Origin of the sequence: Mycobacterium sp. (assembly GCF_025933915.1) — a bacterium.
Lineage (GTDB): Bacteria > Actinomycetota > Actinomycetes > Mycobacteriales > Mycobacteriaceae > Mycobacterium.
On sequence record NZ_JAICZA010000006.1, the window covers coordinates 1 to 57,671 of the forward strand.

The following is a 57,671-nucleotide window of genomic DNA, read 5'->3' on the forward strand; positions in this document are numbered from 1 at the left end:
ACCGCGATGCTGGACGCGGTCGGCTCCGATCTGCGGGAGTTGGCGTCCGCCTGCTCTCAATTGGTCGCTGATACCGGCGGGGTGATCGACGCCGCCGCGGTGCGCCGTTATCACAGCGGCAAGGCTGAGGTGAAGGGCTTTGACATCGCCGACAAGGCGGTGGTCGGCGACATCGAAGGAGCCGCCGAGGCGCTGCGGTGGGCGATGATGCGGGGGGAGCCCCTGGTGGTGCTGGCGGACGCGCTGGCCGAGGCGATTCACACCATCGGCCGCGTCGGCCCGCTGTCGGGGGATCCCTACCGGCTGGCGTCCCAGCTGGGAATGCCACCCTGGCGGGTGCAGAAGGCCCAGAAACAGGCCCGGCATTGGTCGCGCGACACGGTCGCGACGGCGATGAAGGTTGTGGCCGCGCTCAACGCGAACGTCAAGGGGGCGGTGGCGGACGCCGACTATGCCCTGGAATCCGCGGTCAGAAAGGTTGCCGAGCTAGCCGCCCAGCGCAGCCGATGACGTCGGCGGTAGGCCTCAGAGCTTGTTGAGGGCCTGCGCCAGCGACGACTTCTTGTTGGCCGCCTGATTCTTGTGGATCACGCCCTTACTGGCGGCCTTGTCCAGCTTGCGGTTGGTCGACACCAGCAACTCGGCGGCCTTGTCTTTGTCCCCGGCGCCGGCGGCCTCGCGGAACGCGCGGACAGCGGTGCGCAGCGACGACTTCACCGACTTGTTGCGCAGGCGAGCGCGCTCGTTCGTCTTGTTGCGCTTCTGCTGCGACTTGATGTTGGCCACGCTCGAGTTCCTTCTTCGATCAGACGTTTGGTTGGGCGCCGGAAACCACCACAGCGATTGCCCAGGTTATCAGTGAGTTACGTTTTCTCCCAAAACGGGAACACGTGGGCTGCCAGAACGTCAATTTGAGGCAGCATCTGCACAGTGAGTCTGACGAACCAGCTTGAGGAGACCACGCGGGGTTTTCGTGCTGCGCGCTCTGAGCGCATTTTCGGCGGATACAACACGTCCTCGGACGCCTACGAGATGGCCTTCGATGAGATGTTCGACGCCCAGGGCGCGGTTCGCGGCCCCTACAAGGGCATCTATGCCGAGCTCGCGCCGTCGGACGCCTCGGAGCTGAAAGCCCGCGCCGAAGCGCTCTCCCGCGCATTCCTCGATCAGGGCATCACCTTCTCGCTGTCGGGCCAGGAGCGGCCGTTTCCGCTGGACTTGGTGCCGAGGGTCATCTCCGCGGCCGAGTGGACCAAGCTGGAGCGCGGTATCACCCAGCGGGTCAAGGCGCTCGAGATGTACCTCGATGACATCTACGGCGATCAGGAAATCCTCAACGACGGGGTGATCCCGCGCCGCTTGATCACCTCCTGCGAGCATTTTCACCGCCAGGCGATGGGCATCGTGCCGCCCAACGGCGTGCGGATCCACGTCGCCGGCATCGACTTGATTCGCGACGAAAAGGGCAATTTCCGGGTCCTCGAGGACAACCTGCGCTCGCCGTCGGGCGTCTCCTACGTGATGGAGAACCGGCGCACCATGGCGCGCGTCTTCCCGAACCTGTTCGCCACCCATCGCGTGCGCTCGGTGGACGATTACGCCGCCCACCTGCTGCGGGCGCTGCGCAGCTCCGCGGCCACCAACGAGGCCGACCCCACGGTGGTGGTGCTGACCCCGGGCGTCTACAACTCGGCGTATTTCGAGCATTCCCTGCTGGCCCGTCAGATGGGGGTCGAGCTGGTCGAAGGACGCGACCTGTTTTGCCGCGACAACCAGGTGTATATGCGCACCACCGAGGGGGAGCGCCAGGTCGACGTGATCTATCGGCGCATCGACGACGCCTTCCTGGACCCGCTGCAGTTCCGTGCCGACTCCGTGTTGGGGGTGGCGGGCTTGGTCAACGCCGCTCGCGCCGGGAACGTCGTCATCTCCAGCGCGATCGGCAACGGCGTCGGCGACGACAAACTCGTCTACACCTACGTGCCCACCATGATCGAGTACTACCTGGGCGAAAAGCCGCTGCTGGCCAACGTGGAGACGCTGCGCTGCTGGCTCGACGACGAACGCGAAGAGGTGCTCGACCGGATCGACGAGCTGGTCCTCAAGCCGGTCGAGGGATCCGGCGGCTACGGGATCGTGTTCGGTCCGGAGGCCTCCCAGAAGGAGTTGGCGGTCGCCGCCAAGAAGATTCGCGACGATCCGCGGAGCTGGATCGCCCAGCCGATGATGGAACTGTCGACCGTGCCGACGCAGGTCGGCAGCGCGCTGGCGCCCCGCTACGTCGACCTGCGCCCGTTCGCGGTCAACGACGGCAACGACGTGTGGGTGTTGCCCGGCGGGCTGACGCGGGTGGCGCTGGTCGAGGGGTCACGGGTGGTCAACTCCAGCCAGGGCGGTGGCTCGAAGGACACCTGGGTGTTGGCATCGCGGGCGTCGGCCGGCGACCATGAGCTCGAGGCGGCGGAGGTGGTGCGCTCGTTGCCGTCCTCCATGCCCGACCCCATGTTGGACGACTCGCCGCCGCTGACGCCGCAACAGCCGCAACCCACCGAACAGCCTCTCCGCGAGCAGCTCGAGCAACAGCAGCAGCGCAGGGTGGTGCGCTGATGCTGGCGCGTAACGCCGAGGCGCTCTACTGGATCGGCCGCTACGTCGAGCGCGCCGACGACACCGCGCGAATTCTGGACGTGGCGCTGCACCAATTGCTCGAGGATTCCAGCGTCGACCCGGATCAGGCTTCGCGGCTGCTGCTGCGGGTGCTCGGCATCGACCCGCCGGACCATGACCTGGACGTGTGGTCGTTGACCGATTTGGTGGCCTATAGCACCAACGCCCAGGGTGGGTGCTCGATCGTCGACGCCATCACCGCGGCACGGGAAAACGCGAAGTCGGCGCGGGAGGTGACGTCCAGCGAGATATGGGAGTGCCTCAACACCACCTACCACGCCCTGCCCGAACGCGAACGCGCCGCCAAACGACTTGGGCCACACGACTTCCTGTCGTTCGTCGAGCGGCGGGCGGCGATGTTCGCCGGCTTGGCCGACTCGACGCTGTCGCGCGACGACGGATATCGCTTCATGGTGTTGGGCCGGGCGATCGAGCGGGTCGACATGACCGTGCGGCTGTTGCTGTCGCGGGTCGGGGACAGCGCCTCGTCCCCGGCGTGGGTGACGCTGCTGCGCTCGGCGGGTGCGCACGATACCTACCTGCGCACCTACCGCGGTGTGCTCGATGCGGGCCGAGTGGTCGAGTTCATGCTGCTCGACCGGCTGTTTCCGCGTTCGGTGTTCTATTCGCTGCGGCTGGCCGAACACAACCTCGACGAACTGGTCCACACTCGGCAGAGCCGGATCGGGGCCACCGCGGAGGCCCAGCGGTTGCTCGGGCAGGCCCGCAGCGAATTGGAGTTCGTCCAGCCCGGCGTGCTGCTGGAGACGTTGGAAAGCCGATTGGCGGGCCTGCAGCGCACCTGCCGCGATGTCGCAGAGGCCTTGGCGCTGCAGTACTTTCACGTCACGCCGTGGGTGGCGTGGTCGGATGCCGGCCGGCGCGCCCGACTGGTCAGCAGGAAAGAGAACGGCTGATGTGGCGGCTGCGGGTGGTGCACACCACGGGGTACGCCTACCAGTCGCCGGTGACCGCCTCCTACAACGAAGCCCGGCTGACCCCGCGGTCGAACAACCGCCAGAACGTCATCCTCAACCGCGTCGAAACCATCCCGGCGACCCGGTCCTACCGCTACATCGACTATTGGGGCACCGCGGTGACGGCGTTCGACCTGCACGCGCCGCACACCGATCTCACGGTGATGTCCTCCTCGGTCGTCGAGACCGAGCGCGCCGAGCCGGTGGCCACCGAGGTGGGCTGGAGCGATCTGCGCTCGGATGCGGTGATCGACCGCTTCGACGACCTGCTCCGCCCCACGGAGCACACCCCGGCCAGCAAGCGGGTGGCGTCGGTGGGCAAGAAGCTCAGCAAAACCCACGGGCCGGCCGAAGCCGTTGTCGCCGCGTCCAATTGGGTGCGCGACGAGCTGGACTACCTTCCGGGAACCACCAGCGTGCACTCGTCCGGTCTGGACGCGCTCAAAGAGGGCAAGGGCGTCTGCCAGGACTTCGTGCACCTGTCGTTGATGTTGTTGCGCGGCATGGGGATTCCCGCGCACTACGTGTCGGGCTACGTGCATCCCAAACCTGACGCCGCCGTCGGGGACACCGTGGACGGGCGAAGTCACGCCTGGATCGAGGCATGGACGGGCGCGTGGTGGAGCTATGACCCCACGAACGACGCCGAGATCACCGAGCAGTACGTCGGCGTGGGGGCGGGCCGCGACTACGCCGACGTTTCCCCGTTGAAAGGCATCTACTCCGGAGAGGGCGCCACCGACCTGGACGTGACCGTGGAGGTCACCCGGCTCGCCTAGCGGGTAATACCGTTGCGTGATGAACGATGCACCCGAGGGCGCGACTCGGCTCGACGCGAGCCACCCCGGCCGCGGCGGGCCGCCCCTGACGTCGCTTTCCCTGCTCTGCATCGGCCTGCTGTTCGGCGGGATCGCGATCGGAGTCGGGATGGGTGGCGTCATGCCGTTGCCGTACGGCCCGGCGAGTGCGGTGGCGGCGTACGTGCGTGCCCAGCCGGCGGCGGTGCGCGTCATCGCCGTCGCGACGTTCGCGTCGTCGGTCCCGTTGGCGATCTACGCGGCGACGGCCGGCGCGCGGTTGAGGCAACTCGGAGCCAGCGCCGCGGCCGCCACGATCGCGCTCACCGGCGGCATTTTGGCCGCCGGGGCGCTCGCTCTCGCCGGATTGCTGGGTTGGACGATGTCGTGGCCGGAAGTCAATGCCGACACTGCGTTGGTCAGAGCGCTCTACCTGCTGGCCTTTCTCACCGGCGGCGCGGGCCACATCGTGGCGTTGGGCCTGCTGGTGGCCGCGATGGCGGCGCCCGGGGCCACCCGGGGAGTGCTACCCCGGCCGGTCGCCCGGATCGGCCTGGCGACGGCCGTCCTCGCCGAATCGGCGGTGGCGGTGCTGATCCGGCCCGCGCTGGGTGTCATATTGCCGATCGCGCGGGTCTCGGTGTTGACCTGGTTGGTAGCGGCCGCTGTCTCTATAACCCGTGCGGCACAACGGGATTCGTCGGTCCGGTGAGCGTCGGCAGTGTCAGGATTGTGCGTCCACCTGAATCCGGTGCAGGTCGTCGCCGAGCTCGATGCGTCCACCGAATTCTCCGGCCGCGAGCGCGCGCCACTGTTCTTCCTGGCCGGGCACGAGCGCCGGCACATAGTGCGTCATGACCAGGGTGTCCACGCCCGCGCGGGCCGCGGTGGCGGCCGCCTCTTCCACCGACGAGTGGTAATCGCAGATGTCGACGAGCCGCTGCTGCGGGATGGTGGCGACGATGTCCTTGCGGATCACGGTGTGCACCAGTGCGCCGGCACCGGCCGCCAGCTCGTCCAGGCTCGCGCACGGCACGGTGTCGCCGGCGAGCACCACCGACGCCGCCTCGTATTCGATGCGGAATCCGATGGTCGGGGCCACCGGCCGGTGATCGGTGGGGGCCACCCGGATCGCGACGCCGTCGCGGTCCCATACGGGACCCTCGGTGTATTCGCGGACCTCGACGGCCGGCGGCGCATTCAGGTCGGCGTGATGGGCGATCCGGTAGCCGATGTCGTGGTGGAATGCCTTCAGCGTCGCCTCCACCAGCTCGCCCGTGCCGGGCGGCCCGATGATGGCCAGCGGCGCGGGATCGGGGATGAAGGTGCTGATCCACCGCGTGATGAGGACGTCGCCGAGGTCGCCGACGTGATCGCTGTGCAGGTGGGTGAGCAGTAACGCCGACAATCCGGCCGCGCCCACCCCGACGGCCGCCGCGCGCTGGAGTACTCCACGCCCGCAGTCCACCAAAAACACCTGCCCGCCGGCCCGCACCAGGGTCGACGGCCCGGCGCGGTTCGGGTCGGGGATCGGACTTCCGGTGCCCAGCAGAGTGACCTCGATCATGGCCCCATCTTGCAGGCCCACTCGTGAACAGTGGCCCAATCGAGCGATTCGGCCGGTCTTCGGCGCTTGGACACGATCTGTTCGCAGGTTCTGTTGGTGGCTTTGCCGCCGCGCGACTTAGCCGTAGCCTGGTGTGAAGCGGATCACAAACTCGGCTGGAGGCCTTGATGCGGATAGCGGACGTTTTGCGGAACAAGGGCGCGGCGGTGGTGACCATCAACCCGGACGCGACGGTTCGTGAGTTGCTTGCGGGTCTGACCGAGCAGAACATCGGCGCCATGGTGGTGGTCGGCGCCGAGGGCGTCGTCGGCATCGTGTCGGAGCGCGACGTCGTACGCCAGCTGCACACCCATGGGGCCAGCGTGCTGTCCCGCCCGGTGGCCAAGATCATGACCAGCATGCTGGCCACGTGCACGAAGACCGACGAGGTCGACGCCATCAGTGTCCTGATGACCAAGAACCGGGTGCGCCACGTGCCGGTGCTGGACGGGAAAAAGCTGATCGGCATCGTCAGCATCGGTGACGTGGTGAAGACCCGGATGGAAGAACTCGAAGCCGAGCAACAGCAGCTGCAGTCCTACATCACTCAGGGCTGACGGGCCCGGCGGAAATCAGCGCCAGGAGTAGTCGGCGCGCAGCCGGGCCGCCACCACATCGAAGATCTCGCGATCCAGGATGGCGCCCTCGCGGCGAATGCCCTCTTCGGGCACGTCGAGCACGCGGTCCAGCCGGACCCAGCTGGATCTTCCCTCGTAATCCCAACTGCCAGAACCGATTCCAATCCACTCGGGATCGGCGGCGTGGCGTTCCTGGCTGGAGACCATCAACCCCAGCAGGACGCCGCGGTCACGCCCGACGACCAGCACGGGGCGGTCCTTGCCCCGGCTGGGATCGTCCTCGTAGACCACCCACGTCCAGACGATCTCGCCGGGATCGGCGCGGCCGTCCAAGCTCGGCGCGTACACCAGCCTGCGGGCCCGCTGCGCGGTGGGCAGGCTGCTGCTGGTCACCGGCCGTCCGGTGACCGTCGCGTCGGACGGTGGCGGCGCCGCGGCGGCGATGACGTTCGCGGTGATCCGCACGGCCTGCTGCAGCTCGCGCAGGACGGTCTGGGAATTCTGTACGTGCCGCGCCAGCCGCGGGGCCCCGTTGAACACCAGATTCTCGGCAAACCGCTGGAACGTCTTCCACTGCGATTTCCGGGCAGAGGCCATGTTCGCAGCATAGACGCGAGCAACCGGGCGTGACTGTGTCCAAGTAGGTCTCCACGACCCTGCATAGATACGCTGGACATGCCCGCGAACCGCCAGTAAAACGGCCGCGCGGCGCCCCCCACGTTTGAAGTAGACCAGGAGATCCCCATCAGCAGTTTCGCCGACAAGACCTTCACCGCGCCGGCGCAGATTCGGAACTTCTGCATCATCGCCCACATCGATCACGGCAAGTCGACGCTGGCCGACCGGATGCTGCAGCTCACCGGTGTCGTCGATGAGCGCTCGATGCGTGCCCAATACCTGGACCGGATGGACATCGAGCGCGAGCGCGGGATCACCATCAAGGCGCAGAACGTGCGGCTGCCGTGGAAAGTATCGGGGGACCAAGCCGCCGAAATGGACTATGTCCTGCATCTGATCGACACCCCGGGCCACGTCGACTTCACCTATGAGGTGTCGCGCGCGCTCGAGGCCTGCGAGGGCGCGGTGCTGCTGGTCGACGCCGCGCAGGGCATCGAGGCCCAGACCCTGGCCAACCTCTACCTGGCGCTGGACCGCGATCTGACGATCATCCCGGTGCTCAACAAGATCGACCTGCCGGCCGCCGACCCGGACCGCTACGCCGGTGAGCTCGCCCACATCATCGGCTGCGACCCGGACGATGTGCTGCGGGTGTCCGGCAAAACCGGTGCGGGAGTGGCGGAGCTGCTCGACGAGGTGGTGCGCCAGGTACCGCCCCCGCAGGGCAAGTCCGACGCGCCGCTGCGGGCGATGATCTTCGACTCGGTCTATGACATCTACCGCGGCGTGGTGACCTACGTCCGGGTCGTGGACGGAAAGATCACCCCGCGCGAGCGCATCGCGATGATGTCCACCGGCGCCACGCACGAACTGCTCGAGGTCGGCATCGTCTCGCCCGAACCGAAGGCCAGCGACGGCCTGGGTGTGGGCGAGGTCGGCTACCTGATCACCGGGGTCAAGGACGTCCGCCAGTCCAAGGTGGGTGACACCGTGACGACGGCCCGGCGCGGCGCCGCCGAAGCGCTGACCGGATACCGCGAACCCAAGCCGATGGTCTACTCGGGTCTGTACCCCGTGGACGGTTCGGACTACCCGGACCTGCGCGACGCTTTGGACAGGCTGCAACTCAACGACGCGGCCCTGACTTACGAGCCGGAGACCTCGGTGGCGCTGGGCTTCGGATTCCGTTGTGGCTTCCTGGGTTTGCTGCACATGGAGATCACCCGTGAGCGCCTGGAGCGCGAATTCGACCTGGATCTGATTTCGACCTCACCCAACGTGGTCTATCGCGTGATCAAAGAGGACGACACCGAAATCGTCGTGACCAACCCATCGGACTGGCCGGAGGGCAAGGTCCGCGCGGTGTACGAGCCGGTGGTGAAGACCACGATCATCGCGCCCAGCGAATTCATCGGCACCATCATGGAACTGTGCCAGTCGCGCCGCGGCGAGCTCGGGGGGATGGACTACCTGTCGCCCGAACGCGTCGAGCTGCGCTACACGATGCCGTTGGGCGAGATCATCTTCGACTTCTTCGACTCCCTGAAGTCACGCACCCGCGGCTACGCCAGCCTCGACTACGAGGAGGCCGGCGAGCAAGAGGCCCAGCTGGTCAAGGTCGACATCCTGTTGCAGGGCGAGGCGGTCGACGCGTTCAGCGCCATCGTGCACAAGGACGGTGCCTCCGCCTACGGCAACAAGATGACCACCAAGCTCAAAGAGCTGATCCCGCGCCAGCAGTTCGAGGTGCCGATCCAGGCGGCGATCGGATCGAAAATCATTGCGCGCGAGAACATCCGCGCCATCCGCAAGGACGTGCTGTCCAAGTGTTACGGGGGTGACATCACCCGCAAGCGCAAACTTCTGGAAAAGCAGAAGGAAGGCAAGAAGCGGATGAAGACCATCGGGCGGGTCGACGTGCCGCAGGAAGCGTTCGTCGCGGCGCTGTCCGCGGACGCGGCGGGGGACAAGGGCAAGAAGTAACGATGCGGATATTCAGAGCGGCGGCGATGCTCGCGGCGGCCGCCGCGGTGTTGACGGGCTGCGGCACGGTGGTGGGTGGCACGGCGAAACCGGCACCGAACCTGAAGCCACGGCCGCTCAGTGGTGCGACGGTCAGCAAGGTGCTTCTCGACGGCGTGACGCTCTCGCGGATGCTCGACCAGACCTTGGTCTCCCGCGATCCGGCCCAGGTCGGCGGTCCCGAGAAGCTCTTCCAGGTCAGGCGGTCGACGTCGCAGGCCGGTTGCCTGGGCGTGACGGCGATGCTGCAGAAGAGCGTGTACCGGTCTGCCCAAGTCAAAGACGTCGCGTCGGAGTCGTGGTGGAACAACGGCGAACCGGCCCAGGTGATCACCGTGATGGAGGGCATCGTCACGCTGCCGTCGGCCTCGGAAGCACAGGCACTGTTCGCGCAATTCTCCCAGCAGTGGCAACAGTGCAACGGCATGACGACGTCGGAACAGACCGGCCCGATCAGCACCACGAACGTCATCAGCGATGTGCGCGGCACCGCCACCACCGTCGCGGCGACCAAAACCGCGACCTCGGTGTTGCCCAACATGCCGCCCCTGCGGCCAACCCCGCAGGGGCGTGCCATCGGTATCCGGTCGAACTGCCTGGTCGAGGTCGAGGTGGTCTTCTTCGGCGGCCGGCGATCCACCGACCCGGGATCAGCCGACATCAACACCAGCGCACTCGACATCGCGCACGCCATGATGGACAGGGTCAACGCCCTGAGCTGACCGCGACGGCCTGATGGCGGCGACCCGCTTCGCCCGGCTGCGCCGCACTTGCGATCGCCGCTGCAGGCTACATCGGCGCGTTGGCGGGCTGGAACATCCCGGAGCCGTCGGCTTCCTCCTCGGCCCGGATCACGTGTACCACCGCGTTGATCAGCGCCAGATGGGTGAATGCCTGCGGAAAGTTGCCCAGCTGCCGCCCGGTGCGCGGCTCGATCTCCTCGGCGTAAAGGTGCAGCGGGCTGGCGAAGGACAGCAACCGCTCGCACAGGCGCTTGGCGCGCCGCACCTCCCCGATCTCGACCAGCGCCGACACCAGCCAGAACGAGCAAATCGTGAAGGTGCCCTCCTCACCGGACAGCCCGTCGTCGGTCTCCTCGACCCGGTAGCGCAGCACCAGGCCTTCCTGGGTGAGTTCGTCGGCGATCGCCAGCACGGTGTTGCGCACCCGCGGGTCGTCCGGTGGCAGGAAACGCGTCAGCACCACCAACAGCAGCGAGGCGTCCAACGCGTCGCTGCCGTAGCGCTGGGTGAACACCCCGCGCGAATCCACGCCGTGTTGCAGGATGTCGGTCTTGATCTCCTCGGCGATCGCCCGCCACTGCTGGGCATAGCTCTTCTCGCCCTGCCGCTCGGCCAGCTTCGCCCCACGGTCGAGCGCCACCCAGCACATCACCTTCGACGACGTGAAGTGCTGCGGTTCCCCACGCACCTCCCAGATTCCGCGGTCTGGCTCACGCCAGTGCTTGATCGCCTCCTCAACCTGCTTCTTCAGCACCGGCCACAACGTCTCCGGGACTTGCTCACGCGACTTGGCGTGCAGGTAGAAGGAGTCGAGGATGGAGCCCCAGATGTCGTGCTGGACCTGGTCGAAGGCGCCGTTGCCGACTCGCACCGGCCGCGCCCGGTCATAGCCGGACAGGTGATGCAGCTCTTCTTCGACGAGACTGCGCTCGCCGCCCACGCCGTACATCACCTGCAGCGGGTGCCGCTCGTCGTGGTTGGCCCCCGAGACGTCGGCGATGAAGGCGAAGAAGTCGTCGGCCTCGCGATCCAGCCCGAGCGTGTAGAGACCCCACAACGCGAACGTGGAGTCGCGCACCCACGCGTAGCGGTAATCCCAGTTGCGTTCGCCCTGGGGGGTCTCCGGCAGCGACGTGGTGCTGGCGGCGAGCAGCGCGCCGGTGGGCGAGTAGGTCAAGCCCTTCAGCGTGAGGGCACTGCGCTGCAGGTACGCCCGCCACGGGTGGTCCGGGAAGTTACCGATGTTGATCCACTGCCGCCAGCATTCGGTGGTCTGCCACATCTTGTGGGCAGCTTCTTCGTAAGTCTGCGGCGCCGGGTGTTTGGTCCAGCTCAGGGCGACGAACACGTCGTCGCCCTCTTTCATCCGGGTACGTGCGCGCGCTTCCCGGCCTTCCAGCCCGATCCGCAAGTTGGTGGTGAGTCGCATCGTCGGGTGGGCGTCGGGTTGCTTGGCGGCGCGCGCGATGGCCTCACCGTAGGCGGTGGCGGAGTATTCCCAGGTGGCCCCGACCCGGTGGTAGTCGAACGCCGGCTCGCAGCTCATCATCAGTTCGACGGTGCCGCTGACGCAGCGCACGGTGCGCAGCAGGATGTGCTCGGCATCCCAGTCCATCGGGGTGCGGCGATGCGTCCGCGACCGGCGGTCGAGGTCGTGCCAGGGGCCCATCACCAGGGCGTCACGCACGATCAGCCACCCGGTGTGGGTCTGCCAGGTGGTCTCCATGATGAGGCTGCCCGGCAGATACCGGCGGGCCGACGGCACCGAGACGCCGTAGGGGCCCAACCGGAAATGGCCGGCGCTGCGGTCCAGGATCGCCCCGAACACGCTTGGCGAGTCCGGCCGCGGCACACACAGCCACTCCACCGACCCGGCCGGGGAGATCAGGCAGGTGTTTTCCCAGTCCGACAGGAACGCGTAATCGGCGATCGGCGGAAAGGGATTCCGCAGGGCCGCACTGGGGGCAAGGGGACCGGGTGTGCGCAGGTCGATGGATGACGACATCGATGTCGCGGCCGCCGCTTGAAACGCTTCCTCGGGCATGGTCTCGACCGGTTGGGCCGGTTGATCGTCGGACTGAACATGCAGAACCATCTGGACATCATCGACCGCGCGGCGGCCCTTCGTCCAACGTTTCGCCGAGGCGGCGTGCCGCGCACGCACCCGCGAGGCGCGCGCCGATCCTCACGCATTGGTTTTCGGCGGCGGGGCCGAATAGGGTGAGCTCCGTGAACGCGTTCCTCAATTGGTGGGACGGCAACGAGCTGTGGCTTTCGGGGCTCCCATTCGTGCTGCAGGCCATGGTGGTGATGCCCATCGTGCTGGCGGTGGCCTACGGGACGGCGGCCCTGCTCGACAGCCTGCTCGGCAAGGGCATCGAGTTGATGCGTCGTACCCGCCGAGCCGCTGGGACACCCGGGTAACGCCTATGCCTCGGTCGCACGTGACGCTCGTTCTTCTCATCTTGCTGGCGCTGGTGATCGGCACGTGGTTGGTCACCCATTTGATGCACCGGTAAGGCGCCGGGCGCGTCTGCCCCGCCCCCGGCTGCGGTGGCGGCACCATCGATTCCTGTTAGGCTTCCCGCCATGCGTGTGGCATATGGCATTCCGGGGCGCTATGCCTTCGTGCACTGTTGTCGCTGACTCCCCAACCCGTGTGCGGTCTGGTTCTGGAGTTCTCGAATTCTCCTGAAGTTCTAGTTGCCTTTCCGCAGAGACGGGACCGAGATCCGATAAGTTCCGCACCGGAAGGCCATCAATGGACATCAGGACCGCGTTGCACTGGCGGCCTGTTCTCGCCCTGGTTTCGATAGCCGGCATCCTCGCCGGGTGCGACGGCGGTGCCAGCGATGCGGTCGGTGGCGGTGGGCTGGCCAATGCGCATACCAGCATCACGCTCGTTGCCTACTCGGTCCCAGAACCCGGATGGAGCAAGGTAATTCCGGCGTTCAATGCCTCCGATGAAGGCAAGGACGTGCAGGTGGTGACTTCCTATGGGGCGTCCGGTGACCAATCCCGCGGTGTCGTCGACGGCAAGCCGGCCGACGTCGTGAACTTCTCCGTCGAACCCGACATCGCTCGATTGGTCAAGGCCGGCAAGGTTTCCAAGGACTGGAACACCGACGCCACCAAGGGGATCCCGTTCGGCTCGGTGGTCACGCTGATGGTGCGCAAGGGAAATCCGAAAAACATCAGGGATTGGGATGACCTGCTACGCCCCGGCATTGAGGTCGTCACGCCGAGCCCGTTGAGTTCGGGGTCGGCCAAGTGGAATCTGCTCGCGCCGTACGCCGCCAAGAGCGACGGGGGCGCCAACAGCGCGGCCGGTGTGGATTTCATCAAGAAGCTGGTGACCGAGCACGTCAAACTCCGTCCCGGATCGGGGCGCGAAGCCACCGACGTCTTCGTCCAGGGCAGCGGTGACGTGCTCATCAGCTACGAGAACGAGGCCATCGCCATCGAGCGGGCGGGCAAGGCGGTCGAACACGTCAACTTGGCGCAGACCTTCAAAATCGATAATCCGGTCGCGGTCGTCAACACCAGTCCCCACCTGGAGGCCGCCGTCGCCTTCAAGAACTTCCAGTACACGGCCGCGGCCCAAAAAGTCTGGGCGCAAGCCGGTTTCCGGCCGGTCGACCCGTCGGTCGCCGCGGATTTCCGAACCCAGTATCCGGTGCCGACGAAACTGTGGACCATCGCCGACCTCGGCGGCTGGAGCACCGCGGATCCGCAGCTGTTCGACAAGAACACCGGCAGCATCACCAAGATCTACACGCAGGCCACCGGATGACGGCCATCACGCCGGACCCGCTGGCAATCCGGCCCGAGCTCAGCGGTGACACCGGGCACGGGCCGCTGCCCGGGCACGGCCGTGGCCACGCCGCCCTGCGGGTCGGTGTGGCCACCGTGTGGCTGTCGGTGATCGTGTTGCTGCCGCTGACGGCGATCGCCTGGCAGTCCGCGGGCGGTGGCTGGCACGCGTTCTGGCTCGCGGTCACGTCGAACGCCGCGGTGGAGTCGTTCCGGGTGACCCTGACGATCTCAGCCGGTGTGACTGTGCTCAACCTGATTCTTGGCCTGGTGATCGCGTGGGTCCTGGTGCGCGACGACTTCGTCGGGAAGCGACTCGTCGACGCGATCATCGATCTACCGTTCGCGCTGCCGACCATCGTCGCCAGCCTGGTCATGCTGGCTCTGTACGGCAACAACAGCCCGGTGGGTCTTCACCTGCAGCACACCGCTTGGGGTGTCGCGGTGGCGTTGGCCTTCGTCACGTTGCCTTTCGTGGTCCGCGCGGTCCAGCCGGTGCTGCTGGAATTGGACCGCGACGTCGAGGAGGCGGCAGCGTCGCTGGGTGCCAGCGGTCCGAAGGTCTTCACCTCCGTGGTGCTGCCCGCGCTGCTGCCCGCGTTGTTGTCCGGTGCGGGACTGGCGTTTTCACGCGCGATCGGCGAGTTCGGGTCGGTGGTGCTGATCGGTGGCGCCGTGCCCGGCAAGACCGAAGTGTCGTCGCAGTGGATACGGACCTTGATCGAGAACGACGACCGCACCGGCGCCGCCGCAATTTCCATTGTGCTGTTGGCGATTTCGTTCGTGGTCCTGCTCATCTTGCGGATCGTGGGTGGGCGGGCGGCCAAACGTCAGGAGCTGGCCGCATGACGTCGTCGGTGGGAGTCCGCTATTCGCTGCGATTCATCGCGCTCGGATACATCTTCGTGTTGTTGGTCGTGCCGGTGACGTTGATCCTGTGGCGGACGTTTCGGCCCGGGTTCGGCCAGTTCTACGCCTGGGTGAGCACCCCCGCGGCGATATCGGCGCTGAACTTGACGCTGCTGGTGGTGGCCATCGTGGTCCCCCTCAACGTGGTGTTCGGTATTCCCACGGCACTGGTGCTCGCGCGCAACAGGTTTCGCGGTAAGGGGCTGCTCCAAGCGATCATCGATCTGCCGTTCGCGGTCTCGCCCGTCATCGTGGGCGTGGCGTTGGTCGTGTTGTGGGGCTCGGGCGGTGCGCTGGGGTTCGTCGAAAAAGACCTCGGGCTCAAGGTCATCTTCGGCCTGCCGGGCATCGTACTCGCCAGCATCTTCGTCACCCTGCCGTTCGTCGTGCGTGAAGTGGAGCCGGTGCTGCATGAGCTGGGAACCGACCAGGAGGAGGCGGCGGCAACGCTGGGTTCGGGTTGGTGGCAGACGTTTTGGCGGATCACGCTGCCGTCCATCCGGTGGGGCCTGACCTACGGCATCGTGTTGACCATCGCACGTACGCTGGGGGAATACGGTGCGGTGCTCGTGGTGTCGTCGAACCTGCCGGGGAAGTCGCAAACACTGACATTGCTTGTTTCAGACCGATACAACCGCGGTGTCGAGTACGGCGCCTACGCGCTGTCGACCTTGCTGATGGGGGTTGCGGTGCTGGTGCTGATTTTCCAGGTGGTTCTCGACGCCCGCCGCGCACGAGCGGCGAGACAGACCTGACGAGGAGGATGACGTGACGGACGCCGGTACCGGCCGGGGCGACCTCGCCATCATCGTGCGCGACGCGTACAAGCACTACGGTGATTTCGTCGCACTGGACCACGTGGACTTCGTCGTGCCCACCGGGTCGCTGACGGCGTTGTTGGGTCCCAGCGGTTCGGGCAAATCGACCCTGCTGCGTGCCATCGCCGGCCTCGACCAACCCGACAGCGGAACCGTCACGATCTACGGTCGCGACGTGACGCGGGTGCCCCCGCAGCGCCGCGGCATCGGGTTCGTCTTTCAGCACTACGCGGCGTTCAAGCACTTGACCGTCCGCGACAATGTCGCCTACGGGCTCAAGGTCCGCAAGCGGCCCAAAGCCGAGATCAAAGCCAAGGTCGACAACCTGCTTGAAGTGGTGGGACTGAGCGGTTTTCAGGGTCGCTATCCCAATCAGCTGTCCGGTGGTCAACGACAGCGGATGGCGCTGGCGCGAGCGCTGGCGGTCGACCCGCAGGTGCTACTGCTCGATGAGCCGTTCGGTGCGCTGGACGCCAAGGTGCGTGAGGATCTGCGGGCATGGTTGCGGCGCCTGCACGACGAGGTGCACGTGACCACGGTGCTGGTCACCCACGATCAGGCCGAGGCGTTGGATGTGGCCGACCGGATCGCGGTGCTGAACCACGGGCGTATCGAGCAGATCGGATCCCCGACCGACGTCTATGACGCCCCGGCGAACGCGTTCGTGATGTCGTTCCTCGGCGCGGTATCGACGCTGAACGGCGCCCTGGTGCGACCGCACGACATCCGGGTGGGTCGCAACCCCGACATGGCGATCGCCGGCGGTGACGGCACCGCGGAGTCCGTCGGGGTGGTCAGGGCCACGGTCGACCGGGTGGTAGCGCTGGGTTTCGAGGTGCGGGTCGAGTTGACCAGCGCCGCCACCGGCGGCTTCTTCACCGCGCAGATCACCCGGGGCGACGCCGAGGCACTGGCATTACGCGACGGTGACACCGTCTACGTGCGTGCCACCAGGGTTCCACCGATCGCCCCCGATGCGACGGATCCCGGTCGCGGCGGCGAGGCAGACCAGGATGAGAGCGCGCTGACGTCGGCGTGACGGTCGGTTCTCTATCGCGCGCCGGGTGTCACGAGGCGTGCAGCCCGCACTCCGTCTTGGAAAGCCCCTGCCAGCGTCCACTGCGCGGGTCGGCGCCCGCCAGGGGCTTGGCCGTGCACGGGGCGCAACCGATCGACGAATAGCCTTCGTAGATAAGCGGATTGACCAGCACACTGTGCTCTTCGATGTAGTTCTGCACATCCTCGTCGGTCCACGCCACCATCGGGTTGACCTTGACCAGCTTGAACCCCTCGTCGAAGCCGACCACCGGGGCGTTGGCGCGCGCGGCGGTTTCACCCCGGCGCAGCCCGGTCACCCACGCCGAGTATCCGCGCAGCGCCCTGCCCAGCGGTGCGACCTTACGCAGCCGGCAGCATTCACCGGGATCACGCGCGAAGAGGTCTTTGCCCAGCAGTTTGTCCTGCTCGGCGACGGTCTGCTCGGGAGTGACGTTGAGCACCCGGATGTCGTAAACGGACTCGATCGCATCCCGCGTACCGAGGGTCTCCGCGAAGTGGTAGCCGGTGTCCAAGAACACCACCGGGACGCCCGGGCGCACCTTGGCGGCCATATCGATCAACACGGCCTCCTGCATGCTGGAGGCCACCACGTAGTTGCAGGTGGCCCAACCGCGCGGCCCGTTGATCCCGCCGAACGTCTCGTCGGTCCAACGCAATACGTCGCTGGCGCTGGCGCCGCCGAGCTCGGCCGCGCCACGAGCGGCAAGCTCACGCAGTTCGGCTTCTGAAAATTTAGTTGTTGCTTCGCTCATCGCAAATCGTCCTCGTCCGCCCTCATGGCCCACTGTGCGAAACGTTCACCCTCGCCGCGATATTTCAGGAAGTTGCGGGCGAGCCGCTCGATGTAGTCGGTGAGTTCGTCGCTGGTGACCTTGTGCTGACGCAGTTTCCGGCCGAAGCCGCTGTCTTGGCCCAAGCTGCCGCCCAGGTGTACCTGGAAACCCTCGACCGAGCCGCCTGCTCCGTCGTCGACCATCTGGCCTTTCAAGCCGATATCGGCGACCTGGATACGTGCACACGAATTGGGGCAACCGTTGATGTTGACGGTGATCGGAACATCGAGCTGCAGGTTGATATCCGCGAGCCGACTTTCCAGCTCGGGCACCAAACTCTGCGCCTTGACCCGTGTTTCGGCGAATGACAACTTGCAGAACTCGATCCCCGTGCACGCCATCACATTCCGGCGCCAGTGCGACGGCTTTGACTGCAGGCCGAGCGCCTCCAGACCGGCGATCAGCTCGTCGAGCTTGTCGTCGGGTACGTCGAGAATCACCAGCTTCTGGTAGGGGGTCAACCGGATCCGGTCCGAGCCGACTCGCTCGGCGAGGTCGGCCACCGCGGTGAGGATGGTGCCCGACACCCGACCCGCGATCGAGGCGACGCCCACCGCGTTGAGCCCGTTCTTGAGCCGCTGCACACCGACGTGGTCGATCGGATGCGTGGCCGGCTCGGGCGCCGGGCCGTCGATCAGCGGCCGCTTGAGGTACTCGGTTTCGAGAACTTCGCGGAACTTGGCTACGCCCCAGTCCTTGATCAGGAACTTCAGCCGCGCCTTGGAGCGCAGCCGTCGGTAACCGTAGTCGCGGAAGATCGAGGTCGCCGCGTGCCACACCTCGGGCACCTCCTCGAGCGGCACCCAGGCGCCGAGCCGTTGGGCCAGCATCGGGTTGGTCGAAAGTCCGCCACCCACCCACAGGTCCAGCCCGGGACCATGCTCGGGGTGGTTGACGCCGATGAACGCGATGTCGTTGACCTCGTGCACCACATCTTGCAGACCCGAGATGGCCGTCTTGTACTTACGCGGCAGGTCGGCGAAGTCGGGCTGGCCGATGTAGCGGCGGGCGATCTCGTCGATCGCCCAGCTCGGGTCGAGCACCTCGTCGAGCGACTCACCGGCCAGCGGTGAGCCCAGGATCACGCGGGGGCAGTCGCCGCACGCCTCGGCTGTCTGCAGTCCGACCTCGGCCAGCCGCCGCCAGATTTCGGGGACGTTCTCCACCTCGACCCAGTGGTACTGCACGTTTTCTCGGTCGGTGATGTCGGCCGTGTCGCGGGCGAATTCGGTGGAAATCTGGCCTACGGTGCGCAGCGCGGCCGCCGAGAGCGCACCGCCGTCGCAACGCACCCGCATCATGAAATATCTGGCTTCGAGCAACTCGGCATTGTCGTCGCCGGTGAAGCTGCCGTCGTAGCCCTGCTCACGTTGGGTGTACAGGCCCCACCAGCGGAAGCGGCCGCGCAGATCACTCTTGTCGATGCTGTCGAAGCCGTTCTTGGCGTAGACGGTCTCGATGCGCTCGCGTACGTCCAGGGGGGCGCCGGCCTGCTTCATCTCTTCGTTCGGGTTCAGCGGCTCACGATTCCCCAGTGCCCATTGGCCCTCATTACGGGCCTTCGCGGGTCGGGCGGTGGTCATCGGAAGTTCTCCTTAAAAAGATCGCCAGCGCGGCCAGCACAGTTCACCGGTACTTTTGGGCGGCACGGAACCGTCAGCCAGCTGGAGACACAGTGGGGCTGGGTCTACCAAGTCAAGGCAGACAGATACAGCTGCAAACGCGCTTGAGATCGATGTGCCGTCGCGCCACGAGCACAACGTGCGGGCCGGGCCGGTCGACAGTCACGTCACCATTGTGCCACGGATGCTGACCGGCCACGCGAGCAGGTCAAATCTGGGCTCACGATGATTAAAAGTCCCGGACAAACGGGGGTGGGCGGCTCCTGCACATGCGGGTGGGACCATTCCCGGACACCGACCGCGTGGCAACGACGAGCCGCATGGCAACGACGAGCGTGTACTCAGCGCGAAAAAATGGCCCCGGAATTTCGCAGCGAATGCACGCTCGGCGCACAGGTACCTGGCGCCAGGGCTCGTCGGCGCGGGCCGGATCGGCGGCCTCGGGGCCCCTGTCGGCCGTGGGATCATTTGGCATGGCCATTCGCGAGGAGACGGTCGATCTGCCCGACATGCGGGTGATCGCCGGGCAGCCGTTTGGCATCTATGTGCACGTGCCGTTTTGCGTAACACGTTGCGGGTATTGCGATTTCAACACCTACACCCCGGCTGAGCTGGGGGGCGTCAATCCCGACGCCTGGCTGAGCGCGCTGGGGACGGAGCTGAAACTCGCGTCCACGCGGCTGCAAGCGCCGCCGGTGAACACCATGTTCGTCGGCGGTGGGACGCCCTCGCTGCTCGGCGGCGCCCGCCTGGTGAGGCTGCTGGACATGGTGCGCGAGCACTTTCCGCTGGCAGCAGATGCCGAGATCACCACCGAGGCCAACCCCGAGTCGGCCTGGCCCGACCTCTTCGACGCCATCCGAGCGGCCGGCTACACCCGGGTGTCACTGGGGATGCAATCGGTGGCACCACGGGTGTTGGGTGTCCTCGACCGCATTCACACACCGAACCGATCGGCTGCCGCCGCCCGCGAGGCGCTGGCCGCGGGATTCGAGCACGTCAGCCTGGATCTGATCTATGGAACGCCAGGGGAGTCCGACGACGATCTGCTGCGGTCGGTCGACACGGCCATCGCCACCGGCGTCGATCACGTCTCCGCCTATGCGCTGGTGGTCGAGGAAGGCACCGCCCTGGCGCGGCGAGTGCGGCGCGGTGAACTGGCCGCTCCCGACGACGACGTGCTGGCGCACCGCTATGAATTGGTCGACGCGCGACTCTCCGAGGCCGGCATGTCCTGGTACGAGGTTTCCAACTGGTCGCGCCCGGGTGGTGAATGCCGGCACAACCTCGGCTATTGGGACGGCGGACAGTGGTGGGGCGCGGGACCGGGTGCGCACGGGTACGTCGGCACCACCCGTTGGTGGAATGTCAAGCACCCCAACGCATATGCCGAGCGGCTGTCCGCGGCCGCGCTGCCGGTGGCGGGATTCGAGCGGCTCGGCGCCGAGACGTCACACACCGAAGACGTGCTGTTGAAAGTCCGTCTGCGCCAAGGGCTTCCGGTTGCCCTGTTGAGTTCCGAAGAGCGTGACCGCGCCGAGGGCGTCGTCGCCGACGGGTTGTTGGTAGCGGCCGGTGACAGGCTCGTCCTCACCCCGCGCGGACGGCTGCTGGCCGATGCCGTCGTGCGGACGCTCTTGGGGTAGCGGCCCGGTCCGCGCGATCAGAGCCCGAACAGATGCCGGACGATACGGGCGATCTCGATATAGAGCGGGATTCCGACGGTGACGTTGTAGGAGAACGTCAGACCCAGTGAGGCGGCCAGCGGCAACGTCGGGCTCGCCTCGGGAATCGCCAGGCGTTGGACCGCTGGGACGGCGATGTAGGACGCCGCGCCGCACAGGACCGCGAAGAGAACGTAGGTCCCCGGCTTGAAGTCGGCGTGGGTCAAGGCGGCGTAGCAGCAGGCGACGAAAATACCTAGTGTCGCAAAGACATTCGGCGCCACCAGGCCGAAGACGATGAATCCGGGGCCCGCCGAGCGGAGATCCTTCAACTTGCGTGACGCCGTCATCCCCATTTCGAGCAGGAACAAACACAGCACACCCTGGAACGCCATCACGAAGAACTTGTCGTCGTCCGCGACGACCTTCTGACCCTGCAGCCCACTGACGAGTCCGATGATGATCCCGCCCATCAGCAAGACAAGCCCGGGGTTGAGGAAGACTTCCTGCAACAGCTCGCGGGAGAAAATCGGCATCCGCTTGGCCTTCGGACCAGGCGGGCTCTCGTCGGGCTGCCAATGTTGCAGCTTTTCCATCGACAATTCGAGCTCTTGCTCGATGGCCCGCTCTTCTTGGCTCTCGAGGCTCTGGCCGCGCGGGGGGCGTGCGGCGGTGCCGGGACCGACACCGACCCTGACCGGTGGGGTGTAGCCGGACTCGTCGGGCATGTAGCCCGCGGAGTCCAGCCCTCGATGGCGCAGTCGGGCAACGAAATACAGCGCCACCAAGCAGCCCGGAATCTCCATCACCGCCAGCATCACCGGCATATACGCGTCGAACGCGATATTCACAGCGGCCAGAACGGCAACGCAGGTGGCGAAAGTCCCCGCCGAGTCCGACCCGTAGTAGCCGGCGACGGTCGCCATGTCGACCTTGCGCAGCGATTTCAGCCGGCTGAGCCCCAGGTAGGCCAGGCTTCCGATGAAGAAGTTCAGCACGAAGCCCAGCACCATGAATCCGACGATCGTCCCGACGCTGTTGGCGCTGACCTGGGCGAGCTCTTCTCCGCCGTGCCAGCCGATGGCCAGCAGCAGGTACATGGTCAACCCCTGATAGATCACGTAGGGGAATTCGAACCTCACCTTCAGGATGGGGATCAGAAACCCGAAGTAGAAGAACAGCAGAAGCGGCTTGAAGAGGTTGTGGGTGAAGTTGTGCCAGAACTCTTGCAGCATCGATGCCTCCGTTGTTTGGGCCCGTGATCTACGGGGAGCACCGTCCGCAAAGCGGAGCAACCACGAAACATCCCGACGATCGTCAAGAACGTAACGCCGCGCCTGTCGCCCTGCCACTCGGAAGCCAAGTCGCAACACCCGGCGTACCGGACTGTCCCACGGCGGGGAAAGGGCAGGTCAAAGCGATTTCGGTGGAACGGAATCCGTCCTTTGAAGGCCACGCGGATGGGGTGGGTTCGATGTGAATGTGCTGTACGTTTACTGTGCAGTCAATAGCGGATCGACGCGTACCAGCTAAGCGGGCCCGACCCCGGCTCCCTTTTTCCGGTGGGTCACCGACCCGCCAGGTAATCCAGCGGCTCCAGGGGCGGGCGGCGGTGCTAGGACGAAGTGTCGCGGCAAGAGGCCGTTTGTTGTGCAACCACGACGTAAACGGTTGGGAAACGTTTCGAGTGGCGAGCCTCACAGACGCCGGGGTGCCGCTCGCCCGCGGAAGCCGGCGGCGCACGGCCTAGCTGCGCGAACGGGACGGCCGGGCCGATGGTGTCGATGTGTTCCGACGAGTGGCCCCAGATCGGATCGGGCATTAACTCCGAGGGAGTTTTGGCTGAATGCACGAATCGGGGACAACTCGATGGGATCGGTTGCGCACAGCTACATAGGTTAGGCTACATTTACTAACCGTGACCGAGGTCAGCGTCGAGACAAGTCCCGCCGGCTCTGCGTCGCCGTCGATCCCCCTCCCCGTCCATATCGACCCGGCGGACCTGGCGGCCGAGCTGGCCGTGGTGCTGTCCGAGCGCGTCGGGGAGGAGTATCTGCTCTACGAGCGCGGCGGTGAATGGGTCCTGGCCACCGGTGTGCGCGCCATGATCGAGCTGGACAGCGACGAGCTGCGGGTGATCCGCGACGGCGTGATTCAACGTCAACAGTGGTCGGGGAGACCCGGGCCGGCGCTCGGTGAAGCCATCGACCGGCTGTTGTTGGAAACAGACCAACTCTTCGGCTGGATCGCCTTCGAATTCGGGGTCTACCGCTACGGGCTGCAGCAGCGCCTGGCACCGGGGACCCCGTTAGCCCGGGTGTTTTGGCCGCACGGTCGCATTGTGGTGTCCCGGGAGGCGGTCCGTCTGTTCGATACGTCGGCCGACCACCGTGACGTGGTGCTGGGCGTGCTCGGCGACGGTGTACCCGCTCTGCGCGACGCCTCGGCGGTCGACGTCGTCGCCGACCCCTCGGACTACCGCGATCGGGTGGCGTCGGCCGTGGGAGAGATCGCGGCGGGCCGCTACCACAAGGTGATCCTTTCCCGTTCTCTCGAGGTGCCGTTCGCGCTCGACTTCCCGTCCACCTACCGGCTGGCCCGTCGGCACAACACCCCCGTGCGGTCGTTTCTGCTGCGGCTGGGCGGAACTCGCGCGGTGGGCTACAGCCCCGAACTGGTCGCTGCGGTGTATCGCGACGGCGTCGTGGTGACCGAGCCGCTGGCGGGTACCCGCGCGCTTGGTCATGGTGAGCTGCGTGACCGCCAGGCTCGCGACGACCTGGAGTCAAACTCCAAAGAGATTGTTGAGCACGCGATTTCGGTGCGGAGCTCGCTGCGGGAGATGACCGAGATCGCCGAGCCCGGCACCGCGGTGGTCACCGATTTCATGACGGTGCGGGAACGGGGGAGTGTGCAGCACCTCGGATCCACGGTCAGCGGGCGCCTGGGTACGTCGAACGACCGGATGGATGCGCTGGAAGCGCTGTTCCCGGCGGTCACAGCGTCGGGCATTCCGAAGGCGGGCGGAGTCGAAGCGATCATGCGCCTCGACGAAGGACCACGTGGGCTGTATTCCGGTGCGGTCGTGATGATCTCAGCCGACGGCGGGTTGGATGCGGCGCTGACGCTGCGCGCGGCCTACGAGCGTGACGGTAAGACCTGGTTGCGGGCCGGTGCCGGCATCATCGAAGAGTCCACGCCCGAACGCGAATTCGAAGAGACGTGCGAGAAGCTGTCCACGCTCGCGCCGTATCTGATTGCGCGCCAGTAGCCGCCTGATCGCTTGCCGGCGCTTTGTCCGGCCGGCCCTCTATTCGCCTGGTCACAATTCGGCCGTAGGGACCTTCGGCCCTGTTTTGCGACGCCTGTGGCGTGGCATCTTTATGTAACCGCGTGACACAGACACATTGCGCGTTGCTGGCCGCCAGGGAGGGTTTCGTGTCCAAGGATCTGACTAATCTGCAGCTACTGCAGGAACTCGAGCCGGTGGTCGAGCGCCTGCTCAACCGCCACCTCTCGATGTTCAAGGAATGGAATCCGCACGATTACGTGCCCTGGTCGGACGGCAAAAACTTCTACGCACTGGACGGCCAGGATTGGGAGCCCGGGCAGACCCAGTTGCCCGACGTCGCGCAGGTGGCGATGGTCCAGAACCTGCTGACGGAGGACAATTTGCCGTCCTATCATCGCGAGATCGCGATGAACTTCAGCATGGACGGTCCGTGGGGGCAGTGGGTGAATCGGTGGACCTCGGAGGAGGCCCGACACAGCACCGCGTTGCGCGATTACCTCGTCGTCACCCGCACCGTCGATCCGGTGGAGTTGGAAAAGCTACGGCTCGAGCAAATGACCAGGGGCTTTAGCCCCGGCCAGAATCAGCAGGGCGAGATGTTTGCTGAGGGTCTGTTCGACTCGGTCATGTACGTCTCGTTCCAGGAATTGGCGACCCGTGTCTCGCACCGCAACACCGGCAAAGTCAGTAACGACTCCATCGCCGAGCAGTTGATGGCCAGGGTGTCGCACGACGAGAACCTGCACATGATCTTTTATCGGGATGTCAGCGCCGCGGGTCTGGACATTGCACCCAATCAAGCGATGAAGTCGGTGCATCGCATTCTGCGCAATTTCAAGATGCCGGGATTCACGGTGCCCGAGTTTCGGCGTAAGGCGGTCATCATTGCCGTCGGCGGTGTCTATGACCCGCGCATTCATCTCGACGAAGTGGTCATGCCGGTATTGAAGAAGTGGCGCATCTTTGAACGCGAAGACATTACCGGCGAGGCCGCCCGGATGCGCGACGACCTCGCGCTACTGGTCAAGGAACTCCAGGACGCCTCCGAAAAATTCGACGAATCCAAGCAGCGCTACCTCGAACGCGAGGCGCGTAGGACCGAGAAGATCACCGCCAGCAAAGTGCTTCAAACGAAGGGGACGCTGACCTTGAGCGGGCACTGAGTATGGTTATGCGGCTCTTCGCAAATGAGAGTGCACTGGTAGTCGGCGTAGGTCCGCGGTCGGGGGTCGTGTCGTTTCGATGAGGCGGCTTGGTGGGTTGAGCATTCGGGTTCCTACACTCGCCCACCAACGCGTCGGGTGACCCGTATCTGGGCGTCCGCCGTGTGGTGCAGTTGACACGTCGTGCGCCCGATGGAATTGGGGGTAACTCTGATTGATGGCAGCGGGAGGAGAGCAAACAGTCGGCAGCCGTCGACGTTGACATGATCCGAAGTGAAGTGGGGCAAACCGCTGCGGGCGCTAGTTGCATCCATTAGGTGCTGTCGGTGGACGCAGGTGTGCCGCGCCACAACGACTTCAGCTGTTGGGTCAGCGTTGGCTTAGCAGGTGGAGTTGAATGCGATCGGCAGGGTGGTGGGTCCTCCCAGCGCTGAGACTGGTTTCCATGGGGCTGGACCGGTGCGCCGGGCGTTGGGCATGCGCTGTGTCATGACCGCTAGGGCTTGGGTCAATTCGAGGCGCGCGAGATTGGCTCCGAGGCAGTAGTGCACGCCGCTGCCGAATGTCTGGATCGGTGGGGCGCCCCGGCGCCTGAGGTCGAGGCGGTCGGGGTCGGCGCAGACGGCGGGATCCCGGTTGGCTGCACCGGTATTGACGACAACGATCGTGCCGGCGGCGATTTTCACGCCCGCGAGTTCGACATCCTCAACGGCCGTGCGCAACGTGACGAACGTCATCGGCGAATGGCGGATGAGCTCCTCAACGGCATCGGTCGCCAGCTCTGGATGCCGGCCCAGCAGCGCCCACTGGTCGGGGTGATCGCACAGGACGTGTACGGCCGCACTCAATTGGAGGCGGGTGGTGTCGGTGCCCGCTAACAACAGGCCAGCGACAAGCATGCGCAGTTCGTCGCCGCTAAGGCGGTCGCCGTCGTCTTCGGCGCGGATCAACTCGGAGATCAGGTCGTCGGTCAAGCCACGGCGACGATGCGCAACCATGTCGTCGATGTAGGCGTCCAGGGCGTCCCAAGCGGTCAGGATGTCCGGCGTGGCCTTGGCCGCATCCCAGCTGAAGGCCTTCAAGATGTCATCGGTCCAGTCGGAGAACAGTTCCCAGTCTTCCGGTGGCGCGCCGAGTAGCGAGCAGATCACCGGAATCGGGTATTGGCGGGCGATGTCGGTGACCACGTCGCAATGCCCGCGGGCGCTGACGCTGTCCACCAGGCCGGTGATGACGTCGACGATCGTCGTACGTAGCCGGGCCGTCGCCTTGGGTGTGAAGGCCCTACTTACCAGCCGGCGCAGCCGGTGGTGGTCGTCGCCGTCGAGGCTGATGATGTTGGCGGCGACGCGGTCCCATAACGGGCCCGAGGTGATGCCTTGGGCGGCAAGGAACATCCCTTGCGGTACCCGGAAGCGGGAGTCGCGCAGCACCGTGTGCACGAGCTCGTAGGTCAGCAGCTCAGGGCCGTATGGGCCGATTGCAATCGGCGCCTTCGTGCGGGCGGCGCTGATGATGGCGTGCGCGTCGTCGGGGTGCTGAGCATGTTGGTAATCGATCGTGGGCAGCCCGGCATCGAAGACACTCGGGCAGCTCGATCCATCAACGGTCACGGTCATGGGTGGTCCTCCTCGGTCGGGTGGCCTGAATTTCACTGACTCGACCGTGGCGTTTTTGCAGCGTCAGATCATCGGGGAGAACTCGTAACTGAACGGGGCGGGCGGGGTCGGCACGCGTCGCCTGGTGTTTTTGCCCAGCATTGCCGCGCTGGCGGCGGCACGCTGTGTTCACCGAATCGACTGCTCAGTGCCGTTGGGATACGGGATTTCCCTGATGTTTGCGGCTCGTTGCCCCGAGATGCTGGCTAGCATGACCGAAACTGATCCACGCGCGGCGATGCCGCCGGTGAACTGGAGTGAGTTGGGCGTGGGCGAGCTGCCAACCGGGACGGTGACGCTGCTGCTCGCCGATATCGAGGGCTCGACGGGGTTGTGGGACACCCAAGCGGAGGCGATGACGGCCGCCATCGAACGCCTGGACCGCACGCTGGCCGAGCTGCTCGCCGTGCACGGCGGGGTGCGGCCGGTTGAGCAGGGTGAGGGCGACAGCTTCGTGGTCGCGTTCGCCCGAGCGACCGAGGCCACGGCGTGCGCCTTGGAGTTGCAGCGGGCGCCGCTGGCTCCGATCCGGTTGCGCATCGGCGTGCACACCGGCGAGGTGCAATTGCGCGACGAGAGCAACTATGTCGGGCCGACCATCAATCGGACGGCGCGGCTGCGCGACCTGGCCCACGGCGGCCAGACGGTGCTCTCGGGTACCACCGAGGATTTGGTCGTCGATGCGCTTCCGCCTAACGCATGGCTGACCGATCTCGGCCGCCACGAACTGCGCGGTGTTGCCCGTCCCGAACGGGTGGCGCAGCTGTGTCACCCCGACATCCGCAACGAGTTTCCGCCGCTACGGGCGCCCAAACCCGTTGCCGCGGAACGGTTGCCGACGCAGCTCACGAGCTTCATCGGCCGCAACGCGCAGATCAACGATGTGCGTCAGATTCTCGCGGCGAATCGGTTGGTGACCTTGACCGGGGCGGGCGGCGTGGGTAAGACCCGGCTGGCCATCCAGGTCGCCGGGCAGCTAGCCACCGAGTTTGGCGACGGCGCATGGTATGTCGAGCTTGCCCCGATTACCGATCCCAACCTGGTGGCGGTCGCGATGGCAAACGCCCTCGGCCAGGCGGATCAGCCGGGTCGGTCCAGCACCGACACGCTCACGCGGGCCGTGGGCGAGCGTCGCATGTTGGTGGTGCTGGACAACTGTGAGCACGTGTTGGAGGCGGTTGCGGCGCTGACCAGCTCGCTGCTGCGCGCCTGCCCGGAACTAACGCTGTTGGCGACCAGTCGTGAGCCGATCGGGGTGGCCGGCGAGGTGACCTGGCAGGTGCCGTCGCTGTCGTTGGACGACGAGGCCATCGAGCTGTTCGTCGACCGGGCGCGCCTGGTGCGACCCGCTTTCACGGTCAGCGGCGAAGAGATTGACGCGGTGCGGGAGATCTGCCGTCGCCTCGATGGCATCCCGCTGGCCATCGAACTGGCCGCGGCCCGAGTGCGGGCGTTGTCGCTACAGGAGATCGTCGGCAGCCTGCACGACCGCTTCCGCCTGTTGACCGGTGGCGGGCGCACCGCCGTGCGCCGCCAGCAAACGTTGCGGGCCTCGGTCGACTGGTCGCACGCATTGCTGGCCGAGCCCGAGCGGGTGTTGTTTCGCCGGCTCGCGGTGTTCCTGGGTGGATTCGACCTCGCGGCAGCCCGCGCCGTCGCCGCCGACACCGAGGTCGAGCGCTACCAGGTGCTCGATCAGCTCACGCTGCTGGTGGACAAATCGCTCGTGGTGGCCGAAGACCGACACGGTCGGACGCGCTACCGGCTGCTGGAGACGGTGCGCCAGTACGCTCTGGAAAAGCTCGGCGAATCCGGCGAGGCCGACGACGTGCGTACCCGGCACCGCGACCACTACACCTCCCTGGGCGCCCTGCTCGGCACCCCAGGGCAAGCTGGCCGCGAGGCGCGTATCGAGCAGGCCGAAGCCGAGATCGACAACTTGCGTGCCGCGTTCGCGTGGAGTCGCGAAAACTCCGACATCGAGCTCGCATTGCAGCTCGTGTCGTCGCTGCAGCCGCTGTGGCTAGGGCGGGGCCGCATCCAGGAAGGGCTGGGCTGGTTCGACGCCGTCCTCAGCGACGACACCGCGCACGGCATCGAGGTCGCGGCCGGGGTACGGGCGCGGGCGCTGGCCGACAAGGCCGCGCTCGCCACCCAGGTCGTCGCCGTCGACCTCGATCAGGCCGAAGAAGCCCTGGCGATCGCGCGGGAGATTGGCGACTCGGCCCTGGTGGCCCGGGCGCTGACCGCCTGCGGAGGTATCGCCGTCTTCAACACCGAGGTGGCCGCCCGCTACCTCGCTGAGGCAAGCGAACTGGCCCGGGGCCTCGGCGACCGAGGGATGTTGAGCGAGATCCTCGGCTTTCAGGCGTACGCCGCGTTCATCGCGGGTGACCCGATCGCGGCGCGCGCGGCCGGTGAAGAGGGGCGCGACCTCGCCGACGCGATCGGTGACCGGCCGGCCGCGTTTCGCTGTCGCTGGTCCCTCGGTTTGGCACTATGGATCCAGGGCGAGCTGGCCGGGGCCCTCGCGCAGTTGCGGGAGGCGGCTGCCGACGCTGAGACCAATCACGACGTGGTCGGCAGGGCGGCCATGCTGTTCTGCCAGGGCCAGGCGTTGGCGTACCAGGGTGACACGACGGCGGCCCGAGCCGCGGCCGCCGCGGCGATCGTCGCCGCCGCCGATATTGGGGGGTTCCTCGAGGGCTTTACCTACGCGGCGTTGGCTGTCGCGACTCTGGCGGCGGGGGACGTAGCAGCCGCGTCCGATGCGAGCGAGGCGGCCTCGCAGCGGATGAGTGCCGAGCTGGGGGTAGTGAATGTCAACCCGATAGCGCAGGTTGCGCTGGCGCGGGGTGATCTGATCGCGGCGCGCCGCTGGGCCGACGATGCCGTCTCGATGATGCGGGGCTGGCATCTAGCGGTGGCGCTGACGACGCGTGCGCGCGTTGCGATCGCACGAGGTGAGCCGGAACTGGCCGAACGTGACGCCCACGACGCACTCTCCTGCGCAGCCGGCGTCGAGGCACACCTGGGCATTCCGGATGCCCTGGAGTGCCTGGGTGCGCTGGCCGGCGCTGCCGAGAGCCACCGCGAAGCGGCACGGCTGTTCGGCGCAGCGGACGCCCTCCGGCAACGCATGGGCGCCGTCCGGTTCAAGATCTATGACGCCGAGCACGACGCCGCGGTCGCCACGCTTCGTAATGCATTGGGCGAAGCCGACTTCGAGTCCGCATGGGCCGAGGGTGCAGAACTGTCCGCCGACGAAGCGATCGCCTACGCCCAGCGTGGCCGCGGCGAACGCAAACGCCCGTCCACCGGCTGGGCCTCGCTCACCCCCGCCGAACTCGACGTCGTCAAGCTCATCAGTGAGGGCTTGGGAAACAAGGACATCGCCACAAGGCTTTTCATCTCACCACGCACCGTCGAAACCCACCTCACCCACGTCTACACCAAGCTCGGCCTGGCCTCGCGCCTCCAACTTGCCCAAGAGGCAGCGCGTCAAATCGGCTATTCATGAACGAGAGTTCAGTTGCCGGCAGATTTCCGCGTGACCGTCTCGTGTCGTCGGGCTGAGGCGGGGTGTCGGTGGGTGACGATGCAGGCTCCTACGCGCTGTTTCACGAACACCTGCGAGGTGACCCTTGCCTGAGGCTACTGCGTGCCCGCCGTCTGTTGTTGCCGACACGATCATGCGCACGATCGAGTTGGGTGTGACGATTACCGACGCCGCCGTCGACGAGAAGACCACAACGATCTTCTGTGCACCGGTATCGCGCGATCCCCGCTGCCCGGCCTGTGGTCGGCAGGGTCGCTACCGCGACACCGTCACTCGACCGTTGACCGATCTGCCGGTCGCTGGCTGTCCGCTGGTGCTACAAGTAGCCGTGCCCCGCTACCGCTGCGTGACCCCCGAGTGTGGGCGTGCGGTGTTCAATCAGGATCTTGGGAAGCTGGCCGCTCCGCGGGCGTCCACGACACGGCGCTGTGCCCGGTATGTGTTGCGGCGGTTGATGATCGACCGCACCACCATTGCGGCGATCGCCGCCGAACTCGGTGTCTCCTGGCACACTGTCAGCTCGATCGCGATGCGTGCGACCGCCGACCTCGTGGCCGCGGCAGGGCCGGATCGGTTGACCGGGGTGCGAGTGATCGGCGTCGATGAGCACCGCTGGGCACCCCGACGCATCGGCCCGGCCGGGTTTGTCACACTGATCATCGATCTGACCCCTGTTCATGCTCAGGCAGGCCCAGCACGGCTGCTTGACCTGGTGCCCGGCCGTTCAGCGACGGCACTGGCGGACTGGCTGGCCGCTCAACCCGCCGATTTTTCCCGAGCCGTGGAGGTCATCGCGATGGACGGGTTCGCCGGATACAAGACCGCCGCCACTGCAGTCATCCCGGACGCGGTCACCGTGATGGACCCGTTCCACGTTGTCGCACTGGCCGGCGCCAAGCTCGACATGTGCCGCCAACGCATCAAACAGCAGACCCTGGGCCGGCGTGGCCACACCGGTGATCCGCTCTACCGGATTCGGCGCATCGGCCGCACCCGCCTCCAGCTGCTCTCGACACGCCAGTACAACCGCCTGAGCAGCGTTCTCGACACCGACGAGCACGTTGCGGTCAAGGTTGCCTGGTTGATCTACCAGAAGATCATCGCCGCCTACGCCGACCCAAACCGGCGCCGCGGCAAGAAAACAATGACCACGCTGATCAGCTCGATCCGACGCGGGGTGCCTGCCGGACTGGAGGAGATCGCCCAACTCGGCCGTACCCTATGGCGCCGCCGCGATGACATCCTGGCGTTCTTCGACCACCACGCCTCCAACGGACCGACCGAAGCCATCAACGGACGCCTGGAAGCACTACGCCGCAACGCCCTCGGGTTCCGCAACCTTACCCACTACCGATGGCGCTCACTACTGCACAGCGGTGCACTCCACTCACTCGTGAATGCACTCTGAATTACGAAGAGCCGGTTATGCGCCGACCAGGACGGCAGCTAACCCGCTACGTCGACCTAATTCTCAATGTCTACTAAACGGTTGGCAGCGAATATCCGTCATTCTCCTGTTTTTTCACGGTGCGGCGCTTAGCATCTGTCCCAACTTCAACGGGATGGAGTATTCGTGTCTGGTCTTAAATCGAAAGTCACTGTTGCCGTAGTCCTTGCCTTCGCAACTTTCACTGTGTCGGGATGTCTGGCGACTGTTGAATGCACATCGCCGATCACCTGCGTGCCGTCGTAGCACTGCCGACACGTCTTAGCTTGCGCGCTCACGGCGCGGGGCGGCCGAGGACAATCCCGAAAGCCACCGCCGCTCACGCCGACGAGCTCGACTCGAGGTAGTCCGCCAAGATGCGGCTCACCAGCGACTCGATATTGGATTCGATCGACGACGCGAGCGTGGCGGTGACCGTAGCGACCGCTTGAGTCCGGAAGCGCACCAGCATGGTGATCAGCTCGGCGATCTCGGCGTCGGCCGGCAGCGGCTCGCCGGGCTTGATGCGGTCCAGTACGTGTTCGGCGCCCGCGCGCACCAACATCTCGCTGATCTTGTCGATCTCGGGGACGATCTGCTCGTGCAGGTCGATGAGCTTGCCGAATTCGACGCCATAGCCGCGGATCTCGTTGAACGCCTCGATCAGTTTCGGGCGGGTGATGGTGGCGCGGGGCCCGTCAAGCCGGATCACCTGTAGCGCCACCAGGCGCTCGAACGCTTGCGCGTCGCCGACGAGTCGCTGGGCGTCGGCCAGCGGCATGGTTTCGGGCTTCTCGGTGGTCCACGGCCCCGCGATGGCGGTTTCGAGGCCCAGCACGTCGCCGAGGTTCTTGCCTTCTTCCCACGCGCTCAACATTTCTCGTACGTGCGCGATGGTGTAGCCGCGGTCGAGCATCGAGGTGATCAGCCGCAACCGGGTCAGGTGGGTGTCGTTGAACAGCGCGATCCGCCCGACGCGCAGGGGCGGAGGCAGCAGCCCGCGGTCGCGGTAGACGCGGATGTTGCGAGTGGTGGTGCCCGCCAACCGCGCCAGGTCGTCGATTCGGTACTCACCGGAGTTCGCGGCGCCGTGCGGGTGACGGACCGCCGCGTCGAAAAGCTGTGACACCGCGCCCTCGATGAGTTGGCGGTATTCGCGCGATTGACGCCGCACGCGTTTGGGTGCGCGCCGCACGTTGTGCAGCACGCTGGCGATGGTGCCCGGCTCGGGACGCGACGCATGCTCGGTTGCCATCAGTGCGGCATCTCAGGCGGGCCGGGTGGCGTGCGTCCGGGCGCGACGCGCCACCGCCTGATAGTCCTCGTACCGGAAATCCCTCATCTGGCGAAGATACTGCGTGGCGAAGCCCGGATACATCGAGCCGTTGAATCCGTCCTTGGTGAGGTACCAGCTGCGGCAACCCGACATCCAGGTCGTCTTGGTGAGTCGGCGTTGAAGGTCCTCGTTGTGGAGACGTTGGACCTCTTCGCGCACATCGAGATAGCGCAGATCGTCATCGAGGATGGTTTTGATACCGCGTACCGCGTAGTCCAACTGGCCCTCGATGTAGACCAGCAGCGAGTTGTGCCCGGGCCCGGAGTTGGGGCCGGTCATGACAAACAAATTCGGGTACCCGTGCACGTTGATGCTCTTGTAAGCCTGTGCGCCGCCATCCCATTCGGCGGCCAGCGAGCGCCCGCCGAGTCCGGTGACCGGAAACGGCGGACCGGTCAGATGCACGTCGTAACCGGTCGCGAACACGATGCAATCGAGATGATGCTCGATGCCGTCACTGGTGCGAATGCCGGCCGGGCTCAACGTGGCGATCGGCCAGTCGATGAGCTTGCAGTTGTCGCGTTGCAGCGCCGGGTAATAGTCGCTGGAGACCAGCATGCGCTTGCACCCCGGCCTGAAGTCGGGTGTCAGCTGGCGCCGCAGCCACGGATCCTTCACCTGAGCGCGCAGGTGCGCCCGCCCAAGCCGGGCGACCACCGACGTCAGCGGCGTGTCCCACACCAGTGCGGTGGCGCTGGCTTCGTGGCCCCAATAGAGCGCCTGGCGCGCAAGCTGTTGGGTGGCGGGGACTTTGGCGAACAAGGATTGCACGGCCGGCGGGGTGGCGACGTCCAAGCGCGGCAGCACCCAGCACGGTGTGCGCTGGAACACCTTGACGAACTCGGCCCGCTTGACCAGCTCGGGGATGATCTGGATCGCGCTGGCGCCGGTGCCGATGACCGCGACTCGCTTGCCCGCGAAGTCGTAGTCGTGATCCCAGCGGGCGCTGTGGATCTTGTGCCCGCGGTAGCTGTCCAGGCCTCGGATGTCGGGGAAGCTGACATCGGAGAGCGGACCGGAAGCCAACACCACGCTGCGGGCGCGGAATTTCTTGCGGTTCTTGGTGGTCGCGGTCCATACGCCGGTCTCCTCGTCGAAGGTCAAGTCCTTGACCTCGTAGCCGAACTTGATGCGGCCGCGGATGCCGAACCTGTCCGCCATGTCCTCGAGGTGGCGATAGATTTCCGGGGCGGGGGAGTAGGTTCGCGACCAGGTTGGGTTCTTCACGAACGAGTACGAGTACAGCAGCGACGGGACGTCACAGCTGGCACCGGGATACGTTGTGTCGCGCCAGGTTCCGCCGACCCGGTCGGAGCGCTCCAACATCACGATGTCGTCGACTCCGGCTTCGGCCAATCGGGTCGCCGCGCCCAATCCAGTGAAGCCGGCCCCGACGATGAGCGCCGCGTGGACGCGGTTGTTGTTCGCCATTCTCACGCCGCCGGCTCGTGGGTGAGTTCCCCAACCCATGTCGGTACCGACGGAAGCAGGGGCCGCGGATATCGGTCGGAAAGCCACACCATCGAATTCGCCAGCAGGTGGTAGGGATGGCGTGGATTCGTGACCACTCCGGCGTAGCGCCTCAGGAACCGATACGTCGGTACCCGCCTGGTGCGTTCGCCGCGATCACCAAGCTCTTTGAAGCGTTTCACAGCCCGGTAAAGCCGCTCGGGCTCCATACCCATGGCGGTGATCTCGTTGCGGATCCTGTTGATCAACGGTGCACCCATGATCGCACCGATGATGAGACCCGGAGTGGCATTGTGACCGACGAAGTCGATCAGCAACCGCCGGATCTTCGCATGTCCGATCATGTCGAGAACTTCGAAATCGATGACCAGATGCCGTGATTCGTCATTGTTGATCTTCTCGAAGACACGGTGACAAACAGGGTCGTGCACCTCGTCGAGGAGAAATTTCAACAGGGCGCCGTCCAATGCGACTTCGAGCATCGGAATGACGGTGCCGAGCAGAGACAGCGGCATATCGTCGGCCCAGCGGTCCAGCCAGTCGATCGCCAATCGGATGTTCACGTTCGGCTCGGGAATCTCACCGTCCTCGAGCATGCCCCAGCGCTTCATCAGCGCCAGTTCGGCATTGGCGTGGCGCTGCTCCTCGGCGTGGAAGTAGCGGTAGATCTCGGCGATGGTCGGTGTGGGTGCCTTCTTCACCAGCGCCGCGAAGCCCCTGGCACCGATGTTCTCGATCCAGCACAGGTCGGCCATGAACGCCTTGAGCTGCGGCCGCTGTTCATCACTGATTGTTTCGGCGCCGGGTGCGTCCCAGTCGATATCGGCGAGTGCCCACTGCCGGTCTTTGATTTTGGCGAGCATGGCTTCCATGTCGATGGCCACCGGGAGCTCCTTTGCGTTCGGTTTCTTCAGGGCAGGTTGATGCGGGAGATTAGGCCGGCCGCGCGCGTATAGGTTTGCGGGGCCAGGCGTTTGACGTTCCAGCCGATCTTGGCGTCGAACTGCGGCATGCAGTACAGCTCGCCGCGGTCGTGTGTGTCCAAACAGATTCGCGCGACTTTGTCGGGCGAGAGTCCGGTCCAGCGCATCAATTTGGCGGCAAGCTCGTTGGATTGCTCGCTGATGCGGCCGGACTCGAGAATGTTGGTCTTGACGAAGGTCGGACACAGCACGGTGACCCGCACCGCCGTGCCGGCCAGTTCGGCGGCCAGGGTCTCCGACAGCGACAGCACACCGGCCTTGCTGACGTTGTAGGCGGCCATTCCCGGAGCGGCGCCGAATGCCGCCGCGGAGGCCACGTTGATAATGCCGCGGGGCGTCCGGGACGGCTCGGCGTCGCGCAGGATCGGGGTGAACACATGGCAGCCGTGGATGGGACCCCACAGGTTGATCCCGAGGGTCCACACCCAATCGTCCAGCGGCGCATCGCCGATGGCGGCACCGCCCGCGCCGACGCCGGCGTTGTTGATCACCAACGTCGGTGGCGCCGCGAACCAGGCCTGCGACTGTTCGGCCAGCGCCTGCATGTCGTCGAATCGCGATACGTCGCAACGGATTGCCGTGGCCTTGCCGCCGTGCTCGGTGATCACATTGGCCGTCTGTTGGGCCGCGGTCTGGTCGATATCACTGCACACGACCGCGCCACCGCGACGGCCGAGTTCGACGGCAAAGGCGGCGCCGATACCGCTTCCGGCGCCGGTGACCACCGCGGAGGCGCCCCGGCTGATTTTGGGCTTGTTGAGTCCGAACATTGTCAGCGGGCCTCCTCGGCCGGGGTGCGGGCGTCCTGCAGGGCGTGGGCGATGAAGCGCGCGACGTAGGCCATGGCCTTGGCGGCCTCGGGTGTCATGCGTGGCAACGCCTGGAAGACGTGCACCTGGTGCGGCCAGATTTGCAGTTCGCATCGGCCCCCGGCGGTTTGGATGTCGTCGGCGAGTTGGTGCGCATCCCCTTGCAGCATCTCGGCGCCGCCGGCTTGGATCAGGGTGGGCGGAAGCGCGGGACCGCCGGCCACGTCGAGCGTCAGCCGCTGGTGGGTGAGCTCGACGCCGCTGTGGTAGAGGCTGACCAACCGGACCGCGTTGGCCGCCCGGGTGGCCGGGTCGGGGCGCATCCGTTCACGCGCGAGCGACAGCGCGAACGTGAGGTCGTACAGGGGAGAGAACAACACTTGTGCGGCGGGGTGATTGGCGGCGATTTCGGGTTGCAGCAGCAGGTCGACGGACAAATGACCGCCCGCCGAATCGCCGGCGATCACGATCTGGTTCGGCGGTACGCCGCAGGTGTTCACCAGCCAGTCCCAACCCGCGCGAACATCGTCGGCCGCGGTGGGGAAGCGGTGACGCGGGGCCAGTCGGTAGTCCACGGAGAACACCGGCAGGCCGGTCAAGGACGACAGCCAGGATGTCAACCGCCGGTGCGTCTTTGGCGAACACACGGCGTAGCCGCTGCCGTGCACGTAATAGATGGCTTCGGTGACGGTCGACGAGCGAGCTCGCTCGCGAGAAGAGCCGGCGCCCATCGGGTTAGTGACGGTCGACGAGCGAGCTCGCTCGCGAGAAGAGCCGGCGCCCATCGGGTTAGTGACGGTCGACGAGCGCTCGGTTTCGCTGGTAGGCGTTCGCGGCCCGTACACCCATTCGCCCTTGACGCGGCGGCCGTCGGGCAACGTGGTGTCGACCGGGTCGACGCGAGCGCCCGCGAGCGAGGGGCCGAACGTCCCCATGATCCCGGCGATGATCTGGCGCGACAGCCACAGTCCCCAGGCCCGTTCGGGCGGAATCACGCTGGTGATCGGCCGCAGGGTGTACGTACTTACCGTTGCCGCGCCGCGGGATCGCAACGAGCCACGAGCCGGAACGCCGTCCGTCATGCAATGCAGTCAATACTAAATGGTGACATTAGTCAATGGCAGTTTTGCGTGATCTCAGCATAATAGGTCGTACGGCTGGCGCGGACATCGAATGATTGTGACCATTGGTTCGATCCGCGGCCCCGTATCGGACGGGGCAGGCGTAGCGCTGAGTCATGTGAGACGATGATCGGCAATGAACATTTGCATTTCTGAGAATGGATATATCTGCCATGCGCGTCGTGGGCGCAGCGTGAAATGACAGCGGCGGTGGACATCTCGCGGCCGTTGAAAATGGTGGGCTTTCCCGGCGGGCGAGTGCCATGAGATTACTGCCGGAGCTCACCCCATGGAATCAGTGGTTTTGGACGTCCGGCCAGGACGGCACTCTGCGCATCCAGCGCTGCAGTGAGTGTGAGACGTACGTACACCCTCCGGTGCCGATTTGTCCCTCGTGCCGGGCGACAACGGCCGAGCCCGAGGCGGTTTCGGGCCGGGCGACGGTGGTGGGCTATACGGTCAACGAGCATCCGTGGCTTCCCGGATTCGAGCCGCCCTACGTCATCGCAGTGGTGGCACTCGACGAGTGCGCCGAGGTGCGCCTGACCACCAACATCGTCGACTGCCCTCCCGAAGACGTGCACATCGGCCAGCGAGTCGCCGTGCGGTTCGAAAACGTTGACGACGTGTGGATCCCACTGTTCGAACCCACAGGCGGTACAGACGAGCGAGACCTGGTCGGTCCGCCCGTCTCTCCCTCGCCCCGGCGGCCGGTGACGGCGGAGCGATTTGAACATGGATCCGTGATATCTGGGATCGGCCGGTCGCCCACCGGCCGCCGCCTGATGGTCGATCCGTTGTCGCTGACGGTGGACGCCTGCTTGGCCGCGGTCGCTGACGCGGGCTTGGAACTTGCTGACATTGACGGTCTTTCCACATACCCGGGACCCGTGGGCATGGGCATGAGTGAAGGCGGGGTCGGGGCCGTCGAGGAGGCGCTGCGCATACACCCGACATGGATCAACGGCGGCATGGATTTACCCGGTCAGGGCGGCGCGATCATTGCCGCGATGATGGCTGTGGCCGCCGGCCTTTGCAGACACGTCCTCTGCTTCCGGACGGTGTGGGAATCGACCTTCGCCGCGCTCCGGCTACCCGGGGGCGGCGGACGAGTGACAGGTCCCCAGCAATGGTCATTGCCGTTTGGTGCAGCATCCGCGGCCAACTGGATTGGCGTCAACGCTAACCAGTATCTGCACCGATACGGTGCCGACCGAGAGCTTTTCGGCATGATCGCCGTGAACGCGCGGCGCAATGCGGCGCTCAACCCGCTGGCCATCTACCGCGATCCGATGACGATGGCCGACTACTTCGCCGCGCGGGCCATCACCTCACCATTCGGCTTGTACGACTGCGACGTTCCCTGCGACGGTTCGATCGCGGTCATTGTGTCCGATGCGTCAGTCGCCGATGACCTGCCACGACCGGCAGTGCGCTGCAACGCCGTCGGAACACAAGTCGCCGAACGCATCTCCTGGGATCAAGGCACCCTGACCCACGAGCCCCAGGTGATCGGCCAGGCCGCGCATTTGTGGAGTAGGACTGATCTGCAATCCAAGGACATCGACCTGGCTCTGTTGTACGACGGCTTTACGTTCAACTGCGTGTCGTGGCTCGAGGCCCTGGGTTTCTGTGGCTTCGGCGAGGCCCAGGGATGGCTGGATGGTGGTAGGCGCATTGCGCTGGACGGCGAGCTCCCGCTGAACACGCACGGTGGCCAGTTGTCCGAGGGGCGCCTGCACGGATTCGGTTTCCTCTACGAGGCGGTGCTGCAATTGCGCCACCAGGCCGGCAGCCGTCAGGTCAAAGACGCACGCACCGCCGTCGTCAGTACGGGTGGGGGAGTTCCGTCTGGTGTCATGCTGTTGCACCGTGCGACCTGACGGCGCGTCACTAGTCGAAGGCGATGACGCCGCGGATGTTCTTGCCGGCGCGAAGGTCTTTCATGGCCTCGTTGATGTCGTCGAGTTTGTATTTCTGCGTGACCAACTCATCGAGCTTGATTAGACCCGCCTCGTACATCGCCAATAGTTTCGGCATGGCCTCGCGCGGGTTCAGCTCGCCGTAGAGCACACCCTTGAACGTCTTGCATGAACTGACCATGTCAGTGAGGACCATCGGCACCATCAGGTCGGTGATCTTCGGCATCCCAGTCAGCACACAGGTTCCGCCCTTGCGCAACAACATCATCGCGGTCAATATCATGTCCGCGGGCACGACCCCGGGTGTGAGAACAACCCGGTCGGCCATCACCCCCCAGGTCATCTCCTTGACCAGTTCCAGCGTGGCACCGATGTCGGCGGCGGTATGGGTGGCGCCGAACGTCGGTGCGATCTCGCGTTTGAACTCGTTGGGGTCCACGGCGATGATGTGCTTGGCGCCGGCGACTTTCGCGCCTTGCACGGCGTTCATGCCGATTCCGCCGACACCGACCACGACGACGGTATCGCCGGCTTGGGTGCCTGCCGCAACCGATCCCGACCCGAATCCCGTTGTCACACCGCAGGACACCAGGGAGGCAGCCTCTAGGGGGATCCAGTCGTGGACTTTGACGAGTGAGCGCTCGGAGGCCACCACGTATTCGGAGAAGGTGCCGACCTGCATCATCGCCATGAGGTCTTCGTCGCCGAGGTGGCGACGGCATGTGCCGTCGGTGGTCATCGCCTTGCTGTAGATGTCGGCGCCCACGTCGCACAGGTAGGTGTAGCCGCTGGCGCACCATCGGCAGTTGCCGCAGGCGGGAAGAAACGAAATGGCCACGTGGTCACCGGGCTTCAGTGATGTCACCCCGGGTCCGATCGCTTCGACGACACCGGAGCCCTCGTGGCCTCCGAGCATGGGAAACCATTCGGGCACCGGAAGCCCGGAGGCCCTCATCATCTCTTCCATATCCGCGGTCGGCACGCTGTCGCCGGTATAGAAGTGCTCGTCGGAGTGGCAGATGCCCGCATAGGCCATCTTGACCAGCACTTCGCCCGCGTGCGGCGGATCGAGCTCCACTTCGGTGACTTCCCAATCCACACCGACACCACGCAACACCGCTGCTTTGGACCTCATCGCTTCTCTTTCGTTGGGCCGGCTCCGGTCAGGAGGCCGGCCAGCCGACAGTCTTCGTCTCGGTGAAGATCTCGAGTCCCTCGATGCCGCATTGCCGACCGATGCCGGACTGCTTGTAACCGCCGAATGGTGCGTCCGCGCCGTACCAGAGGCCGCCGTTGATGCCGAGGGTACCGGTTCTGATCCGGCTCGCCACGGACTTGGCGCGCTCGAGGTCGTTGGCGAACACCACACCCGACAGGCCGTAGATCGATTCGTTGGCGATGCGCACGGCGTCGTCGTCGCCGTCGAACCCGATGACCGACAGAACGGGGCCGAAGATCTCCTCCTGGGCGATGGTCATCTTGTTGTCGACGTTGGCGAACACGGTCGGCTCGACAAAATAGCCCTTCGGGAGATGTTTGGGCACCCCGCCGCCGGTGACCAGCCGGGCGCCTTCCTGCTTGCCCTTCTCGATGTATCCCAGGACGCGGTCGTGCTGCTTCTTGGAAACCACGGGCCCCTGGAGCACCGAGGGATCGGTGGGATCGCCGTATTTGTTCTTTTCCATGGCGGCCTTGACGATCTCGACGGCTTCGTCGTAACGCGAGTTCGGCACCAGCAGGCGGGTGGGCATCGCGCAGCCCTGCCCGGCGTGCATGCAGATGAACGCGCTACCGCCAACCGCGGCGCCGATGTCACCGTCTTCGTCCAACACGAGGTACACGGATTTGCCGCCGAGCTCGAGGAAGGTGGGTTTGAGGGTATCGGCAGCGTCAGCCATGATGCGCCGGCCGACGGCCGTCGAGCCGGTGAACGCCACCATGTCGACGAGCGGAGACGTCGAAATCACTTCGCCGACAAGGTGGTCAGAAGAGGGGACGATGTTGATGACCCCGGGCGGGATGTCGGTCTGCTCGGCGATGATGCGGCCGATCCTGGTGGCGTTCCACGGTGTGTCCGGGGCGGGCTTGAGCACGCAGGTGTTGCCCATCGCCAGGATGGGGCCGATCTTGTTGAGGATGATCTCGAAAGGGAAGTTCCACGGCGTGATGACGCCGACGACGCCGATCGGCTCTTTCCAGACCTCGCGGCTGGTGAGGCTGCCCATGCCGAACGCATCCTTGTCGGGAAGCGAACGCTTCCAGGCGAATTCGCCGATCATATCGGCGGGCCAGGTCAGGGCTTCGTTGAGGGGCACGTCGAGCTGCGGTCCGTAGGTGGATAGCACCGGGCAACCCACCTCGGCGACGAGCTCGGTGCGCAGGTCCTCCCGTTCGGCTTCGAGCGCCGCCTGTAGTTGCCGCAGTCCGGCGGCACGCGCCTCGCCGCTGCGCGACCACTCGGTGTTGTCGAACGTGCGCCGCGCCGCGGCGATGGCGCGTCCCATGTCGGCGCGGGTCGCGTCGGTTGTGGCGCCGAGGACCTCTTCGGTCGCGGGGTTGATGTTGTCGAACTGCCGTCCGGTCTCGGACTCGACGAGCTTGCCGTCGATGAGCATTCGCGATTCGTGGTTCACCATTGCCGGAGTTCCTTCACTGCGTCGGAGGCACGCGGGGCGAGCGTTAGGGATGGGATGAAACTGCTATTGCCGCAACGGATGACGGAATGGACGACTTCGGTCAGATGCTCGGCGTCAACCAAACCGCCCAGCATGTACTTGTTCTCCATCCAGTACTTGATGGCCGCTTCGAGAGCGTCGGGATCCCAGCTCTTGTTGAATTCGGTCTGCGCGTCACCGGTGCCGCCGAGGCTGTCGCCCACGGCGAGACGGGTGAAACCGATCTCGGGATGTTCGATGCGCCAAGCCTCGACGAGCTTGTCCAACGCACCCTTGGTGACCGCGTAGGACCCGAGCAGGGGCCACGGGGTCGTGTAGGACGCGCTCAGTGACGACAGGTATACGGCCGAACCCGCCGCCGCGGCCAGGTGTGGCGCGGCGGCCGCGGTGACCAGCGCGGCGCCGGTGACGTTGGTGGCGAACAACTGCGCCCATTGTTCGGCGGTCACCTCGCGCAGTGGCGCCAGCACGCCCATGCCGGTCGTGTACACCAGGGCGTCGAGACCGCCGAGCGCGCCGGCCACCTCGGACATCGCCTTGCGGCAACTGTCCGTCACAGTGACGTCGCAGGCGACGGCTATTGCGCCGTTGCCCGCTTCCTTGGCCGCGTCGACCAACCGGTCGTATCGGCGCGCCAGCAGCGCGACATGCGCACCGCGCCGAGCGAGCCCGGTGCCGATGCACCGGCCGAGGCCCGCGGAGGCGCCGACGACCGCGACCCGCAGCGGTAGCTGTCCCTTGTCAGACATTGTCAGACATCGAGTTTGGCGCTGACGGAGGCGAGTGTTGCGCCCGTGGTACGTTCGAACCGGCCGTGGTCGAAGCTGCGGATCTCGACGTCGTGGGCACCGACATCGGCGCGCAGGGCGCCCACCGTGCATTGGTCGCGGGTGCGGTGTTCGAACGGGTCGAACGAATACCACCGACAAGCATTCTCATACGTGATCTTGTTGATCTCGTCGTCGGGCAGCCCGGCCATGACGAGGCCGAGTTCCTCGGCCGCCGCGGGCCATGACGAGTCGGAGTGCGGATAGTCGCACTCCCAGGCGATGTTGTCGATGCCGACGTCGTGGCGCAGCTTGATGCCGATCGGATCGGCGATGAAGCAGGTCAGGAAGCGCTCCCGGAAGACCTCACTGGGCAGTCTGTCACCGAAGTCCTGGCCGGTCCACAAATGATGCATTTCGTACGTGCGGTCGAGCCGGTCAACGAAATAGGGGATCCACCCGGTACCGCCCTCCGAGAGCGCGAACCGCACGTCGGGGAATTCCTTGATGACGCGCGACCACAGCAGGTCTGCTGCCGCCGAGCAGACATTCATCGGCTGCAGTGTGATCATCACGTCGATCGGGGCGTTGTCGGCGGTCATCGTGATCTTGCCCGACGATCCCAAGTGGACCGAGAGCACCGTGTCGGTGTCCGACAGCGCCCGCCACATCGGATCCCAGTACTCGTCGTGGTAGCTCGGGAAGCCGAGGGTGGCGGGGTTCTCGGTGAAGGTCACCGAGTGGCAACCCTTCTCGGCATTGCGGTGGATCTCCTTGGCGCACAACTCCGGATCCCACAGCACAGGTAATCCCATGGGCAGGAAGCGTCCGGGATAGGACCCACACCACTCGTCGATGTGCCAGTCGTTGTACGCCTGGGTGACGGCGAGCGCGAGATCCTTATCGGGGTGCGTGGCGAACAGCCGGCCGGCGAAGCCGGGGAAGGACGGGAAGCACATCGACCCGAGCACACCGCCCGCGTCCATGTCCTTGATTCGCTCGTGGATGTCGTAGCACCCCGGGCGCATCTCGTCGAAGGCAGTGGGTTCGATCCCGTACTCCTCGCGCGGGCGCCCCGCCACGGCGTTGAGGCCGATGTTGGGAATGATCGCGCCGTTGAACGTCCAGACCTCCGAGCCATCGGATTGCCGGATCACCCGAGGCGTCTCGCCGGCGTACTTGTGCGCGACCCGGCCCTCGAACAAGTTCGGCGGCTCCACCAGATGGTCGTCGACGCTCACCAAGATCATGTCTTCGGGCTGCATGGGTCTCCTTGCGCACAGGTTGAGAGCGAGGCTATCAGGTCGTAGAGGAACTATATTCAATTACGGAAATGTACATTTTCACGACGGCGGCATTCGGCCAGGGCATGGGTCAGGATGATCACCGCCGCAATATTTTTCGGGGCTCGACGGCGAAGGAAAGCAGCAGCCGGTCGAGGACCTTGGCGGCTCTACGGCGCGCCTTGGTGGGATTTGCGGCATGCGCAACCAGCAGCGAGGCCTCCTCGAGCGCCGCGACGAGCATGTGCGTCAGCTCCCCGACGGGTTGGTCGTCGATGATGCCCGCCGCGATCGCTTCGCGGACCACCTCGTTGATGAGGGCGATGCTGTTGCCCTCCTGAATTTCGCGCAGGGTCTGCCAACCCAGCACCACCGGTCCGTCCACGAGTATCACCCTCTGAACGGCGGGCTCGGTTGCCGCTTCGAGAAATCCGTGCAGACCGCTCCGGAGCCGTTCCCATGGGTCCGTGCCGGGTGGAGGAGCGGCGATGGACCGCAGCGTCAGGTCGTTCTCGACGTCTTCGAACACGGCGCGAAACAGCTCGGCCTTGTCCTTGAAGTGGTGGTAGAAGGCCCCGCGCGTGCCGACGCCCGACTTCGCCACGAGGTCACCGATGCTCGTATTGAAGAACCCGTGTTCCACGAACAGTTCGCGGCCCGCCTCGATCAAGTCGCGACGGGTCTGCTCGCCACGCGCGCGTCGATCGTCGTCGGCTCCACCGCGCTGCGCCATGCCGACGATCGTAGCAACATTCAGGCTGCATGTTGAGTGCCGGTCAGCGCTGGCCGCTCCGCACGACATCGCGCAACGGCAGGAGCCCGGCCTCAACCTCCATCCTGTATGTTGCCGCTATGGCAGACGAGGTTCGCGCATACGGTTCGGTCGCTCCCCTGAAAGTCGGCTTGCTCAACGACTATCCGACCTCCGGCGACACCGACAACGACACCTTCGCCGCGCTGCGGCTGGTGATGGACGAAGCCTATGACTCCGGGTCGCTGGACCGGCCGATCGAACTCGTCACACGCAATGCGGTGGGCTTGCCCAACGGTACCTACCTCGCGGTCGAACGGGCCTTCGACGAGCTGGTCGCGGAGGGTTGCCTGGCGATTTTCGGGCCGTGGGTATCGGACAACGTGGTGCCGCTGCGTCCCCACGTCGAGGCCACCGCGCGGGTTCCGATCGTCACCCTGTCGGGGTCCGAGGGAGCGCTTGGCGAGTGGTGCTTCGCGTTGAACAACGGCTCGATGCCGGAGGAGCCGGTGATGCTTGCCGCGGTGATGATCGGCGATGGTCGGTCGCGCATCGCCATTGCCTACGAGTCGTCGCTCATCGGCAAGGAGTATCTCGCCTTCGCTCAAAGAGCCTACGATGCGGCGGGTTTGAAAGTCGTTACGACCGTGGCGATTCCGCAGGTCGAGGCCGACAAGTCCAAGGCGGTCACCGCGTTGCGCGCGTCGGAACCCGACGCGCTGGTGCACGTCGGGTTCGGGCATGGATTGTGGGGTTTCACGGATGCGCTGCTGGCCGCGGGCTGGGATCCGCCGCGGTACACGACGACGGCCTTCGAAATGGCACACATCAGCGCGGAGTGGATGCGGCACCTGTCCGGCTGGATCGGGCTGGACAGCTACGACGAGCGCAACACTGTCGGACAGGCCTTCCTCGACCGCTTCGAGGCGCGATACGGTCGCCGGCCGCGACACTCGATGCCGGGCCTGTCGCACGACGCCGCCACCGTGATCGTGCGTGGCCTCGCCGCGGCGCGCCCGCTGACCGGCGAGGGTGTGAAGAACGGGATGGAGCAGGTGAAGCTCGTCCCGTCGGCCAGCGGGGCACCGGGGACGTTCCTGAGGTTTGGCCGGTTCATCCGACAGGGCTGGATGGGATCCGACTATCTCGTGGCCCGGCGGGTGCTGCCCGACGGCAGCGCACACGTTTTTCATGCGGCACCCAGCGACCACATCGCCCGCGCGGTCGCTTCCACGTCAAGCTAGTTGGATCGCGCCGAACACCGGTGCCGTCACGATGCCGGGTGGTTGGGCAAGCACGTAGGGGATGGCGCGAACCGCGCCCATCGCGATCATCAGATGGCCAGGCATGGCGTGCTGGCCCGAAGGCGCCACGCCATCGAACCCCACGTCGAGCTGGAGTTCAAAGCTTGGCTCACCTTTGATGACCGCGCGGATCAGCGGCGCCTTCTCGCCGGGCGCCAGCGGTGCCATACCCCACTGGGGAAGGTCGCGGGTGAGCACCCATTCCTCGTGAATGGCCAGCAACGGGCGGCCCGACCAGTGCCCGATCCACGAGAACCGCTGCCCGACAACCGTTCCCGCCTCGATCGTGCCGGCGGGGACCTCGATGTCGTGCGGCAGCGTGGTGGCGTCGACCTCCACATCGATGTGCGTCAGGGTGATTCCCAGGACGTCAGCCGTGGCGTTGAGGGCCTGGCGGTAGGCCATGTCGAGCTTCTTGATGATCGGGGAGTCAATGCTGACATCTTCCGGCGGTCTGCCCATCCCCATGAGGTCGACGAGCATTGGCCGACTGTCCACGGCTGAAACGTCGGTGGCTTCGTAGAGATCGATGCGGTCGATGGTCTTGCTCAGCCCCGTCACGGTCGCGACGAGTCGTTCGAACATGAAACCCGGGTTTTCGCCCGCCGCGTGGAAGCGTGACCCGCCCTGCCGGCATGCCCTCGCGAACGCCGACTCGGTCTCTTCGCCATAGGTGGGTAGGTGGTTGTAGGACGTCGTGGTGATGACGGTGCTGCCCGCCGCGAGCAGGCGGCAGATGTCCGCGGCGTTCGTCTCGACGGCGTGGGCCTTGCTGGCCGCGTGCACAACGACATCGGCGCCCAGGGCGATGATCGCGTCCTTGTCCGTGGTCGCGATCACGCCCGTCGTCGGTGGTAACCCGCAGAGCGCACCCGCGTCGAGACCGGCCTTCGCCGGGTCGTACACCAGCACGCCGACCAGCTGATAACGCGGATTCTCAATGAGCTCCTGCAGTGCGGCCCGACCGACGGCGCCGGTCGCCCATTGCACGACGCGAATAACCAATCGAATGCTCCAGGTTGCGCTTTCGGATTTTCCTGAGTGTCTGGTTGGTTCAACCTACATCATGTAGGTTTGCAACCGACAAGGTGTAGGTTGACTGGCCGTACGGGAGGTGGCACGTGGCGGAGCCTGCGGTTGCCGACGACATCGAGCAGCGCATCCGCGATGCGCAGGAGAAGTTCAACGCCGGAATGGGCGCCGACGGCGACGCGACCCCCTACCCGCTACTGCGCGAGTTGCGCCGGAAGGCGGCCGTTCATCCGGGCTGGCCGGAGATGGGCGTTCCCGAGGGCGGACCCGACGGCACGAAGACGTTCACGGCGTACTCGTTCGACGCGGTCAAAGCCGTCTTCACCGACAACATCACGTTCAGCACCCGGATCTACGAGGACATGGTGCGGCCCCTGCAAGGCCCAACGATCCTGGAAATGCAGGAACCCGAACACGCGACGTACCGCAGGTTGCACGAATTCGCTTTCGCCAGGTCCTCGATGAAACGCTGGGACACCGAACTCGTTGGGCCCCTCGTGGACCGCACGATCGCGAAGTTCCGCGACAACAAGCGCGCCGACTTGGTCAATGCGGTGTTCATGCCGATCCCCGTCCGGATCATCGCCGCCCTTCTCGGGCTGCCCGAATCCGATATCGGTGAGTTTCACCGGCTGGCCATCGACCTGCTGGGCTTTCGTGCCGACATGGAAACGGCGATGAAAGCCTCGGCGGAGATGAAGGAGTACTTCGTCGGCGTCCTTGCCGACCGGCGCAAGTCGCCGAAGGACGACATGGTGACCATCCTGTCCCAGGCCGAAATCGACGGCGTCAAAATGTCCGATGAACAAATCTACGGATTCATGCGCAACCTCCTGCCGGCGGGAGCGGAGACCACGTCGCGGTCGACGGCCAGCCTCGCACTGGGTCTGTTGACCCACACCGACCAGCTCGATGCGGTGCGCGCCGATCGCAGCCTGTTGCCGCAGGCGATCGAGGAGGGCATCCGGTGGGAAACGCCGCTGCTCAACTTCATCCGCGAGGTCACCGCCGACATCGACTTCTTCGGGCTCCATATCCCGAAGGGTTCGACGATGATGGTCAACCTCGGCAGCGCCAACCATGACGAGACGCGATGGGAGGACGCCGAGTCCTTCGACATCTTCCGAGAGCGCAAGCCGCACATCGGGTTCGGCCACGGTGCGCACGTGTGCCTGGGAATGCACCTGGCGCGGTTGGAGAGCACCAAGATCTTCGACGCGCTACTCGACGAACTCCCGGCTCTGCGGCTCGACCCCGACGCCCCGCCGCCCTACGTGACCGGCACCATGTTTCGTTCGCCACCGCGCCTCGATGTGGTGTGGGATTGAAGGAGATCGCCTGACATGACCCGCGTGATCCAGTGGGCTACCGGGGTGACCGGAACGATGTCGTTGCGGCACGTCTTGAGCCGGCCGGACCTGGAACTGGTCGGCGTGCGGGTCTACGACGCGGTAAAAGCCGGGATCGACGCGGGCACGCTGTGCGGGGTCTCCGAAGCAGGAGTGCTGGCGTCCGCCGATCGCGACACCATCATCGGTACGGACGCCGACGTGGTGCTCTACATGGGAAAAGTGGAGACCGACACGCCGGGTTGCTTCGCCGATGTCTGTGATCTGTTGGCCTCGGGTAAAAACGTGGTGGCCACCGGCAGTCGGTTTGTTCATCCCCGCTCGCTGCACGAATCGCTGGCAGACGGAATCGAAAAAGCTTGCCGCACCGGCGGTTCGTCGTTCCTGGGGCTGGGCCTGTATCCGGGCTTCGTCGGCGAGTCGCTCGCGCCGATCCTGTCCCGGCTGACCGAGCGCACCGACCGGATCAGTGTGCGGGAGGTGCTGAACTACTCGACCTACGCAAGCCGCGACCTGATCTTCAATGCGATGGGCTTCGGTCATGCGCCGGATGATCCCACCCCGTTGCTGACCAACACCGACTATGCCGCGAGCGCATGGATCGGCAGCGCGACGATTCTTGCGCAGGCGCTCGGACTCCATATCCGGTCCGTCGAGGGGTTCCGCGAGGTCGTGACGACGCCGAGGGCGCTGACGGTGGCCGCCGGGGAGATTCCGGCAGGGACCGTGGGCGCCATGCGCTTCGGCGTCGTGGTCGACTGCGGCGAGACCACACTCGCCGTCGAACACCTGACCCGGATGGCCGACGACCTGGCCCCCGATTGGCCGACGGAGATCGGTTATGCGGTGACCTTGGAGGGCAAGCCCACCGTGACCGTTCAACTGGTGATCGGCTCCCACGGGGAGGATCACGCCGAACAGGGCTGTCTGGCCACCGCGATGCACGCCATCAACGCCATCCCGGCCGTGATCGCGGCTGAGCCGGGGCTCTACGACTTGTCGACGATTACGCCGTTCGTCGCGCACTGGACTGAGCGCGGCGCCGTGCCCACGACGTAGGCGCTTACCCCTACATCCGCCGCGACCCCGCGAGGAGAGTTGAGTGGTCAAACCTATTGATTTCCAGGTCCTTCGCGAGTCACCGTCCCTGGCCCACTACCGGCGCGAATGGGTCCCGAGTCTCGGCATGGGACTGTCGGGAATCTGGCTCGGCGCAGTCGTCGCCGACGCATCCGGTCAGAACTACTGGGGGGTGCGGGGATGCGACGACTTTCTCACCGGAATGACTCACGTCGTGTCCCCGGTGTGCGGATTCCGATCACTGCCGAAAGACCTTGGCATCGACGCACCCCACCTATACCCCGAGTACTCGACGCTCGACTGGTTTGAACCGCTGCAATACGTCGATGACGGCAAGATTGTGAAGCTGTCGTATCCGAGCGGACGAATCGAGCGCGACACCAACGAGTTTCACTGGTATGACGCCAGCAATCGATGGGAGATCCACGGACGGACCGTCAGCGACATCGTCCTCACGCACGTGCCCACGCAGGACGGTATCGACGACGATGTTTACTACCGTCACGAGTTGATGTACGCCACCGGCACGGTCGATGGTGTCGAGGTGTCCGGCTACGCACACCAGGACTTCGCGTATGGGCCGCCGCAAAAGGTGTACACCGAACTCCCCATCGCCCGTCATCTGCAAGGCATGTGGGTGTCCTGGCTGCATGAGTTCGACGATGGGCAGCTGGGTGGCGGCAGCTTCTGGCAGGGCCGCGAAGGTGTCGATTTCGGTCCGGGCTATCAGCTCAAAGACGGTGTCACCACGGTATATAAGGACATCGCCGCGGAGCCGACATTCAACCAGGCCGGAAGGATGACCGCGCTCGACGCGACCATCGGCGCCGATTCTTACACCTTCACCTTCGAATCCAGCGGGAGCCCGCTGCACGTCTTCGGTTCCGTGACACGCACCTCGTCGGGGATGCGGCCGGCGCGAAGCTGGTGCTGGGTCGAATACACCGGAAACATGCTGACACCGGAGCTGCTCGACGCGGCCACCGCGATGTTCGCGCTGGCTCGCGGGCTCGACCGGTGATGTGGGTCAGATGAAGTCCGAACCTCCGTCGACGTTGACGGTGGCCCCCGTCACGTAGCCGTTTCGCCGTGAAGCCAGATATGCGGTGATGGACGCGATCTCTTCGGGCATCCCGGCACGACCGACGTCGCAGGGATGGCCGTAGGTCTTCTCGACCCAGGTCATCACATGTTTCGGATCCGATGAGTCGAGTCCGTCGGCGTCGAGCACATCCCGCAAGATCTCGGTGAAACTGGCCGTCACGATGGTACCGGGGCAGACGCAGTTGACCAGGATTCCCTCGGCGCCAAGGCTTTTAGATAGGTTCTTGGTGAAGCTCGCCAGCGCCGATTTGCTGGCCGTGTAGGCGACAAGGCGCGAGCTCTGGCGCTGGATCGAGTGCGCCGAGAATGTGACGATGCGCGCCCAATCGGCCGCTCGCAGCATCGGCAGGGCGGCCCGCACCGAGCGCACGGCGGAGAGCGTGCCGAGATCGAATGCAGCGTGCCAGTCGTCGTCGTCGAGATCTTCGAACGCGCCCGCGTTCGGACCGACGGTGTGCACCAGGACGTTCAGGCTATCCCAGGCATGACCAATGGACGCGAACGCGGATGTGATGGACTCGGCATCGAACATGTCGACGCTAATCGTCAGCACTTCGGGAGCGCCCGCACTGCGGATTCTCTTCGCGGCCGAGTCCAATCCAGCCTGGCCGCGCGCCATGATCGCCACTGAAGCGCCCTCGGCGCCGAGACTCTCGGCGATGGCGAGCCCCATCCCCTTGCTGCCTCCGGTGACGACCGCCGTTGCGCCGTCGAAACCCAGGTCCATCGGGTAGTCCTTCCTTTACCGGCTGCCACTGAATGTGGGCTGGCCCTTGATGATCCGGGGAGCCAGGTGAACGATCTCGCTGACCACGGTGGGGTTGGCGTGCGACATGGCGATGAGGGAAAGCATCGCGTTGGCCACGTCCTCGACGGTGGACATATCGTCCGGAATCTGGCCACCGCGCGCCCAGGCACGGTATAGATCAGCCAACAGGTCGCGATCGGCCCCACGCAGGATTTCGGTGTCGCAAGTGGGGCCGACGCTGACGCGGATCACGGCGAGCTCGGGATGTTCGGCCCGCCAGGAGCGCAGGATCTCGTCCAGCGCGGCCTTGCTCGCATGGTAGGCCGCCACACCCGCGCGGGGGCGGCCTACATCATGGCTCGACGCGATGAGGACCGTGGCGTTGTCGGCCAGGTGGGGGAGGGCCGTCCGCAGTACGTGGGAGGCACCTACGGCGTTGACGGCATACGCGTGCAGCCAGGTCTCCACATCGGTCTCTTCGATCAGCGCGAACGGCACCACCGCACTGGTGAATACCACGGCGTCGAGCTTCCCAAAGTTGCCGGCAACGTCGCCGATGACCGATTCGATGGCGCGCGGATCGGACACGTCGAGCTCGTGTGCCGATCCGCCGAGCCGATCGGCCAGTTCTGACAGGCGGTCTATTCGCCGTGCGGCGAGCGCCACCGCCGCCCCCCGGGAGTGGGCCGCAAGGGCCAACGCCTGTCCGATGCCCGAAGATGCCCCGATGATCAGCATTCGTGTCCCCGCGATGCTGGAGTGGCGGTCGCTCATACTCTGTTTCCTTTAGGTGATTTCATGACTGACGACTGGCCGCGTCAAGGATTGGCGACCGGCCTGTGTGGTGGACCGAACTCCGCAGTGTCGTGCGGGCATCGTTCACCTCCTCGCCTAAGTCCCCGCCGCTGTCGGTGGCAGAGGCACGCTCAACGCCGACCCCAATTCTCGCATATGAGAATTAATATTCTCATATGCATGGATCAACGCCGCTGACCCACGAAGTATGACCAAACTGGGCAGAAGACTTGTTTGCGATTTGCGATAACGCATACTCTCGACGAGTCGAGAGTATTTCTCGGCGGGTAAGGAAGGACGACCGCGTGACGCAAACCGTGAGCGCCGACCCGTACTACGACCCGTTCGACTTCGAGATCGACGACGACCCGTATCCGGTGTGGAAGCGGATGCGGGATGCGACGCCCCTCTACCACAACGAAAAATTTGGATTCTATGCGCTGAGCCGATACGAGGACGTCGCGCGCGAGCTCACCAATTGGAATGACTACCGGTCGGGCAAAGGCACCATCATCGAAGTCATCCTCAATAGGGTCGAAGTGCCACCGGGCGTAATCCTCTTTGAAGACCCTCCGATCCACGATGCCCATCGCCGGCTGTTGTCGGGAGTGTTTACGCCGCGCCGCATGGCAGCGGTCGAGCCGCTTGCCAGGGAGTTCTGTCGGCGCGCACTCGAGCCCCTCTCGGGGGCGGACACATTCGACTTCATCGCCGACCTGGGTGCCTGGATGCCGATGCGCACGATCGGCTACCTGCTGGGGATTCCCGAAGACCGTCAGGTTGCCATCCGCCAGAGCACCGACCGGCTCCTCGAACTCGATGACGGCGGACCGGGTGACGTCGCTGCAGACATGCTCACCCAAAGCGGCTCGATGCTCGAAGAGTTCATCGACTGGCGTTATGAGCATCCTTCTGACGACCTGATGACCGAATTGGTCAACACCGAGGCCGAAGAACCGGATGGTTCTCGGCGGCGACTGACTCGTCAGGAGGTACTGACCTACACCGGCACCGTTGTGGGCGCGGGTAACGAAACCACGACCCGATTGATCGGATTCGCCGGGGCGCTGTTGTCCGACCATCCGGAACAGCGCCGGGAGCTGGCGGCCGATTTCAGCCTCATACCCGGCGCGGTCGAAGAGATTCTGCGTTATGAAGCGCCGTCACCGGTGCAGGCCCGCTACGTCGCCCGCGACGCGGAGCACTACGGGCAACAGGTTCCGGAAGGGTCGGTGATGTTGTTGCTCAACGGTTCGGCCAACCGCGACGAGCGTCAGTTTCCCGACGCGGACAGGTTCGACATCCATCGGAAGGCGGCCCATCTGTCCTTCGGGCAGGGCATCCATTTCTGTCTCGGTGCCGCGCTTGCACGGGTGCAGGCGCGGGTCGCGCTCGAGGAGGTGCTGTCGCGGTGGCCGGACTGGGAGGTCGACTATGACAAGGCAAAGCGCGCGCACACCACCAGCGTCCGGGGCTGGGCCACCCTTCCAGCCAGGCTATGACATGACGAATACCGTTGACTCCAAGACTGATTCGGCCCCCATAGAGCCCGTGGATACGAGCGGGTCACCGTTGCTGGCCAGGGTCGGGTGGGGGCTCTTCATCGTCGCCTACCTGGCCTTCGCAGTCGTAACCGTCGCGACCGTTCAAACGGGCACTCACGGGGATCCCCGCACCACCAACACCACCCCGGGCCCGGCGCCATATCCGCCGTTCCTCGGGTTCGATAACTGGCCGTTGGTAGTCGCCGTCAGTTCCATCCCGCTGGCGATCGGTTTGATCGGAACGTTGGTGTGGCTCTCGGTACGACAGCGCAGGGTGCATTGGGCGGTGGTGATCGCGTTCGCCGGCTTGATCACCGGCGCGCTGGATCCATTGGCCAACTGGGCGACGTTCGCCATCTTCGACCCGCGCATGCTGCACTTCCCGCGGTCATGGCCCTATATGAACATCTCGCCGAACCTCGAGCCCGCATTGTCGTTCCTCGGTGGTTACGCGGCCTATTACCTGCTCAATGGGCTGGGAATCCTGCACCTGCACGACCGCTTCTTGGAGCCGATAGTCCGGCGCACCGGTTGGCTTGCGCGCCATCGGCTTGCGGCGGTTCTCCTCGGTGCGTTCCTCATCGCGATACCGGTCAATACGCTCGTCCAGTTGACTTGGTTGAGGTTCGGTATCTTCTACTACTCTGAGGCGGTGGGCCCCACGCTGCGGATCGGCCACATCCATTTCCCGCTCATCATGGCGGTCTACGACTCGTTCATCTTCGCGATGGTCGCCGTCATGTGTGTCCGCGACCAGGGGGGCGAGCTGGTGCTGATCAACCGGATCGCCCGTCGGGTTCCGGCGCGACCGGGCCGCAGCAAGGTCACGCTGACACGCCAGCTCCTCGTTTCGGTTTCGGTGGGCCTCGTATCGTTCGGGGTACCGCTGGCGGTCTTGTCCGGGCTACGGGCCGCGGGGTTGTCCGCACCCGCTTATGAGCAGAACCCGTATCCGAATGTCAAGGTGTATGACCCCTATGGGCATCTCGAGGAATCGGGCAAGCCGGGACCCTTCTACAAATGAGTCGGATCCGAAGGGGCCTCCACCAGCGTGTCGGACCGCTAATCGCATTTTCGTCGACCGGAGGGAGCGGTGATGACTGACAACGGCTTAGGCCGCTATCGTGTCGTCCACATCGGGACGGGGCTCACAGGAAGAGAAGCGTTGCGGGCAACGATTCTCGACCCGGCACTGGATCTCGTCGGCGTAAAGGTTTCGACGCCGGGCAAGGTCGGAACTGATGCGGGCCTGCTGTGTGGTGTCGAGGGCGTGGGAGTGACGGCAACAGCAGACATGGCGGAAATCATTGCGCTAAAGCCTGATTGCGTGTCCTACTGCGCAACCGCGGTCCGCCGGGAGGAAGACGCAATCGCGGATATTGCCGCGCTGCTGGAGTCGGGGATCAACGTCGTTACGATTTCGACGATCCCGATGGTGTACCCGGACGCCGCGCCGCATCACTGGCGTGCAGTGCTCGACTCGGCCACCAAAAAGGGCCATTCGACGTTCTACGCGACCGGTAGTGAGCCCGGCTTCATCAGCCTCAATCTTCCGACCGCCCTTCTCTCCGGCGCGGGTAGGGTGACCTCGTACCGGATGGATGAATACGCGGTCGACTTGGACAAGGCCTATCCCATTTGGGATGTGCTGCATGAGTCGATGGGTTTCGGCAAGCCGGACGGCCACGTCCCGGTCCGCATAGCCTCGGGCAAGGTGAATCATGACTGGGAGACGGTCGTGCGCTATATCGCGGGCCTGCTCGGCATCGACCTCGACGGTGTAGAGCTCGACTGGGAGACATTGCTGGCCCCGGTCGATCTACCAACGGCCCTCGGCGTGGTGCCGGCGGGCACGATTTGTGGGCACCGCTGGCAGTTGGCCGGGGTGGTCGACGACCGAAAAGTGGTGGCGGTGCAATACTTCGCGACCGTGAGTTCCACCCCGTGGCCCGAACATTGGCCCAAGCCTTCGCGCGAGGGACAGGGCGGCATGGTTTTTCGTGTCGAAGGAAACCCCAGCATGAGCCTGGAACTGTACCTCGAACAGTCGAAGGAAAATCACGTGAATCCGGGAATCACGGCCACCGCGATGGCCGCGGTGAATGCCATTCCCCGCGTGGTGGCCGCAGCGCCGGGCGTCATCGAAATGCCGCTGGCCGGGCCTGAAATCGTTAGTCGACTCTCCCGCACCGGACGTTGACCCTATTCGCGCAGTTACACGGCGGGCTGCATTATGGCTCCTGCTGGGATGCGGTCACCGCGGAGCTGGCGCGGCGAGGCCATCGCGTGGTCGCACCGGATCTCCCGGTCGATGACGACTTGGCGGGAGTGCTGAAGTGGGCACAAGTCGCGATCGACGCGATTGAGCGAAAAGTTGACGGCGCTTCCGAGGATGTTGTCGTCGCCGCACATTCGATCTCGGGGCTGTGCGCACCCGTCATCGCCACCGTGTACCAGGTGCGCCACATGGTGTTCGTCGGGGGGCTTCTGCCCGTCCCGGGCCAGTCGTTCGTCGAACACCTCGGCGGCAACCCCGACGCGATCACATTTCCGGAGCCGCGAGAGCAGGGTGCCGGACCGTTCGGCCTCACCTGGGAGTCGGTGCGGGCAGGTTTCTACCATGACTGCCCGGAAGCGTTGGCACGTCTTGCATTCGACGAACTGAGATACCAATCATTCACCGTGTTCACCGAGCGCTGCCCGATCGACCGCTGGCCCGATACGCCGTCGACATACGTGCTGATGCGGGACGACCGCGCGGTAGGGGAGTCGTGGGCTCGGCGCAATGCGGCCGGCAGGATCGGGGCACGGGTCGTCGAATTGGACGGCGGGCACTCACCCTTCTTTTCCCGCCCGGCCGAATTGAGTGTGGTGCTGCTAAGCCTGGGCGACTCCGACATCGACGGGAATTGCGGCGGCAGTGACAAATTTCGACTCATCTGAAGCGAGCCATGCGACGGCATTGGCGACATCCTCCGGCATCGTCACCGCGTTGGGCAGGAGTTGCTTGCTGAAACCGTATTGAGGATGCGAGTAGGACTCCGCCGCCTGCTGCATCGCTTCGATCATCCGGCCGCTCCCCATCGGTGTCGCCACCGACCCGGGATGAAGGCTGTTCACCCGGATGTCGTAGCGCCCGAGCTCCACCGCGAAGGATCGCGCGAGTCCCGTCACGCCGTGCTTGCTTGCCGTATAGGCAACCATGAACGGCTCCATCTTCACCCCCGCCACCGATCCGATGAGAATGATCGACCCGCCGCGCCCACCAGCGATGATGTGCTTGGCGCCGGCCATCACCGTGTTCCATGTCCCGACCAGATTCACATTGACTGTGTCCTGAAAATCGTTGGGGGATACCTGATCCCAAGGCGCCGGACAACAAATCCCTGCGTTTGCGACGATCACGTCGAGCCGGCCCAGTTCGGCGACTCCCACGTCGACGGCCGCGCACAGGCCGTCGTGATCGCGGGTGTCGACGATCGCGGTGACGGCGCGCCTGCCGTTCGCCACGACGAGGTCGGCGGTTTTCGACAGATCGTTGGGGGTGGCGGAATCGTATGGGACGCTTGGCGGTAACGGGCCGGCAACATCCACGAGGATGGTGTCTGCGCCGTCGGCGCTGAGCCTGACCGCGTGAGCGCGGCCCTGGCCGCGGGCGGCCCCGGTGATGAGTACGACCTTGCCGGTCATGTCTGGCACACCGGTACGCTACACCAACGCGCCAGCTCGTGAGAATAGTATTTACCTTAGTATGAGAATGAGTATTCTACCGGG

General features: G+C 65.5%; 48 protein-coding genes and 3 pseudogenes. 27 read left to right on the forward strand and 24 right to left on the reverse strand.

Features of this window, described 5'->3' with window-relative positions:
- Positions 1 to 510, forward strand: a pseudogene (locus tag Q0W90_RS01600) (DNA polymerase III subunit delta); the annotation flags it as partial.
- A 15-nt stretch (positions 511 to 525) separates the two neighbouring features.
- Here the strand turns inward: Q0W90_RS01600 and rpsT are convergent.
- Positions 526 to 786, reverse strand: coding sequence for a 30S ribosomal protein S20 (rpsT, locus tag Q0W90_RS01605; RefSeq protein ID WP_297597422.1), 261 nt, complete (start codon positions 784 to 786; stop codon positions 526 to 528).
- 135 nt (positions 787 to 921) lie between these two features.
- Here rpsT and Q0W90_RS01610 point away from each other — a divergent pair, with 135 nt between their 5' ends.
- The 4 genes from Q0W90_RS01610 to Q0W90_RS01625 are packed head-to-tail and all read left to right on the forward strand — an operon-like array spanning position 922 to position 5,153.
- Positions 922 to 2,607 carry a circularly permuted type 2 ATP-grasp protein gene (locus Q0W90_RS01610; protein ID WP_297772867.1) on the forward strand — a complete coding sequence of 562 codons (1,686 nt, stop codon included), beginning with the start codon at positions 922 to 924 and terminating at the stop codon, positions 2,605 to 2,607.
- Positions 2,607 to 3,584 (forward strand): alpha-E domain-containing protein, encoded by a 978-nt coding sequence (locus tag Q0W90_RS01615; RefSeq protein ID WP_297772822.1) that lies wholly within the window; start codon positions 2,607 to 2,609, stop codon positions 3,582 to 3,584. Before Q0W90_RS01610 ends, Q0W90_RS01615 begins: the two co-directional genes overlap by 1 nt.
- Positions 3,584 to 4,423: a transglutaminase family protein gene (locus tag Q0W90_RS01620; protein WP_297698466.1), complete on the forward strand. Its 840-nt coding sequence runs from the start codon at positions 3,584 to 3,586 to the stop codon at positions 4,421 to 4,423. The genes Q0W90_RS01615 and Q0W90_RS01620 overlap by 1 nt, the downstream gene beginning before the upstream one ends.
- Before the next feature lie 19 nt (positions 4,424 to 4,442).
- Entirely contained in the window at positions 4,443 to 5,153 is a 711-nt protein-coding gene (locus Q0W90_RS01625) for a hypothetical protein (protein ID WP_297772826.1), read from the forward strand.
- A 12-nt stretch (positions 5,154 to 5,165) separates the two neighbouring features.
- Here the strand turns inward: Q0W90_RS01625 and Q0W90_RS01630 are convergent, their stop codons facing one another.
- Positions 5,166 to 6,008, reverse strand: coding sequence for a ribonuclease Z (locus Q0W90_RS01630; RefSeq protein WP_297597414.1), 843 nt, complete (start codon positions 6,006 to 6,008; stop codon positions 5,166 to 5,168).
- Positions 6,009 to 6,175: 167 nt separating this feature from the next.
- On the opposite strand from Q0W90_RS01630, the gene Q0W90_RS01635 reads away from it, so the two are divergent.
- The gene (locus Q0W90_RS01635) at positions 6,176 to 6,604 is read left to right on the forward strand and encodes a CBS domain-containing protein (RefSeq protein WP_297597412.1); all 429 of its coding nucleotides are present in this window, start codon (positions 6,176 to 6,178) and stop codon (positions 6,602 to 6,604) included.
- Positions 6,605 to 6,619: 15 nt separating this feature from the next.
- Here the strand turns inward: Q0W90_RS01635 and Q0W90_RS01640 are convergent, their stop codons facing one another.
- The gene (locus tag Q0W90_RS01640; protein ID WP_297772828.1) at positions 6,620 to 7,222 is read right to left on the reverse strand and encodes a type II toxin-antitoxin system PemK/MazF family toxin; all 603 of its coding nucleotides are present in this window, start codon (positions 7,220 to 7,222) and stop codon (positions 6,620 to 6,622) included.
- Between the two features lie 141 nt (positions 7,223 to 7,363).
- Here Q0W90_RS01640 and lepA point away from each other — a divergent pair, with 141 nt between their 5' ends.
- Together lepA and Q0W90_RS01650 are read left to right on the forward strand one after the other, a co-directional pair.
- A complete protein-coding gene (gene lepA, locus Q0W90_RS01645; RefSeq protein WP_297772869.1) occupies positions 7,364 to 9,226 on the forward strand; it encodes a translation elongation factor 4 in 1,863 nt (620 codons plus the stop codon).
- A 2-nt stretch (positions 9,227 to 9,228) separates the two neighbouring features.
- Positions 9,229 to 9,987 (forward strand): sensor domain-containing protein, encoded by a 759-nt coding sequence (locus Q0W90_RS01650; RefSeq protein WP_297772830.1) that lies wholly within the window; start codon positions 9,229 to 9,231, stop codon positions 9,985 to 9,987.
- Positions 9,988 to 10,054: 67 nt separating this feature from the next.
- On the opposite strand, the gene Q0W90_RS01655 is transcribed toward Q0W90_RS01650, so the two are convergent.
- On the reverse strand, positions 10,055 to 12,013 hold the full coding sequence (locus tag Q0W90_RS01655; protein WP_297597424.1) for a glycoside hydrolase family 15 protein: 1,959 nt from the start codon (positions 12,011 to 12,013) through the stop codon (positions 10,055 to 10,057).
- A 215-nt stretch (positions 12,014 to 12,228) separates the two neighbouring features.
- On the opposite strand from Q0W90_RS01655, the gene Q0W90_RS01660 reads away from it, so the two are divergent.
- The 5 genes from Q0W90_RS01660 (at position 12,229) to Q0W90_RS01680 (ending at position 16,587) form a co-directional block, all read left to right on the forward strand.
- A complete protein-coding gene (locus Q0W90_RS01660) occupies positions 12,229 to 12,432 on the forward strand; it encodes a hypothetical protein (RefSeq protein WP_297597407.1) in 204 nt (67 codons plus the stop codon).
- Between the two features lie 337 nt (positions 12,433 to 12,769).
- Complete coding sequence (locus tag Q0W90_RS01665) at positions 12,770 to 13,801, forward strand: sulfate ABC transporter substrate-binding protein (RefSeq protein WP_297597406.1); 1,032 nt, start codon at positions 12,770 to 12,772, stop codon at positions 13,799 to 13,801.
- Positions 13,798 to 14,670 (forward strand): sulfate ABC transporter permease subunit CysT, encoded by an 873-nt coding sequence (gene cysT / locus Q0W90_RS01670; RefSeq protein WP_297597405.1) that lies wholly within the window; start codon positions 13,798 to 13,800, stop codon positions 14,668 to 14,670. The genes Q0W90_RS01665 and cysT overlap by 4 nt, the downstream gene beginning before the upstream one ends.
- The gene (cysW, locus tag Q0W90_RS01675) at positions 14,667 to 15,485 is read left to right on the forward strand and encodes a sulfate ABC transporter permease subunit CysW (RefSeq protein ID WP_297597403.1); all 819 of its coding nucleotides are present in this window, start codon (positions 14,667 to 14,669) and stop codon (positions 15,483 to 15,485) included. Before cysT ends, cysW begins: the two co-directional genes overlap by 4 nt.
- 13 nt (positions 15,486 to 15,498) lie before the next feature.
- Positions 15,499 to 16,587: a sulfate ABC transporter ATP-binding protein gene (locus tag Q0W90_RS01680; RefSeq protein ID WP_297597402.1), complete on the forward strand. Its 1,089-nt coding sequence runs from the start codon at positions 15,499 to 15,501 to the stop codon at positions 16,585 to 16,587.
- 28 nt (positions 16,588 to 16,615) lie between these two features.
- Here Q0W90_RS01680 and Q0W90_RS01685 read toward each other — a convergent pair whose 3' ends face one another.
- From Q0W90_RS01685 to Q0W90_RS24490, 3 genes are all read right to left on the reverse strand, one after another.
- Complete coding sequence (locus Q0W90_RS01685) at positions 16,616 to 17,359, reverse strand: phosphoadenylyl-sulfate reductase (protein WP_297700697.1); 744 nt, start codon at positions 17,357 to 17,359, stop codon at positions 16,616 to 16,618.
- Positions 17,356 to 19,023: a nitrite/sulfite reductase gene (locus Q0W90_RS01690; RefSeq protein WP_297597400.1), complete on the reverse strand. Its 1,668-nt coding sequence runs from the start codon at positions 19,021 to 19,023 to the stop codon at positions 17,356 to 17,358. Before Q0W90_RS01690 ends, Q0W90_RS01685 begins: the two co-directional genes overlap by 4 nt.
- 112 nt (positions 19,024 to 19,135) lie before the next feature.
- Positions 19,136 to 19,261 (reverse strand): Ms4527A family Cys-rich leader peptide, encoded by a 126-nt coding sequence (locus Q0W90_RS24490; RefSeq protein WP_366894395.1) that lies wholly within the window; start codon positions 19,259 to 19,261, stop codon positions 19,136 to 19,138.
- Between the two features lie 274 nt (positions 19,262 to 19,535).
- Here Q0W90_RS24490 and hemW point away from each other — a divergent pair, with 274 nt between their 5' ends.
- On the forward strand, positions 19,536 to 20,708 hold the full coding sequence (gene hemW / locus Q0W90_RS01695; RefSeq protein ID WP_297772834.1) for a radical SAM family heme chaperone HemW: 1,173 nt from the start codon (positions 19,536 to 19,538) through the stop codon (positions 20,706 to 20,708).
- Positions 20,709 to 20,725: 17 nt separating this feature from the next.
- Here hemW and Q0W90_RS01700 read toward each other — a convergent pair whose 3' ends face one another.
- Positions 20,726 to 21,961: a sodium-dependent bicarbonate transport family permease gene (locus Q0W90_RS01700; RefSeq protein ID WP_297772836.1), complete on the reverse strand. Its 1,236-nt coding sequence runs from the start codon at positions 21,959 to 21,961 to the stop codon at positions 20,726 to 20,728.
- Positions 21,962 to 22,644: 683 nt separating this feature from the next.
- Here Q0W90_RS01700 and Q0W90_RS01705 point away from each other — a divergent pair.
- Together Q0W90_RS01705 and Q0W90_RS01710 are read left to right on the forward strand one after the other, a co-directional pair.
- The gene (locus tag Q0W90_RS01705) at positions 22,645 to 23,997 is read left to right on the forward strand and encodes a salicylate synthase (protein WP_297700316.1); all 1,353 of its coding nucleotides are present in this window, start codon (positions 22,645 to 22,647) and stop codon (positions 23,995 to 23,997) included.
- Positions 23,998 to 24,164: 167 nt separating this feature from the next.
- The gene (locus tag Q0W90_RS01710; protein WP_297700324.1) at positions 24,165 to 25,181 is read left to right on the forward strand and encodes an acyl-ACP desaturase; all 1,017 of its coding nucleotides are present in this window, start codon (positions 24,165 to 24,167) and stop codon (positions 25,179 to 25,181) included.
- Positions 25,182 to 25,561: 380 nt separating this feature from the next.
- On the opposite strand, the gene Q0W90_RS01715 is transcribed toward Q0W90_RS01710, so the two are convergent.
- Positions 25,562 to 26,800, reverse strand: a complete 1,239-nt coding sequence (locus Q0W90_RS01715) for a cytochrome P450 (protein WP_297700319.1) — start codon at positions 26,798 to 26,800, stop codon at positions 25,562 to 25,564.
- Positions 26,801 to 27,077: 277 nt separating this feature from the next.
- Between Q0W90_RS01715 and Q0W90_RS01720 the strand changes: the two genes are divergently transcribed.
- Together Q0W90_RS01720 and Q0W90_RS01725 are read left to right on the forward strand one after the other, a co-directional pair.
- Positions 27,078 to 30,359: a LuxR C-terminal-related transcriptional regulator gene (locus Q0W90_RS01720; RefSeq protein WP_297700326.1), complete on the forward strand. Its 3,282-nt coding sequence runs from the start codon at positions 27,078 to 27,080 to the stop codon at positions 30,357 to 30,359.
- A 124-nt stretch (positions 30,360 to 30,483) separates the two neighbouring features.
- The gene (locus Q0W90_RS01725) at positions 30,484 to 31,806 is read left to right on the forward strand and encodes an ISL3 family transposase (protein WP_297772838.1); all 1,323 of its coding nucleotides are present in this window, start codon (positions 30,484 to 30,486) and stop codon (positions 31,804 to 31,806) included.
- Between the two features lie 358 nt (positions 31,807 to 32,164).
- On the opposite strand, the gene Q0W90_RS01730 is transcribed toward Q0W90_RS01725, so the two are convergent.
- The 6 genes and pseudogenes from Q0W90_RS01730 to Q0W90_RS24495 form a co-directional block, all read right to left on the reverse strand.
- A complete protein-coding gene (locus Q0W90_RS01730) occupies positions 32,165 to 33,079 on the reverse strand; it encodes a MerR family transcriptional regulator (protein ID WP_297599100.1) in 915 nt (304 codons plus the stop codon).
- A 12-nt stretch (positions 33,080 to 33,091) separates the two neighbouring features.
- Positions 33,092 to 34,597: an NAD(P)/FAD-dependent oxidoreductase gene (locus Q0W90_RS01735; protein WP_297599102.1), complete on the reverse strand. Its 1,506-nt coding sequence runs from the start codon at positions 34,595 to 34,597 to the stop codon at positions 33,092 to 33,094.
- Entirely contained in the window at positions 34,594 to 35,514 is a 921-nt protein-coding gene (locus Q0W90_RS01740; RefSeq protein WP_297599104.1) for a ferritin-like domain-containing protein, read from the reverse strand. Before Q0W90_RS01740 ends, Q0W90_RS01735 begins: the two co-directional genes overlap by 4 nt.
- Before the next feature lie 26 nt (positions 35,515 to 35,540).
- Positions 35,541 to 36,383, reverse strand: coding sequence for an SDR family NAD(P)-dependent oxidoreductase (locus Q0W90_RS01745; RefSeq protein WP_297772841.1), 843 nt, complete (start codon positions 36,381 to 36,383; stop codon positions 35,541 to 35,543).
- 2 nt (positions 36,384 to 36,385) lie between these two features.
- Positions 36,386 to 37,126: pseudogene (locus tag Q0W90_RS01750) on the reverse strand (alpha/beta hydrolase); the annotation flags it as partial.
- Positions 37,127 to 37,255: 129 nt separating this feature from the next.
- Positions 37,256 to 37,504, reverse strand: a pseudogene (locus Q0W90_RS24495) (acetyl hydrolase); the annotation flags it as partial.
- Positions 37,505 to 37,806: 302 nt separating this feature from the next.
- Here Q0W90_RS24495 and Q0W90_RS01755 point away from each other — a divergent pair.
- On the forward strand, positions 37,807 to 39,426 hold the full coding sequence (locus tag Q0W90_RS01755; protein WP_297599111.1) for an OB-fold domain-containing protein: 1,620 nt from the start codon (positions 37,807 to 37,809) through the stop codon (positions 39,424 to 39,426).
- A gap of 10 nt (positions 39,427 to 39,436) precedes the next feature.
- On the opposite strand, the gene Q0W90_RS01760 is transcribed toward Q0W90_RS01755, so the two are convergent.
- The 5 genes from Q0W90_RS01760 to Q0W90_RS01780 all read right to left on the reverse strand — a co-directional run bounded on the left by Q0W90_RS01760 (position 39,437) and on the right by Q0W90_RS01780 (position 44,923).
- Positions 39,437 to 40,600 (reverse strand): NDMA-dependent alcohol dehydrogenase, encoded by a 1,164-nt coding sequence (locus Q0W90_RS01760; protein ID WP_297700422.1) that lies wholly within the window; start codon positions 40,598 to 40,600, stop codon positions 39,437 to 39,439.
- A 28-nt stretch (positions 40,601 to 40,628) separates the two neighbouring features.
- Complete coding sequence (locus Q0W90_RS01765) at positions 40,629 to 42,101, reverse strand: aldehyde dehydrogenase family protein (protein WP_297599115.1); 1,473 nt, start codon at positions 42,099 to 42,101, stop codon at positions 40,629 to 40,631.
- The gene (locus Q0W90_RS01770; RefSeq protein WP_297599117.1) at positions 42,095 to 42,889 is read right to left on the reverse strand and encodes an SDR family oxidoreductase; all 795 of its coding nucleotides are present in this window, start codon (positions 42,887 to 42,889) and stop codon (positions 42,095 to 42,097) included. Before Q0W90_RS01770 ends, Q0W90_RS01765 begins: the two co-directional genes overlap by 7 nt.
- Before the next feature lie 2 nt (positions 42,890 to 42,891).
- A complete protein-coding gene (locus Q0W90_RS01775; RefSeq protein WP_297599119.1) occupies positions 42,892 to 44,172 on the reverse strand; it encodes an amidohydrolase family protein in 1,281 nt (426 codons plus the stop codon).
- 118 nt (positions 44,173 to 44,290) lie between these two features.
- Positions 44,291 to 44,923 carry a TetR/AcrR family transcriptional regulator gene (locus Q0W90_RS01780; protein ID WP_297599121.1) on the reverse strand — a complete coding sequence of 211 codons (633 nt, stop codon included), beginning with the start codon at positions 44,921 to 44,923 and terminating at the stop codon, positions 44,291 to 44,293.
- A gap of 119 nt (positions 44,924 to 45,042) precedes the next feature.
- On the opposite strand from Q0W90_RS01780, the gene Q0W90_RS01785 reads away from it, so the two are divergent.
- Positions 45,043 to 46,185 carry an ABC transporter substrate-binding protein gene (locus tag Q0W90_RS01785; protein ID WP_297700420.1) on the forward strand — a complete coding sequence of 381 codons (1,143 nt, stop codon included), beginning with the start codon at positions 45,043 to 45,045 and terminating at the stop codon, positions 46,183 to 46,185.
- Here the strand turns inward: Q0W90_RS01785 and Q0W90_RS01790 are convergent.
- On the reverse strand, positions 46,177 to 47,235 hold the full coding sequence (locus Q0W90_RS01790) for a dihydrodipicolinate synthase (protein WP_363319591.1): 1,059 nt from the start codon (positions 47,233 to 47,235) through the stop codon (positions 46,177 to 46,179). The genes Q0W90_RS01785 and Q0W90_RS01790 overlap by 9 nt on opposite strands.
- A gap of 131 nt (positions 47,236 to 47,366) precedes the next feature.
- Here Q0W90_RS01790 and Q0W90_RS01795 point away from each other — a divergent pair, with 131 nt between their 5' ends.
- Genes Q0W90_RS01795 through Q0W90_RS01805 form a run of 3 tightly spaced genes read left to right on the forward strand, consistent with a single transcriptional unit; the run spans position 47,367 to position 50,727 of the window.
- Complete coding sequence (locus tag Q0W90_RS01795) at positions 47,367 to 48,605, forward strand: cytochrome P450 (protein ID WP_297772848.1); 1,239 nt, start codon at positions 47,367 to 47,369, stop codon at positions 48,603 to 48,605.
- Positions 48,606 to 48,620: 15 nt separating this feature from the next.
- The gene (locus Q0W90_RS01800; RefSeq protein WP_297772850.1) at positions 48,621 to 49,685 is read left to right on the forward strand and encodes a dihydrodipicolinate reductase; all 1,065 of its coding nucleotides are present in this window, start codon (positions 48,621 to 48,623) and stop codon (positions 49,683 to 49,685) included.
- 43 nt (positions 49,686 to 49,728) lie between these two features.
- On the forward strand, positions 49,729 to 50,727 hold the full coding sequence (locus Q0W90_RS01805) for a hypothetical protein (RefSeq protein ID WP_297772852.1): 999 nt from the start codon (positions 49,729 to 49,731) through the stop codon (positions 50,725 to 50,727).
- A gap of 6 nt (positions 50,728 to 50,733) precedes the next feature.
- On the opposite strand, the gene Q0W90_RS01810 is transcribed toward Q0W90_RS01805, so the two are convergent.
- A complete protein-coding gene (locus tag Q0W90_RS01810) occupies positions 50,734 to 51,537 on the reverse strand; it encodes an SDR family oxidoreductase (RefSeq protein WP_297772854.1) in 804 nt (267 codons plus the stop codon).
- Between the two features lie 15 nt (positions 51,538 to 51,552).
- Positions 51,553 to 52,332 carry an SDR family oxidoreductase gene (locus Q0W90_RS01815; RefSeq protein WP_297599588.1) on the reverse strand — a complete coding sequence of 260 codons (780 nt, stop codon included), beginning with the start codon at positions 52,330 to 52,332 and terminating at the stop codon, positions 51,553 to 51,555.
- A gap of 326 nt (positions 52,333 to 52,658) precedes the next feature.
- On the opposite strand from Q0W90_RS01815, the gene Q0W90_RS01820 reads away from it, so the two are divergent.
- The 4 genes from Q0W90_RS01820 (at position 52,659) to Q0W90_RS01835 (ending at position 56,840) form a co-directional block, all read left to right on the forward strand.
- Positions 52,659 to 53,855, forward strand: coding sequence for a cytochrome P450 (locus Q0W90_RS01820; RefSeq protein ID WP_297772857.1), 1,197 nt, complete (start codon positions 52,659 to 52,661; stop codon positions 53,853 to 53,855).
- Position 53,856: 1 nt separating this feature from the next.
- A complete protein-coding gene (locus Q0W90_RS01825; protein ID WP_297772859.1) occupies positions 53,857 to 54,921 on the forward strand; it encodes a spirocyclase AveC family protein in 1,065 nt (354 codons plus the stop codon).
- A gap of 72 nt (positions 54,922 to 54,993) precedes the next feature.
- Positions 54,994 to 56,097, forward strand: a complete 1,104-nt coding sequence (locus Q0W90_RS01830; protein WP_297599582.1) for a dihydrodipicolinate reductase — start codon at positions 54,994 to 54,996, stop codon at positions 56,095 to 56,097.
- Entirely contained in the window at positions 56,094 to 56,840 is a 747-nt protein-coding gene (locus tag Q0W90_RS01835; RefSeq protein WP_297599580.1) for an alpha/beta hydrolase, read from the forward strand. The genes Q0W90_RS01830 and Q0W90_RS01835 overlap by 4 nt, the downstream gene beginning before the upstream one ends.
- Here the strand turns inward: Q0W90_RS01835 and Q0W90_RS01840 are convergent.
- On the reverse strand, positions 56,775 to 57,587 hold the full coding sequence (locus Q0W90_RS01840; protein WP_297599578.1) for a mycofactocin-coupled SDR family oxidoreductase: 813 nt from the start codon (positions 57,585 to 57,587) through the stop codon (positions 56,775 to 56,777). The genes Q0W90_RS01835 and Q0W90_RS01840 overlap by 66 nt on opposite strands.
- Positions 57,588 to 57,671: the final 84 nt, after the last annotated feature.

Coding starts and splice junctions, on each gene's coding strand:
- Q0W90_RS01615 (WP_297772822.1), top strand. CDS start 2,607: ATGCTGGCGCGTAACGCCGAGGCGCTCTACTGGATCGGCCGCTACGTC.
- Q0W90_RS01620 (WP_297698466.1), top strand. CDS start 3,584: ATGTGGCGGCTGCGGGTGGTGCACACCACGGGGTACGCCTACCAGTCG.
- Q0W90_RS01625 (WP_297772826.1), top strand. CDS start 4,443: ATGAACGATGCACCCGAGGGCGCGACTCGGCTCGACGCGAGCCACCCC.
- Q0W90_RS01630 (WP_297597414.1), bottom strand. CDS start 6,008: ATGATCGAGGTCACTCTGCTGGGCACCGGAAGTCCGATCCCCGACCCG.
- Q0W90_RS01635 (WP_297597412.1), top strand. CDS start 6,176: ATGCGGATAGCGGACGTTTTGCGGAACAAGGGCGCGGCGGTGGTGACC.
- Q0W90_RS01640 (WP_297772828.1), bottom strand. CDS start 7,222: ATGGCCTCTGCCCGGAAATCGCAGTGGAAGACGTTCCAGCGGTTTGCC.
- Q0W90_RS01650 (WP_297772830.1), top strand. CDS start 9,229: ATGCGGATATTCAGAGCGGCGGCGATGCTCGCGGCGGCCGCCGCGGTG.
- Q0W90_RS01655 (WP_297597424.1), bottom strand. CDS start 12,013: ATGTCGTCATCCATCGACCTGCGCACACCCGGTCCCCTTGCCCCCAGT.
- Q0W90_RS01665 (WP_297597406.1), top strand. CDS start 12,770: ATGGACATCAGGACCGCGTTGCACTGGCGGCCTGTTCTCGCCCTGGTT.
- cysT (WP_297597405.1), top strand. CDS start 13,798: ATGACGGCCATCACGCCGGACCCGCTGGCAATCCGGCCCGAGCTCAGC.
- cysW (WP_297597403.1), top strand. CDS start 14,667: ATGACGTCGTCGGTGGGAGTCCGCTATTCGCTGCGATTCATCGCGCTC.
- Q0W90_RS01685 (WP_297700697.1), bottom strand. CDS start 17,359: ATGAGCGAAGCAACAACTAAATTTTCAGAAGCCGAACTGCGTGAGCTT.
- Q0W90_RS01690 (WP_297597400.1), bottom strand. CDS start 19,023: ATGACCACCGCCCGACCCGCGAAGGCCCGTAATGAGGGCCAATGGGCA.
- hemW (WP_297772834.1), top strand. CDS start 19,536: ATGGCCATTCGCGAGGAGACGGTCGATCTGCCCGACATGCGGGTGATC.
- Q0W90_RS01700 (WP_297772836.1), bottom strand. CDS start 21,961: ATGCTGCAAGAGTTCTGGCACAACTTCACCCACAACCTCTTCAAGCCG.
- Q0W90_RS01715 (WP_297700319.1), bottom strand. CDS start 26,800: ATGACCGTGACCGTTGATGGATCGAGCTGCCCGAGTGTCTTCGATGCC.
- Q0W90_RS01720 (WP_297700326.1), top strand. CDS start 27,078: ATGCCGCCGGTGAACTGGAGTGAGTTGGGCGTGGGCGAGCTGCCAACC.
- Q0W90_RS01730 (WP_297599100.1), bottom strand. CDS start 33,079: ATGGCAACCGAGCATGCGTCGCGTCCCGAGCCGGGCACCATCGCCAGC.
- Q0W90_RS01745 (WP_297772841.1), bottom strand. CDS start 36,383: ATGTTCGGACTCAACAAGCCCAAAATCAGCCGGGGCGCCTCCGCGGTG.
- Q0W90_RS01755 (WP_297599111.1), top strand. CDS start 37,807: ATGAGATTACTGCCGGAGCTCACCCCATGGAATCAGTGGTTTTGGACG.
- Q0W90_RS01760 (WP_297700422.1), bottom strand. CDS start 40,600: ATGAGGTCCAAAGCAGCGGTGTTGCGTGGTGTCGGTGTGGATTGGGAA.
- Q0W90_RS01765 (WP_297599115.1), bottom strand. CDS start 42,101: ATGGTGAACCACGAATCGCGAATGCTCATCGACGGCAAGCTCGTCGAG.
- Q0W90_RS01770 (WP_297599117.1), bottom strand. CDS start 42,889: ATGTCTGACAAGGGACAGCTACCGCTGCGGGTCGCGGTCGTCGGCGCC.
- Q0W90_RS01775 (WP_297599119.1), bottom strand. CDS start 44,172: ATGCAGCCCGAAGACATGATCTTGGTGAGCGTCGACGACCATCTGGTG.
- Q0W90_RS01780 (WP_297599121.1), bottom strand. CDS start 44,923: ATGGCGCAGCGCGGTGGAGCCGACGACGATCGACGCGCGCGTGGCGAG.
- Q0W90_RS01785 (WP_297700420.1), top strand. CDS start 45,043: ATGGCAGACGAGGTTCGCGCATACGGTTCGGTCGCTCCCCTGAAAGTC.
- Q0W90_RS01800 (WP_297772850.1), top strand. CDS start 48,621: ATGACCCGCGTGATCCAGTGGGCTACCGGGGTGACCGGAACGATGTCG.
- Q0W90_RS01810 (WP_297772854.1), bottom strand. CDS start 51,537: ATGGACCTGGGTTTCGACGGCGCAACGGCGGTCGTCACCGGAGGCAGC.
- Q0W90_RS01815 (WP_297599588.1), bottom strand. CDS start 52,332: ATGAGCGACCGCCACTCCAGCATCGCGGGGACACGAATGCTGATCATC.
- Q0W90_RS01825 (WP_297772859.1), top strand. CDS start 53,857: ATGACGAATACCGTTGACTCCAAGACTGATTCGGCCCCCATAGAGCCC.
- Q0W90_RS01830 (WP_297599582.1), top strand. CDS start 54,994: ATGACTGACAACGGCTTAGGCCGCTATCGTGTCGTCCACATCGGGACG.
- Q0W90_RS01840 (WP_297599578.1), bottom strand. CDS start 57,587: ATGACCGGCAAGGTCGTACTCATCACCGGGGCCGCCCGCGGCCAGGGC.